Genomic DNA, 56,313 nt, shown 5'->3' on the forward strand with positions numbered 1-56,313 from the left:
GCCGTCAAACTTGCCTTGGTTCATCCATTTCTGGTGCTCGGGCATGCCCCAGTAGTCGAAGAGCGTGGTGCGGCCGTCGCCGGTGTTAAAGCCGGGTACGCCGTGGGCGGGCTCGGCCACGTCCTGGCCCATGTAGAGCATCACGGGTCCCGAACCTAGGGTGGCCGACACAGTCATGGCCGGGATAGCGCGGCGCGGGTCGGTAGCAAATTCCTTGGAGGCAATACGCTGCTCATCATGGTTTTCCAGGAAGCGCAGCATCTGCGAGCCGTAGCCGCGGCTCTCGGTTTTCCAGACGTGGGTGATGTCCTCGGTATTGCCTTCCTGGCGCATCAGGCGGCGCAGGCCGTCGTAGAGGCCCACTTTGTCGTAGAGAAAATCGAAGTGGCCCTTGGTGAAGTAAGTGCCGTATTCCTTGGGGTTATAAGCCTCACCGATGAAAACGATGCCGGGACGTACCTGCTTTATCTGCGGAATAACCCAGGCCCAAAACTCGACGGGTACCATCTCGGCCATGTCGCAGCGGAAGCCATCGACGTTCTTCTTGGCCCAGAACACTAGGATGTCCTTCATCTTGAGCCAGGTATCGGGTACTGGCTCAAAGTAGGTTTTGCGGCCATTCTGATAATCGACGCCGTAGTTGAGCTTAATGGTTTCAAACCAGTCATCGACGGTGGGCGCGGCCGTAAACACATCGTTGCCGGTGGCTTTGGCCGGAAACTCGTCGTATTTGTGGTCTTCGCGCGGGCCTTGTAGGGGACCTAGGGGCTGGTAGCCAGCCGGCACTTCGAAGCGCTTGCCGGGCACGTAGTAGAAGTTGTTGTTGGGCGCAAAGGCCTTGGTATTGTCGTCCTTCGCGCCTAGGTCTGCTACACCGGCAGGTTTGGAAGTAGACTTGTAAGAGCGGGCTACATGGTTCGGGATGAAGTCGATAATAACCTTGAGGCCGTGGGCATGGGTGCGCTTCACGAGGGCCTCAAACTCGGCGAGGCGGGTCTGAGGTGTGGTGGCCAGGTCGGGGTCCACGTTGTAGTAGTCACGGATAGCGTAGGGCGAGCCGGCGCGACCTTTCACCACGTCGGCATCGTCGGCGGGCAGGCCGGGGTAGGGCGTCATGGTGGCGTGTTCGAGCACGCCGGTGTACCACACGTGCGACACGCCTAGGCCCTTTATTTTGGTCAGGGCCAGGTCGTTGATGTCGTTGAACTTGCCGCAGCCGTTTTCCTGAATAGTGCCGTAAGTTTTGTTGAGGGCTACCTTGTTGCCGAATAACCGCGGTAACATCTGGTAGATAATGAGCTTATTATCTACTGGGGTTTCGTTGGTGGTATTCGGGTCGTTAGGAGTCTGGGCCACGAGCGGAAGGGCTGAAGCGGCCAGCAGCAAGCTGGCCGCTAAGGTGAAAAATCTCATAAGTAGGGTCTACTTACGCAATTCTACCACCCAAGCTGTGTGCGCGGGCACCTTCAGGGTCTTCAAGTCAGAAATAGCGGCCCCGCTCACTACCTCGGTTCCAGTCGAAAAGCCCTGTGTGCGCTCCGCATAGCGCGTGCCATCCACCGTTTTCTCCTCTTTGGTGTTGTTGGCAATGACCATCACGCACTCCCCGTCATTGTAGCGGAAATAGGTGTACACGCCATCCTGCGGCAGAAACTGCATGAGCTTGCCGCTCGACAGCACCGGGTGCGATTTGCGGTAGTTCGCCAGCTTGCTCACGTAGTCGAAGGCCTCACCAGCCTGGCCTGGCCGCGACACGAAGTAGTTCTTCTTGTCGCCGGCCCAGCCACCGGGGAAGTCCTCACGCACCTTGCCATCGGGGTCCGAGAAGTTCTTCATCAGCACCTCGGTGCCGTAGTAAAGCTGCGGTGTGCCGCGCAAAGTGAGCAGCCAGGCAATACCCATCTTAAATTTGGCGAAGTCTTCGCCAATGACGGAATAAAAGCGGCTCATGTCGTGGTTGTCGAGGAAGGGCACGTTGCGCGTGGCGTCCACGTACATCCAATCGCCCTGCAAGGAGCGATAGAGCTTGGTGAGGTCGCCGCTATTCAGCGCGTCGCTGATGCCGAAGCATATTTGGAAGTCGAGCACACCCGGCAGGTTCGACTTGAAGCCGTTAACGGGCGGAAAAATATTCTGCGCAAAAAACGCCTGCTCGGCCTCCGTGCCCTCCCAGGCCTCGCCAAACAGCGCTAGCTTGGGGTACTCCTCCTGAATAGCCTTGCCCCAGTCCATCAAGAATTTAGGGTCTGAGTAGGGGTAGGTGTCGATGCGGTAGCCATCGAGTCCCGTCGTCTCGACCCACCACAGGAAATTCTGAATCAAATACTGAGATACCAGCGGGTTGCCTTGGTTGACATCGGGCATGGAGGTGTCAAACCAGCCATCGTTGAATAGCTTATAGTCACGCTTCGAGCCGTAGGGGTCGTTGAGTGGGTAAGCGTTGTAGTTCGAGCGTGTGAAAGAAGGGAAAGCGTGAAACCAGTCGGCCGCCGGCTTATCCAGGAACAAGTGGTGGTAGCTGCCCCAGTGGTTGAGCACGATATCCTGAATCACCTTAAGCCCCTGGTTGTGCGCATTTTTCACAAACTGCACGTATTCTTGGTTGGTGCCGTAGCGTGGGTCTACCTTGTAGCAGTCCGTGACTGCGTAGCCGTGGTAGCTCGCCTTGGGCATGTCGTTCTCAATAATGGGCGTGGGCCAGATGGCCGTGGCGCCCAACTGCTTGATGTACGCAAAGTGGTTTTCGATGCCCTTGAGGTCGCCGCCGTGGCGGGCGTACATCGAGTCGCGGCTCATGCGCGGGGCGCGAGTACCCTTCACCACGTCGTTTTTGGGGTTGCCGTTCGAGAAACGGTCGGGCATCAGGAAGTAAATAAAATCGGCCTGGGTGAGGCCCTGCACCCGCGCCGGGTCTTGGTTGCGCGAGCGTAGCTCGTAATTGTAGGTAAAGCTTTTGTTACCCTTAAACTGAAGCTTGAGCTGGCCGGGCTGCGCCTGCGGGCTGATGGTGAGATTCACCACCAGGTAGTTGGGGCTTTCGAGCTTTTGAAATCCATCGAGCGTGACGCCGGGATAAGTAGCCAGGCTCACTTGGCTGCTGGCAATGCCGGGCGCGTTTACCAGCAGCTGCACCTTAGGATTTTTCATGCCCACAAACCAGTTGGTGGGGTCGATGCGGGTGATGGGTGCAGCCTTAGCAGCGAGGCGAGTGGGGGCCGCGGCCGGGCCAGGGGCCGGGGCGCCGGCCCACGCCATGGTGGGCAGCAAGCAGGCGGTCAGAGCAGCCGTGCGCAGCGAGGAAGAGAGCTGGGACATAGGGTAGGGAAGTGGGGAAGCGAAAAGATAATCGGCCAGGTAGCTAGCCGCTCGGCAAAGTACGGCAGGCAGCTTCGGAATCGTTTTCGGAAAACAACTTTTGCCCGTACTTGCGTCGCCAAACCCAATCTATACGTAGGCGCAAAAGCTTGCGCAAAGCTTTCCTTTGCATCCATCAACACCCCTAACCGGCAGGCTGCTACCTGCTTCATTCTTTCCCTATGGCATTTCAGTTTAAGGCCCCCGCGCCAGCCGCCAAGTACAAAACGCCCGTGGCGTACTTCTCGATGGAGTTTGCCCTCGACCAAGCCCTCAAGTCGTATTCGGGCGGCTTGGGCTTTTTGGCCGGCTCGCACATGCGCTCGGCCTACGAGCTCAAGCAAAACCTCATCGGCATCGGCATTTTGTGGACCTACGGCTACTACGACCAGGTGCGCGATGCCGACCAAACCATGAAGCCGGCCTTTATCGAGAAGAACTACTCTTTTCTGCAAGACACGAGCATCGTGTTCCCCATCATCATCCACGATGCCGAGGTGCACGTGAAGGCGCTGTACTTGGCGCCCGAGACGTTTGGCACGGCGCCCATGTTCTTCCTCACCACTGATATTGAGGAGAATGACTTTATCTCGCGTACCATTTCGCACCACCTCTACGACCCGGACACGGCTGCTCGCGTGGCCCAAAGCATGCTGCTGGGCATTGGTGGCGGCAAGCTGCTCGACGTCCTAGGTCGCCAAACCGACATCTACCACCTCAACGAGGGCCACGGCCTGCCGCTGGCGTTTTACCTCTACGAGAAGCACGGCCGCAACCTAGGCGAGGTGCAGAAGCGTCTGGTTTTCACGACCCACACGCCCGAGCTGGCCGGCAACGAAGAGCACCCCATGGCGCTGCTCCAGAAAATGTCGTTCTTCTGTGGCGTGCCCGAACAGGAGATTCGACAGGTAGCCCGTGTGGAAGGCGATTCGCTCAACTATACCCTCACCGCCCTGCGCTTTGCCCGCAAGGCCAACGGCGTGAGCAAGGTACACGGCCGCGTGGCCAACGAAATGTGGGGCCACTATGAAGGAATCTGCCCCATCATTTCCATCACCAACGCCCAAAATGGCACCTACTGGCGCGACCCGCAGCTGGCCGCCGCCCTCAAGGGCAAGGACGATGCCGCCCTGCTGGCCCGCAAAAAGGAGCTGAAAAAGGAGCTGTTCAAGACCGTGGCCGACCAAACCGGCACGCTGCTCGACCCCGAGGTGCTGACCATCGTGTGGGCCCGCCGCTTCGCCGCCTACAAGCGCGCCGACCTCATCCTGCGTGATTTTGAGAAATTTGAGAAGCTCGTGACCAACGACGAGCGCCCCGTGCAAGTTATCTGGGCCGGCAAGCCCTACCCGAAAGACCACGGCGCCATTGATATTTTTAACAATATCATTAAGACCACTAAGGACTTGAAACGCTGCGCCGTGCTGGTCGGCTACGAGCTAGGGCTGAGCGCCGAGCTCAAAAAGGGGTCCGACCTGTGGCTGAACACCCCGCGCTACCCCCGCGAGGCCAGCGGCACCAGCGGCATGACCGCCGCCATGAACGCCTGCGTGAGCGTGAGCATCGCCGACGGCTGGATTCCGGAGTTCGCCAAAGACGGCGAAAACTGCTTCATCATCGAGCACGCCGACGAGACGCTCCCCGAAAATGAGAAGGATACCATCGAGGCTAACACGCTGTACAACGTACTCGAGAAGGCCGTAGCGCTCTACTACGATAAGCCTGAGCAATTCACCAAAATCCGCAAGGCGGCGATGAAAGACGTGGAGCCCACATTCGAGAGCGGCCGCATGGCCAAAGAGTACTACGAGCAGCTATACAAATAGACCGCAGATTCAAACGGATTAAACGGATTTCGCAGATACGCCCGGCTGCGCTGGGCTGACTCGTTCTCTTTCGTTTTTTTGCGTTGCCCAAAAAGCCGCCTTTGGGCGGCTTTTTTTCGTATAACTGGGTAGCTGCAACATTGCCAGGCAATGGCAAAATCCTGGCGTCAGCTTAGTCAGCCGCGCCAGCGGCGTATCTGCGAAATCCGTTTAATCCGTTTGAATCTGCGGTCAATCAGTGGTATGTGTGGTCGATATACAGTAATCAGTCCTGCGCCGGCTTTGGCTAAGCGCTTCAATGCGAAAGAAGCCGCCGCGCCCGCGCCTAACTACAATGCCGCGCCTTCGCAGGCGCTGCCCATCATTACCAACGCCGCCCCCGGTCAGATTCAGCTCGTGAGCTGGGGCTTGGTGCCGGGCTGGAGCCGCGACCCGGCTGGCGGACCTAAGCCCATCAACGCCCGCGCCGAAACCCTAGGCGAGAAGCCCAGTTTCCGGCAGCTGCTGGCGCGGCGGCGCTGCCTGGTGCTAGCCGATTCATTTTACGAATGGCAGGCCACCGAGCGGGGTAAGATTCCGCACCGCATTTTGCTGAAAAGTGAGGAACCGTTCGCCTTTGCCGGACTCTGGGACGAGTGGGTCGATAAAGCCTCGGGCGAGGTGCACCCCACCTTTACCATCGTCACTACTGAGCCCAACGAGCTGATGGCTAAGCTACACAATCGCATGCCCGTCATCTTGCCCGGTCCCGAAGCCGAGCATGCCTGGCTGGCCGACGACTTGAGCGCGGCCCAGCACCAGCAATTGCTAGTACCCTACGACACGAACTTGATGCGCGAATACGCCATCACGACGCGGGTAAACTCGCCGGCCCATAACGACCCGGAGGTGCTAGCAGCGGCCTAGAGCAGGTCAGATTAAAACAGTACTCCTAGGGTAGCCAGAATGCTTAGTAGCACTTCGGCTGTCCTAGGGATACTGTTTGGCTTTACAGTCCTTCGATTTACAAAGTAGGTTTTACCTCAATGGAAAAGCTGGTGCTGCCTAGGTGCCCATCAGGAGTCATTCCTTGTGCTACCACCAAGTAGCGGCCGGCTTGGTCGGAGGTGAAAAAATCCAGCGTTTGTGGGTTGTTGGCCGTTAGGTTCACGGCGGGGTTCCAGTAGAGCAGGTTGCGCAGGTCGGGCAGGCGGCTACGCCGTAGGGCCTCAGTATCGTAGCGCGGGGCATAAAATTCGCGAGGTGCCTGTAGCAATTCGTATTCTTCGAGTAGTGCGCGCGAATTGAGAGGGTAGCCCGCTAGGTCGCCTTTATATGTTCTAAAGCTTACGACGCCTTCAAACATCTGCTGCCCGCTGAGGTAGCGGCTATCTACCACATCAAGGGTTTTTATTTTGAGCGGGTCGAAGGCCAGCAGTTGGTTGAGGTCAAAAACCGGTAGGCCATCGAGTAGCGTGAGCGGGTTTTCTTGCAGTATCAGGTGGCGCAGCCGGTCCGTTACCAAGAAGTGAAAGCCATCCTTGCGCTTGCGCACTAGCACGCCAGGCACGTACTCGCGCATCACGTCTTCGAGCGTAGAAAAGCGCGTGTAGTCGTCGAGGCGATAGTGCTCGGTAGCGCGGCCGTAGAAGGCTACCGTATCGAGCGGAACGGCTGTGTAGCGTGGCGACGTTGGAAAAGCTTGCTGCACTTGCGCCTGCAGCAGGCGCTCATTGAGCGAGCCAGCCCAGGGGCGCGTGAGCGGCGGCAGGCCGGGTGCAGCCGGGCCACCTCCGACTGTGAAAGGACTTAGCAGCTCTACGCGAACGGTGCTGTCGAGGGCCGGATTGGTTTGGAGCACCAGCTTGCGCAGGCCATACGCTTGGGGTAGCTCATACTGCACCAGTCCATCGGCATGGCTGGTAGCGCTGCTAAACCAGAATGAGTGGCCTGGCAGCGATAGGTAAGCGGGAATGCCCGACGCGGGAGCGCCCGTGCTCTGGCGCACTCGCCCTTGCAGCAGGTAGCCGTTAACCTCGGGCGGGTAGGCTACCGCGGGGGCCTTGCCAGCGAGTACGTCATCCCAGCGAAAGCGCCGCCAGCCTTGCGTCAGCATCAGGTTATCGGCCGCTTGGTCGGCTACCGCACTCGAGTCGCGCAAATAGTAGCCAGCATCTTCGATAAAGCCCCGTAGGTCGGCGGCCAGCAGCAAGTAGCTGCTAATGTCGGCAGGCGTGCTAGTGGCCAGTGAGTCGAGTCGATACACGGCCAGCGAAAGCGCGGCTGGTTGGGGGGCGCTCACTTTTAGCTGCACCTGGCTGCGCAAGCCCGCTACCTGGGTCGAGGCGCTACCCTGCACCGCCAGCAGTTGAGAAGGTGTAGGCCGCCGGAAATGCAGCCGCTCGGCCACCGGCTGCCGGCCGCTGAATAGCGTAAGGTGCGTGATGCCCGGTCGCAGCTGCCGCTTGTTAATGGTAAAGGTGGCCCGGCCATTGAGCAGATTTGCTTCGGCGGCTACCACCACTTGCTGGCCCGTATGGGCCAGCAGCCGCAGTGGCTCGGCAGGTCGGGTTTGCTTGGCTTGCACTGCCACCGAGAGCTCGGTAGGGCTCTTGTCGGTTACGCGTAGCGCAAAGCCTTGCTCGGCCACGGTGGGCAGCTTACTGGTGATGACTGCCCCGCCTGGCAGTCGTACGGTAGCCGTGTAGGCACCGCCCGCGGCAGTAGGGGTAAGCAAAAAGCTGCCTAGGCCATTGCGTAGCGTTTGGAAGGTGGCAACTGTGGCCCCGCTGGCTGTGGCTACAGTGCCGCTAGCAGCCACGCTGCGGCCCTGCCGGTCGGTGATTTTAAAGCCCACCCGACCTTGCAAGTCTTGCACTAACTGCCCACCCTCGGGGAAGAACTGTACCTCATAGGCCGGCCCGGACACGGGTGCAGTTGCGGGCCACGCTTGCTGGGTGTTCACGACCGTGATGGGGCACTGAAAGTAAAAATCGGGCCCGGCATTTTTCATCCAGTTGGTGTAGGCGCGCACCACGTAGCGCCCCGTAGCCAGCTCGGCCGGCAGCTCTAGCGAGCCCTGGCCCATAGCCTGCACCAGCCCGATTTTAGCTTGCAGTACGGGGCGCTGCGCAGCATCCAGCACTTCTACATACGCCACCTTGCTCAAAGACAGCGGCCGGTGGTAAGTGCCATCCACTGCATAAGCCTTAAACCACAGCGTTTCGCCGGCCACGTAGGTGGGGCGGTCGAGGTGCAGGTACAGCTGCTCGGTCAGCGCCTGGCGGCTATACTGCTCAAAGCGCTGGCTTAGGTCAGTGATGGGGTCGGCTGGTTGGGCGTGGCCGAGCGCGGCGGTCCCTAGGTGCAGCATCAGGAGCAAGCCACTGGCCCTGAGTAGTTGCGAGGTAGAAGAAGGCACTTAGTTCGCAGGAAAGAGAGTGGGAGAAACAGCCAGCCAGAAGTGGCCGCTACCAAAAGCTGGGCTTCGTGATGCTGCCGCGCAAACGGCAGTCTACGCACTCAGCCAGTGCACCAGAATAACCCGCTAAATCGCCAGTTTTCACACTATAGTAATAATCAATGGGTATGTAATAATTAGGCGTCTCGAATAGCTTAGTTTTAGGCACCGCAAGCGGAGGCATATATTCGGTGACGTCCTCATTTTGGAACTTACAGTCGGTGTAGGGGGAGTCGAAGGCCCAGTCGGCGGGCAGCGACAGCTCGGCGCGGTTGATGAAAAAGCGCCGCTGCTGCACGGTGTGGGCTCCCACGTAGCCCAGCACGGGCTCGGTGGTGGCGCCGCTGGTGCGGCGCACGTTGCCGGTGAGCTGCACGGGCAAGGGGTCGTTGACAGTGCCGATGGCCTCGGTGTTCTTGCGCAGCTGCTCGTAGTAGGCAAACTCCTCGGCCGTTTGGGCATACTGAGTCACGAGCACGCTGTAGCGAATCTTGAGGCGCTCGGCCCGGTCGGAGAACGAGAGGATGGAGTAGTCGAGCAGCGCATCCTGGCTGAGCTGAGCCGAGGTAGCCTGCTTGATGCCCGTGGGCTGCTCCGTGCGCCAGCATGTGTATATCGGCGTCGTGCGCGCACCTATCACCTTTTTATCAGGAAAGTATTCTAACGAGGACTTATAAGCGGAGTTGAACTCCCAGGTTTCGGCAAACTTCCAGCGGTAGTAGCGTGTCTGCTGCGTCGCATCGCGGGTATTGAGCAGTACGCGCACTTCATTATCTACCCGCCGCCAGCTGAGCTTGTCAATAGGCGGGGTGACCTTGAGGGGCACGGGTGCCGACTCGTAGGTGGCGGCGTTGGCGCCGGTGGTGCTGACGCGCAGCTGGTACTGGCCGGGGCCGAGCACCAGGCTGTCGGACTGGTAGAAGCCGGGGCTGCGCTCGCGCAAGGAGTAGCGGGCTCCGGCCGCACCCTGGATGTAGACCGTGGCCCGGGCCTCGGGCGTGGGGGCGGCAGTGGTGGCGATGTTCTGGGTGCGCGAGAGCTTGACGCGCGTGGCCCCGTTGCCGTTGATAAAGCCATCTACGACCAGGTAGCTCGTGGGCGCGCTGATGACTTCGGGAACGTAGGCATCAATGCAGCTACCTAGGGCTACGACCAGCAAGCCAGTTGCCGCACGAGCAAGCGAAGCAGGAACAGCCAGCGTGCGCATCAGAAGCGGAAATTATAAGTGAGTGTAGGAATGGGCTGCCCGAAAATGGAAAGCTTGTAGCCCTTAATCTGCCCGCCCGTCGACTGGAAGTAAACCGAGTACGGATTGCGCCGGCCCGTTAGGTTGTAGATAGAAACCGTCCAGGAGCTGTGGGCCAGCTTCTTGATGCGGTGGTTACCCTCGAAGTTGACGGCAAAATCGACGCGGTAGTAGTCGGGCACTCGGTAGGCATTGCGGTCCGAGTAATACACCCGGTAGGCATTATCAATGTAGTACTTGGCCAGCGGCAGCGTAATGGGGCGGCCCGTGCTGTAGTTGAAATTGAGCGAGGTGTTGAAGCGCCGCGAAAAGCGGTAGTTGCCCACTAACGTCACGTCGTGCGGCTTGTCGTAGTTGCTTGGGTACCAGTTGCCACCGTTTACCACATCGGTAGCGGTGTTCACCTGCACCAGCGAGCGGGCGTAGGTATAGCTGAGCCATCCATTTATCTTGCCCACATTCTTGCGCAGCAGTACTTCCACCCCGTAGGCGCGCCCGTTGGCGTTCAGCACATCGGTTTCGAGGTGGGGGTTTAGCAGTAGCACGGCCCCGCCTTTATAATCCAGAAAATCTTGAATGCGCTTGTAGTAGCCTTCTACCGAAAACTCGACCGTGTTGCGCTTGAAGTTGTGGTAGTACCCTAGGGCCACCTGGTCGCCCACCTGCGGCCGGATGTACTTGTCGCTCAGCTTCCAGCTGTCGGTGGGCGACACCACGGTGGTATTGGTAAGCTGATGCACGTACTGGCGGGTGCGGTTATAGCTGACCTTTACCGACGAGGTGGCCGTTAGCTCATACTTGGCCGAGAGGCGCCATTCGGGGCCGCCGTAGTTGGCCAGTACTTGGCCGCCACTGTAGTCGGTAGTGCCGGTTACGGTGCTCTCGCTGCGCGAAAGGCCTTCGATGTAGTCGCGCACTTGGCGGGGACCTAGGGCCTGGAAAAACGAGTAGCGCAGTCCCAGCACCACCGCAAAGCGTGGGCTGACGTCGAAGCGGTCGGCCACGTACACGGCGCTTTCCAGGGCCCGCTCGTGCTGAATGACGGTGGGTAGCAGCAGCGACTGTTCGCCCAGTGGCTGCTGGTTGCCGGGGGCCGTGTTGTAGAGCAGCGTGCTGGCCCCAAAGTCGAGCGTGTGCTTGGCGTGCCACAAGTAGCTGGCATCGGCCTGCACCGCGGCCTGGTTGATGCTGTAGTCGAAAGTAGACGCCGTAGACTCGTTGCGCGTCGTTTTTAGGTTGAAGCCGTAGCGGCTGTAGGTACCCGTGAGCGTGCCCGCTAGCTGCGGGCTAAAAGTGTGCTTCCACTTAAGCGCGGCGGCCGTATTGCGATACTCATAAATGGTATCGCTGGCCAGCCGAAACCGGTCGTGGCTGAAGTAGCCGGTGGCCGAAAGCGAGTTCTTGTCGTCTAGGTCGTAAGTCAGGTAAGCGCTTAGGTCGTAGAACGAAGCCGCGCTGTTTTTGAGGGTAGGGCTAGGCACCTGGTGCAGCAGCCAGTCAGAATACGAAGTGCGGCCACTCACTAGGAAGGAGCCCTTAGCGGGAGCATCTTCCTGGGTGCGTGGGCCCAGCGGGCCCTCCAGCTCCAAGCGGCTGGTCAGCAGCCCTATACCGCCCGAGCCGCCAAACTTCTTGCGGTTGCCCTCGCGCCCCTCAATCTCCAGCACTGAAGCCAGGCGCCCGCCGTAGCGCACCGGAATGGCACTTTTGTACAGCTCGGCCGACTGCACCGCGTCGGGGTTGAAGGCTGAAAAGAACCCGAACAAGTGGGCCGGGTTGTAGATGGTGGCGCCATTAAATAGCACCAGGTTTTGGTCGGTGCCGCCGCCGCGCACGCTAAAGCCCGTGCTGCCCTCGCCAATGGTCTTTACGCCAGGCAGCGCCGTCACCACCCGCAAGATGTCCGCCTCGCCAAACACCGTGGGCACTTGCTTGATGACCTTGATATCCAGCTTCTGCACGCCCATTTGCATGCCGCGCACGTTGCCCTCCTTCTGGCCCTGCACCACTACCTCGCGTAGCGAGGTCACGTCAGACAACACTTCTAGGTCGAGGCGGCCGCTGGCGTGCACCCAAATTTGCCGCCGCGTGGGGCGGATACCTAGGCCGCGGATATTAAGGTTGTAGCGGCCCACTGGTAGCGTAAGCGAGTATGCCCCTTTCGCGTCGGTAGCCGTGCCAATGTTCGGAGAATCTATAAAGACTGCCACACCCGGCACGGGTTCCTTGCTGGTGCGCACCACACCCGTTATCGTGGCCCGGTTGCCAGCGGGCGCCGCCTGCCGCGGCCCTATCTCATACACTCTGAACTCGGACGTGCCCACTTCGGAGGGCCGGCTAGTGCGAGCCGGCGCCTGCCCCTCTCCGGCAACAACCGGCGGCGGGCTGCCGCTGACCGGCGCCGCCGGGAAAAACTCATCGGGCAGGCGCGTTTGCAGCGGATACTCGTGGGTAATGAATACTCGGTTGGTAGCTTCGTCGACGGCGAAGCGCAGCGTAGAATGCTCAAAAATCTGCCGCAGCACCGCCACCAGCGGCAGGTCATTGGCCTGCACTCGCACCGTGACACTGTCCAGCGCCGCCGGGTCGAAAAAAAACCGATAAGGCGTCTGGGCCTCTACACGCTGTGCAAACTGCTCGAAGCGCAGGTTGCGAAAGTCACCGCTGATGGGCGGCGAGCTTTGCTGAGCGAAGGTAGGGTAGCTACCAGCCAATAGTCCGGCCAGCAAAATGCCAAAGTAAAGTCGGGTCATAGCAAGCAAACAGGAAGAGCAGAAAACCACAGGCGCCAGCCCTCGGCTGCCCGCGCAGGGACGGCCGAGGGCTGGCGCCTAGGGCAGGGTGTAGTAGTAGCGGAGAGCTTTCAGGGCCGACGCCTCGCGCTGTGCGGCCGAAAAGCGTAATTTTTGCTGGCGGGCATAGCGCTGCACCTCAGTTCGATGGGCGGGTAGCAGGGCCAGCAGGTCTTTCAGGCGGCCTACTTCTACCGCGGTGCTACCCGAGCGGGCAATAAGCTTATCAATCTGCCTGAACTTGAAGACCAAGCTCTGGTTGTCGGTAGTTTGCTGCAGGTATTTGACGTGGCGGGCCAGCAGGTTCACCGGCCCTGGTTGCAACAGTTCATAAAAGCCAGTGCGTAGCAGAGCGCTCGCCGAGGAGTCGCCCAGCACGTGGATGAAGCGCCGGTCTTGAATAGAAAAGTCAGTAAGCGCTTCTGGCACCAACATGATGTTGGCCACCTGATTGGGGTAAGTCAGCACCACCCGGTCGAGCACTATGTCGTAGCGCAGCGGCACTTGCTGAAAGTAAGCGTTGCGATACGTAACGGTACCAAGCTGCGGCTCATTGCTCACAAAAAACTGGTGCCCAATGGCGCCCGGCTTGGTGGGGTCTACGTACTCGGGGCCGCTGAATAATACCGACTCTGCCTGCGTGGCCTTGGTATAGTGCTGCGTAGCGGCCTCCACCGCCGCGGCCAGAGCTACTGAGTCGGCGGCAGTTGGGGCCTGCGCCCATGTATGATAGGGCAGGGCCAAAGCCAGGCAGCAGGCGCCCATACGCAGTAGTCGGTGCATCATGCAAAAGCTAAAAAAGGCGGAACTGCCACGTTTTAGCTTTGCCCAGCTAGGGCGGCCTCCTAAAACTGACTGCGCAATATATTCACAGAAAGCTCACGGCTAGCCTATGCCTTACACACGCGCCCTAGGTATTATTATAACTATAGGTAAGCAAAAAGCTTCTTTTGTAACTGCCCATGTCCCAACTGCGCTGATAGCTAGTGAGTACCTAGGCTATAGGCTTAGCTTTATTACATGGGCTGCGCCTGCGCAAGTTTCTGGTAGTAAGCGCAAAAGTCGGTGAGCGGACACACGCTGCACTTGGGCGTGCGGGCCACGCAGATGTAGCGGCCGTGCAAAATCAGCCAGTGGTGCGCTTTGGGTATCAGCTCCTGGGGGGTGTACTTCACGAGACCTTTCTCCACGGCTAGCGGCGTGGTGGCCGTCTTGGGTACCAGCCCTAGGCGGTGCGATACCCGAAACACGTGCGTATCCACGGCCATGGCGGGCTGGTTGTAGATAACCGATACCACCACGTTGGCCGTTTTGCGGCCCACGCCTGGCAGGCGCTGCAGCTCCTCAATAGTGCTAGGTACCTCACCTCCAAACTCCTCCGTAAGCAGCTTCCCTAGGCCGGCCAGGTGCTTGGCCTTATTGTTGGGGTATGAGACGCTACGGATAAACGGAAAAATATCATCGGCTGAGGCAGCGCCTAGCTCGGCGGCGGTCGGAAACTGCTCTAGCAGCGCGGGCATCACCTGGTTCACGCGCTTGTCGGTGCACTGCGCGCTCAGCACCACGGCCACAATCAGCTCGTAGGGGTTGCGGTAGGCCAGCTCGGTGCGCGGCTCGGGGTAGTGCGTAGTGAAATAGTCGAGAAACCGACGAAACCGTTCGGGGCGAGTCATACCTAATGCAGAAAGTGCGCAAACTACGCGCACGCCAACATGCGATGCCTATTCTGCGGGGCAGGTAGGCACGCGTAGTTGCGAGGCTGTAATCAGCGCACTTCCCGTAAGTTAATTAGCGTAAAAATGTTCGCGAATATTGGAGGATGTTAGCGGTGGTAGATGCTTTAGGTTCGCGGGCTAGGCCGTTAAGCGCTTGCTGCGCAAGAAGTAAATCGGCACACGCTACTGCCAGCTCGGGGTCATGCAGTAGCGCGTCTTCGACTTCATGTTGTTCGTCAGCTGGCAATTCGTTGTACACGTAGCGAAGCAGCGTCGGGTGGGGTACTGTTTGTATCATACAAAAGGGAATGTGCGGCCATTTTCTTCCGCAAATTGATTAGCGCATAGCGCATCCGGCCTAGGGCCGTATTGATGCTGACGCCGGTTGCGTCGGCAATTTCCTGAAAGCTCATATCGCCGTAGTGGCGCATGAGGAGTACTTCCTTTTGCGCAGCCGGCAGCTCCTGAATGAGCTGACGCAGTTGTGCATGGCTTTCCTCGCGGCCGAGTATATCGTCGGCCGGCTCTTCTGAAAGGTGTAACGAATTAGCGAGCCCGATGTTGTCATCGAGGCTCGTTTGAGGCGCTCTTTTTGCGCGCCGAAAGGCATCGATAGCTAGGTTATGGGCAATGCGGCAGAGCCACGAGGCAAATTTGCCTTCGTCTTGGTAACGTCCGCTTTTGAGGGTGTGGATGGCCTTAATGAAGGTATCCTGGGTGAGGTCGTCGGCGACATCCTGGTCGCGCACGACGAGGTGGATAGTCGTGAAGACCCGCGCCTGGTGGCGCTGGAGCAGCTGGGCAAAGGCCGACTCGTGGCCAGCCAGGTAAAGGGCGATGAGCGCGGAATCGCTCGGCTGCATGGGTTCCATAAAGGACTACGGGTTAGGAGAACGTAGAGCTTAGGTCGATAGTATGCAGCTAAGGGTAAAAAAGAGGAGTGAGCAGTAGATGAAGCCCGCGATAATCGAGCCAAATGTAGCAGACTAGCCGCGAGTAATGCAAGGGCGGTAGTGAGCGCGCAAAAAATATTATCTCTGAAATCTAGGATAGCTGCGACGCTAGTCCAAGCTCCGAGCACTACCCCGATGCAGCCAGCAGGTAAGCCGTGTGGGCAGTGCCGGGTAGCTTAAGCACGAAGTAGTTAGTCGCGCCAGCTATTACCTAGGTGCCTGGGCGGAGCTAGTGCAAGTTAAGCACGCGGCTGCTAATTACAAAGCCGCTTCTGACCTAAATGACCGCTTGCCAAGGCCACGCGTATAAACGGCCGGCCCAAGGCCCCGGCAGGTCGGGGCCCTAGGAGCCGCCTTTGCTGTGCTTACGTACCTCGCGCTTCACTACTGGGCCGGCGCCGGCCACGAATTCGACACCTTACAAAGCCAGTTGCCAGCTGATACAGCATTCCTGGCGCCCGACTTGCCGGGCTTTGGGGCGCAGGAGGCACCCGCGGGCTTCGACTACTCGGTGGGGGCATACACTGACTGGGTAGCTAACCTAGTGGCGACGCATAAGCTAGAAGAGTACGTGCTGATTGGGCACAGCATGGGCGGCAAAATCGCGCTGGCGCTGGCTGCCCGCCAGCCGGCGGGGCTGCGTGGGCTGGTGCTGCTGTCGCCCTCGCCCCCCACGCCCGAGCCCATCAGCAACGAGGACCGGAAGGCGAGCCTGGCTGCCTATGGCCAGCGCCTCGAAGCCGAAAAAACGGCGACTAAAATCATGATTCGCCCGGTGGCGGCCGCCGTGCGGCAGCAGGTTATCGCCGATAACCTCCGCTCTAGCCAGGCGGCCTGGGACGCTTGGCTAGAGCGTGGCTCGAAGGAAGATATCTCAGCCCTCATGCCCGCTATTCAGGTGCCGTGCTGCTTGCTGGTGGGCGATGCCGACCATGCCATTCCGCTGGCTGCGCAACAGCAGCAGACACTGCCGCTGCTGCCCGCCGGCTCGCCGCTAGTAGTGGTGCCGGAAGCTGGCCACTTGCTGCCCCTCGAAGCACCCGATGTGGTGCGCGATGCTGTCTTACAACTCACTGCCGCATGACCTACCAAAACCCAGTGCTCGACGCCGATTTTCCGGACCCCAGCGTGCTGCGGGCGCCCGACGGCTACTACTACGCTTACGCTACCCAAACCAAGCGCGCGGGCCAGATACTGAACTTTCAAGTAGCCCGCTCGCGCGACCTTGCCACTTGGGAACACCTAGGCGAGGCCCTACCTACCAAGCCCGACTGGGCCGCCACCAGCCAGCGCTTTTGGGCACCCGACGTGAGCCGCCACCCCGATGGCCGCTACCTGATGTACTACTCGGCGCAGCCCAACGACCCCGCCGCTGGCCTTTGGCTGGGCGTGGCCGTGGCCGACCGCCCCGAAGGCCCCTTTATAGATAGTGGACAGCCACTACTGGCGGGTGGGCCGGGCTTCGAGAATATCGACCCCATGCGCTTTGTGGACCCCGCCGACGGACGGCAGCTGCTATTTTGGGGTTCGGGCTTTGGGCCGCTGCGGGTGCGCGAGCTGGCCGCCGATGGCCTAGGTTTCGCTCCCGGCTCAGAAGCCCAAGTGGTAGTAGCGCCTAGGCCGGCGGCCGGCCCCACGGCCTATGGCCACCTCATCGAAGGCAGCTGGGTGCACTATCGCGCCGGCTGGTACTACCTGTTTTACTCGGGCGATAACTGCTGCGGCCCCGATGCGCACTACGCGGTGCTAGTGGCCCGCGCCCGCCAGGCCACCGGTCCTTATCAAACCTTGGCCCAGGCTACCGGCACCGACGGTACCATACTTACCGAAAATGACCGCTGGCAAGCACCTGGCCATAATTCACTCATTACCGACGACCACGGCCAGGACTGGCTGCTCTACCACGCCATCGACCGCCAGCAGCCTACCTTCGACGCCATCAACGACGAGCAAGGTTATTCGCGGCGCGTGATGCTGCTGAGTAAAGTAGACTATACCGAGGATGGCTGGCCGGTGATAAGTGATTAAAACAACTGTCCTTGCGAGGAGGCACGACGAAGCAAGCGCACCTGCTCAGCCGCGCCGTTCAGATGCAATCCCTTCGTCCTGTCTCCTCGCAAGGACAGTTGTAGCTACTACTCCAGCGAGCGGCTGCGGAACAAAATGTACCCTAGGTGCCCATACACGGCAAAGCGATGGTGCGGGTCGTCGTAGTAGGTGGCGTGCACGGCCAGCGGGCCCACGGGCGTAGTGAAGATGAGGCCCGTTGAGCCCGTGAGGTAGGGGCGGCTAAAGCCTTCGTGCAGCTCGGCCAGCTGTTTCACGTCCTCAAATTGATTGAAATTGACGTGCGCGTAAATCTCGGAGCGCCACTCAAAGTTGCCGAATACCGGCTGGTTGTAGCGTAGGCCCACCGCCACGTAACGCGGCGCCCGGTAATGGTCTAGAAACAGCGTGCGCGAATCGACCAGCGGCGTGAAAACCGGCGCGCTGGTCAGCGACGAGCGGTAGTTGAGAAAGCGCCCCTGGCTGCTGGCTACCAGCTCGCCAAAGTAGCCCCAGGCCTGCTTTTCGCCCTTCAGCGGTACGTAGCGCTCGTAGGCCGCCCGCAACTGCAGCCAGTCGTGGTGGCGGCTGGCCTCGGTTTGCAGCAGCGAGGTAGTGCCCGGCGTGTAGGCCTCAGTACCCGTGACGCCGCGCAGGCTTACCACGTAGCGGCGGCCTGCTATGGCATACTGCTTGCGATTGAGCGAGTTGCGGGCAAAGCGGATGGCTGCCGTGCCACCCTTGAAGGAGGTGCGCGCCAGCACATCGGTCGAGTTGACTTCTGCCGTATTCGAGTAGTTATCGACATTATAGAAGGCCCCTAGGTCGAGTACCACCCGGGCGCGGTAGCGCGGCGAAATCCCAATCTGGCCGCCCACCTTGGTGTCTTGCTGCCGAACCTGGGTGCTCAGTACATCGCGCCCCAGTAGGCCGCCCGTGTTTTGGTAGTCCCACTGGTTATACGTGATTTGGGGCTGCACAAAGAAGGGCACGCGCCCCGGCACATTAATGCGGAAATTGCCCTGCGCACCGTTGTAAAAGCGCCCGAGGCTCACGTTGGCGCCCACCGAGTAGAGCAGGCTGCGCAAGTATTTGAATTCGATACCGAAGTACAGGTTATCAATGGGCCGCGTGCTGAGGGCAAAGCCCACCTCGGCCGCCACGTTATTATTCTGCTGGGCATCTACCGAAAACACGTAGCCCTGTTGCGCCGCGTCGTAGCGAATGCGTGGGTAAATGTTGCGGAAGTAGTCGTCGGCGGCTAGGCGGTAGTAGCCCTCCTCTAGGTCGTCTAGACTATAGGTTTTGCCAGTTCGCCGAAAAAACCGCTCGGCGTAGCCGTTTTGGTCGGCCCGCAGGCCCTGCACCCGCACCTGCACAAAGCGTGGCGTAGGCGCCGCCTGCTGAAAGGCCAGGCGGCGGCGCTGCAAGTCCAGGGTATCGACGCGGCGCCCGATGCGCTGGCGAATGAGTGCCAGCTTGCGCTGGGTAGCCGTGTCGCCCTGCCCAATGAGCGTGCGCGCCCGGTCGAAGTCGGTAGCCCCGATACCCTCCAAGTTAGGTTGAATAAAGATGCCGTTGCGGCCTACGCTGGTAGTGTCGGCCACATTGGCACCTAGAAACACCAGGGCGTTGGTCAGAAGCTCGTCGTCTTTCTTAAACGGGTATTTAGTAAACGCCACATCGCCCACGTTCACCCCGATAATGATGTCGGGCTGAAACTCGCGGCGCATTACATCGGTGGGAAAGTTATTGTAGATGCCACCGTCGAAGAGGTAGCGCCCGTCGGGGTTGCGGATGGGGCGGAAGGCAAGCGGCACGGCCATGGAGTTGCGCACGGCATCGGCTAGGTTACCGGCCTTCTGCACTACTTGGGTGCGCGTAAAAATCTCGGCTGCCAGGCAGCGGTAGGGCACAAAGAGCTTGTCAAAATCGTAGCCGCTGGTAGCGCCGGCCGGTGCTAGCAGCCGCGCCAGGGCCAGATTGAGGTTGATGTCGTTCACCAGGTTGGGCACCACGCGGGCGTGCAAAGCCGAGTCGATGGCCACGCCCAGCCGCAGCGCTGAGGGGTCAGGCTCAGCAGTGAGGTAATTGAAGGTTTTATCCTGAAGCTGCTTGCCCGATACCCAGTACTGGAACTGCGGCGAAAGCACAATTTGCTCAATCTCGCGTGGCGAGTAACCCGCCGAGTACATGGCCCCCACCACGGCCCCCATGCTTGTGCCAATGATGTAATCTATCGGAATGCCATTCGCCTCAAGCTGCTTGAGCACCCCAATGTGAGCCAGTCCTTTGGCGCCGCCACCGCTCAGCACTAAGCCCACCTTTTGGGCGCGCAGTGAGGCTGGGCACCCTAGTAACAAGAGCAGTACACAAAAGGTAAAATGTAGTACTTTTATCATATAGTAATTTATTAGTATATTAGTGGCTCTCGCGCCTTACGCCGCAACCGGAAGGGTAGTTGCTCACAAGGCCAGCTGTAGGAGCTGCTATATCGAGTTTTTGTTTAACAAATTGATAATTAGAGTTAAACATATAGCCAAAAGTATCAGCTAGAAGCAACTCCTCAGCTTAAGCTGCGTTCTTTATACGTTCTACTCTAATGGCCTCCCTGATGAAGACTCCAACCCCTGCCGACGACGCCAGTAGCACTCCGGCCCGCAAACGTACCAAAACTCGGCCCGCAGCCCGCCGGCGCACCCTCGAAAACACGTACTCTGACCCCGCCCTTCGCGAACGGCTAAAAGATGAAATTCGCGCCGCCGCTAAAGGCGGAGAACCCGGTACTTGGAGCGCCCGCAAGTCGCAGCTCCTCACACTAGCGTACCAAAAAGCTGGTGGCGGCTATATCAATCGCCACCCCAACTCTAAGCAAAAAGACTTGAAGGAGTGGACCAAGCAAGACTGGAAAACGGCCGACGGCAAACCCGCCCGGCGCGCCAGCGGTACCACTCGCTACCTACCCAAAAAAGCCTGGGACGAACTAAGTGATGCAGAGAAAAAGGCAACCAACGATAAAAAGAAAGCGGGCTCCAAAGCTGGCGAGCATGTGGTAGCCAACACGGCCGCCGCCAAAAAGGCCCGCAAGAAAGCCGAATAGCCCGCGCCTAGGTCGAATCTTGCTACCTAAGTATCAGTAGACCTCAATGGCCGCCCCTACGCCTTTGGTAAATCCCCACCCTGCCCCCTGCGTGTGGGCGGGGTGAGGTTATATACCTATGCTTAACTCAGTAGCAGTTCGGCGACTTGTCGGCCCGTGCCCAGGGCAGCGTTGAGCGAGGGGTAAGCTACCCAATCGCCGCAACGCAGCAGAGCCTCGCCGAGGCGCAGCGGCTGCTGTGGTGGCTGGCCAGGTCCGTACACAGGCAAGGCGTACGGAATGTGGTAGGTGCGCACGTGCTGCCACAGTGCTGCCGTGGGCCCAAACCACGCGGCCAGCTCGGTGCGGAGCCGGGCGGTCAGGTCCTCATCGCTGAGGTTGTGCTCGCCGTGGGTACTCACCGAAACCAGCCCTTGGCCGCTGGGTGCTACGGCCGGACTGACTTCGGCCGGAAAGGCTACGTTGTGCACCAGCGTGTTAGACGCTGCATTGAGGTGCAGCAGCCGGCGCCCGTGGCTAGGTGCCGCGCCCGCCGTGGTAAAATAGGTGCAGGTAGTAGCCCGCGCGGCTAGGGCCGGGGCCGCAGTGCTGCCGAGCAGCTGCGCGGCGGCCGGCCCGTCGGTAGCCAGCACGGTGGTAGCCGCCCGCAGGGTTTCGCCCGAGGCGAGGCGCACCGCGCGGCCACCCTCTAGCACGGCCGCCACGGGCGTGTGCAGACGCACGGTGCCCACCGGTAGTCGGGCGGCCAGCTGCTCGGGCAATTGCTGTATACCTAGGGCCGGCACGGCTGCATTGCCGCGCGAAAACTGCTGAAACACGAAGGCAAAAAAATTGCTGGCCGTGCCGAGGTCGCGGTCGAGGTACACGCCCCCGAAAAAGGGCCGAAAGAAATTGTTGATAATCTGCTCGCTCCAGCCGTAGTGCCGCAAAAAGCTCAGCGTCGTTTCGGCGGGGCGGGCCAGTAGCTGCTCGGGCGACTGGCCTTGCATCTGGGCAACAAACTTGGCAATGAGCAGCTTGTCCGTAAAAGTGCCGATGGGCGAGCTGAGGGCTGCAAACGCAGCCAGCGGCACGCGCATGGGGTTTTCGAGCACCGTTTCCCTGCCGTTGGCCAGCCTGATTACCGCGCCCGATTCATAGGTTTTGAGCTGTAGCGCGCCGTAGTCGAATATGCGGCGCGCCTCGGGGTAGTCGGTCAGCAAAATCTGAAAGCCGCGGTCGAGCCGGAAGCCATCCGGCGTCACGTCGGTGCGCACACGCCCGCCCACGGCATCGGCTGCCTCGAGCACCACCACCGGGCGCCCCGCGCGGTGTAACCAATTGGCACAGGCCAGGCCCGCCATCCCGGCGCCAATGATGATAATAGGGTCTTCTTCAGTCATTAGCTTAAAGCAAATTCTCCAACAAACACACACCAACCGGCGGCCGGCTACTAGCGCCGGTGGCCTGCTTACGCAAAACGCACCACCTAGGGCGAAAAAACAGGGCAGTACAAGGATACTAAGCCAGCGCCCATGTTGCTTGGCCGCCGTGCTATAGATGGTGCCGTACCGCCCGCGTAGCACATGCCCGCAGCCCGCCCCCACGAGTTCTAGAAGAGCTTGGGCATCTTATGCTCCTTCCATTTCTTGCGCGTTTTTAGGGTATAAAACTCGGCCACTCCATCGCGCTCCTGCGTCACTTGCCAGGCCCCCAGAACTTGGCCAGCCTGCCGGCCCACTGCCCGCAAGCCGGGGTGCTGGGCTTGCAGCAGCTTGGCTTCGGCGGCGGTGAGGTCGCGGCCCGGCTGGCCGTGGCAGCGCAGGCACAGGTTGTGGCGCAGCACAATCGGGCGCTGGTAATAGAAGGTGTCGGCGGCAGGCCGCCCAATGAGGCGCAGCGTGTCGGGCTGCAAGCCCGCCGCCGTCACGGCGGCAGCAGTAGCACCGGCGGCACTAGGCTGCCACTCCACGCGGCGCGGGTGCGCGTGCCACTTGCGCGCCATCGAGTCGACGGCCGGGTAGGCCTGGGGGCGGCAGAAGTTAGCGGCCTTCGCCACGCCGCCTGCCGCCAGCTCGCGGGCCAAGGTGCGGCGCAGCAGCGTGTCGGCATAGGCCGTGAGCGAGTCGCCGGCCCAGCGTGTGGCGTGCAGCAAGTCGTTGGGCGTAATGCGCTTAACTTCCCAATTAGCCGTTTCTTCGGCTATTTGCTTGGTGCCAGGCAGATGCTTTATTTGGTCGGGCCGGCAGGCAGCCAGCGCCAGCAACAGCCCTAGGGCGTAAGTCAGATTGATTTTCGACAAAACCATACTGCTGCCAACTGCTGAGGCCGCCCGAAGGTTGCGGCTCACCGGAGCAGCCACTCGCGCAGCGCATCGTAGCTAGGCGCCAGCGGCACACTTTGCTTGGGCTTCTCCAAGAGGTAGTGCAGCGCAGCGGGCAGCTCCACCTTGCGCCCGATGAGCGGCTCGACCACCTCCGGAAACTTGACGGGGTGGGCCGTAGCCAGCAAGAAGCCTGCGGCAGCGGGGTACTTCCCTAGGTAGTCTTCCAAGGCAAAAAACGCCACGGCCCCGTGCGGGTCGAGCAGGTAGCCGTGCTCGGCTTGCACCCGCTGGATGGTGATGCTGGTGTCGGCATCGCTCACCGTGTAGCCGCTCAGCAACTGGCTAATAGTAGTGTGCTCGTGCTTGAACAGCTCCAAGATGCGCACGAAGTTGCTGGGGTGGCCTACGTCCATGGCATTAGAAATAGTAGCCACGGCCGTTTTGGGCGTGAAGATGGCCGTGCGCAAGTACTCGGCACCCGCGTCATTGGCATTGCACGCTGCGATGAAATGGCCCACCGGCAGCCCCGACGCGTGGGCCAGCAGCCCGGCGCACAGGTTGCCGAAGTTGCCGCTTGGCACTGCCACCACGGGCGGTTCGGCGGGCGCCCACTGCTGCATGGCAAACAGATAGTACAGCTGCTGCGGCAGCCAGCGCGCCACATTGATGGAGTTGGCCGAGGTGAGCGTGCGGCGGCTGGTCAAGCCTTCGTCCAGGAAGGCTTGCTTTACTAGGCGCTGGCAGTCGTCGAAGTTGCCTGCTACCTCCAGCGCCGTAATATTCTGACCTAGGGTTGTGAGCTGCAATTCCTGTAGAGGGCTCACCTTGCCCGAGGGGTACAGGATAACCACCTCCACGCCTGGCACACCCAAAAAGCCGTGTGCTACGGCCCCGCCCGTATCGCCTGAGGTGGCCACTAGCACCGTCACCGGGGCGGTTTCGCCCTGCGAAAAGTACCCTAGGCAGCGGCTCATGAAGCGAGCACCTACATCCTTAAATGCCAGCGTCGGCCCGTGAAACAGCTCCAGCGAACTAATGTGCTCGGTCACGGGCACCAGCGGAAACTCAAAATTGACGGTCTCAGCGCAGATGCGGCGCAAGTCGGCCTCCGGGATGGTGTTGCCCACGTAAGGCCGCATCACCTCGTAGGCAATGTCGGCCTGCGACAGGCGCGGCAAGTCGCGCAGAAACTCTGGCGAGAACTGCGGAATGCTTTCGGGGAAATACAGGCCGCCATCCGGCGCCTGCCCGGCAATGGTAGCCGTGCGAAAATCAACGGGCGGCGACTGGCGGTTGAGGCTGTAATACTGCATACTTTATCGGAAAATAACAGTCGTTGACTGCAATACAGAGGCACTTTGGAGGCGGCGCTAGTGGATTAATGACTTGTCGATACTCTGCTGTGTGCCCGTCTAGTCCTTTGGTTTGAAAGTAAAGCGTGTTTCGACGAAACAATGGCGTGTTTAGGTCATTAAGGGTGTACCTTGCTATTAGCCGCCATTTAGTATTATAAAAGAGAACTTGGTGATGTCCATGTGCTACTATTGCCGCTTGCACTGTGTAGCAGTGGTTCACAAGATGGTATACTGGCTGGTCTCGAGCATTCTTCACGCAACCTAGGTGCTTCCTGACATAGTGCTTTCTGCCAAATGGGTCTTGAGCTACTGCCGCCGCAGTTGGCCGAACACCTATACTTAAGAGCAACACCAGTAGCATTTTCATAGGCAGTTGCCTTTTAAGCTACTACCCGAGCGCCTTCGCTCGCAATCGGCCCCACGTGCAGGTGGTACTCGATGCCCATCTTCTGATACACGCGACCCATGGCCTCGGCCGCGGCGTGCGCTGTGGCTTCGTCTTGGTTCAGCATAAAGATGGAGGGACCCGAACCTGAAATACCACCACCTAGGGCTCCCGCGGCCAGGGCACGCTGCTTGGCATCGGTCAAGCCAGGGATGAGGGCCGCCCGCGCCGGCTCCACGATATAGTCTTCCAGCGCCCGGCTAATCAATTCGCTGTCATTAGTTAAAAAGCCAGCGACCAGGCCGCCCACATTGGCCCACTGGCGCACGGCCAATGAAAGTGGCACCTGGGTCGGCAGCACGGCGCGAGCTTCCCGTGTCTTGACTTCAAACTGCGGGTGTACCACCGCCACCCACAGCGGTGGGGCGGGCAGGGCCACCACATCTAGCGTTGGCAATACGGCCCGCACCAGCGTGAAGCCGCCGCAAATGGCCGGTGCAATGTTGTCGGCGTGGCGCACGCCTGAGGCTACGGCCTCGCCGTACATCGCTAGGTCTACCAACTGCTTGTTGTCGAAGCGGTTGCCCAGCAGCGCATTTGCGGCTACTACGGCGCCGGCCGCACTGGCCGCGCTGCTGCCTATGCCGCTGCCCGGCCGAATGCCCTTCGTAATCTCTACCTCAAACCCGATAGGCTCGGGCACTTCGCGCAGCAGGGCCAGCAGGGCAGCGCCAGCCACGTTGCGGTAGGGGTCGGTAGGCAGGTCGTAGTCGTCGAGGTGCCGGATGACAAGGCCCGGCTGGTCGCGCCGCGTGAGGCGCACCGTATCATACGGGGCCGTCAGGCAGATACCGAGCACGTCGAAGCCACAGCCAACGTTGGCAATGGTAGCTGGCGCGTGCACGGTGACGGAGGAAGGAAGGGGCATGAGCGTAAGAAGCACGTTTGTCCTTGCGAGCGCAGCGAAGCAATCGCGTCTAAACGAGCCGTTCGAATACTGGCTAGGTGCGATTGCTTCGCTGCGCTCGCAAGGACAGGCGGAGTTGATTTACAGCCTGGCGGCCCGGATGATGTCGGCAAACACACCCGAGGCCGTGACCTCGGCGCCCGCGCCGGCGCCCTTCACCACCAGCGGCTGCTCGGGGTAGCGGTCGGTGTAGAAGAGTACCACGTTGTCTTTGCCGCGCAGCTCGTAGAGGTCGTGGCCGGGCGCAATCTGCTGCAAGCCCACCGAAGCTTGGCCATTGGCATACTGCGCCACAAACTTGAGGCGCTTGCCCTGGCTAGCGGCTGCGTCGTAGAGCGCCCGGAAGTGTGGCTCGTGTACCGCCAACTCTTTGTAGAACGCCGCTACGTCGCCTTCGAGACACGAAGCGGGTAGGAAGCTTTCGTTGGCTACGTCGCTCATTTCCAGTTGCTGACCAGCTTCGCGAGCCAGAATGAGGATTTTGCGGGCCACGTCCGAGCCGTTGAGGTCGAGGCGCGGGTCGGGCTCGGTATAGCCTTCGGCCTGCGCCTGGGCCACCACCTCGGCAAAGGGCCGCGAGCCATCGTAATTATTAAACACGAAGTTGAGCGTGCCCGACAGCACCGCCTGCATGCGGCGCACCACGTCGCCGCTGCGCGTGAGGTCGGCCAGCGTGCCGATAACCGGCAGTCCGGCGCCCACGTTGGTTTCGAACAAGTACTTGGTGTTGAAGTCGCGGGCCAGCTGCTTAAGCTGGCGGTACGAGGCGTAGGCGGCCGAAGCCGCGACTTTATTACAGGCTACCACGGCCACGCTCTTGGCCAGCAGCGGCGCGTACTGGTCGGCAGCGGCCGGGTTGGCCGTGATGTCCACGAATACGCTGTTACGCAGGTTTTTATCGATGATAAGCTGCGTCAGCTCGGGCAGCGACAGAGCGGGCGCCTTGTCCAGCGCCTCGGGCCAAGTGGTGAGGTCGAGGCTGCCCTCGTCGCTCACCAGGCAGTGGCGACTGTTGGCAATGGCTACCACGCGCAGGTCGAGGGCCAGCTTGTCGCGGAGGTATTCCTGCTGCTGGGCCAACTGGCTTAGTAGCTTGCCGCCCACGTTGCCCGGACCTAGGATGAAGAGGTTGACCTGCTTATAGGTAGCCTCGAAGAATTCCTCATGCAGCACGTTAATGGCCTTGCGCACGTCGGCCGCCCGAATTACGGTCGAGATGTTGCGCTCGCTCGCGCCCTGCGCAATGGCCCGGATATTCACGCCGTTGTGCCCTAGGGCACTAAACAGGCGCCCGCTGATGCCCGGGTGGTTGCGCATCATGTCGCCCACCAGCGCCACAATGGCCAAGCCCGTTTCAGGCCGCAGCGGCTCTAGGCGGCCGGCCGCGATTTCGGCGGCAAATTCTTCATTGACCACGGCCTGGGCGGCGGGCACGTCACCCTCATTCACGCCCACGCAGATAGAGTGCTCCGACGAGCTTTGGGTGATAAGTACCACGTTGATGCGGGCCCGCGCCAGCGCGGCAAACAGCCGCGCCGAAAAGCCCGGCACGCCCACCATACCGCTGCCCTCTAGGTTCAGCAGCGCTAGGTTGCCGATGCTCGACAAGCCGCGCACCACCCCGATGCTCGGCGGCGGAGCCACTTCTACCAGTGTACCATAGTCGGCGGGGGCGAAGGTGTTTTTAATCCACATCGGAATGCCGCGCTGGCGCACTGGCTGCACTGTGGGCGCATACAGCACCTTGGCCCCGAAGTGCGACAGCTCCATTGCCTCTTCGTAGCTGATGCGGGCAATGGGCCGTGCCGAGCGCACCAGGCGTGGGTCGGCGGTGAGCATGCCACTCACATCGGTCCAGATTTCGAGCTTTTCGGCACCTAGGGCCGCGGCCAAGATGGCGGCCGTGTAGTCGGAGCCACCCCGCCCTAGGGTAGTGGTGTGGCCCTCGGCATCGGCCGCAATAAAGCCGGGCGCTACCCAGAGGGTTTCGGCGGTTTTAGCTTTAAAATCAGTTACTAGCTGTTCGGTGGCGGCCTCTTCAAGTTGCGCCATGCCGAAGCGCGAGTTGGTGCGGATGAGCTGGCGGCTATCGGCCCAAGCGGCGGCTACGCCGCGGGCTTGCAAGGCCGCTACTACCAGGCGCGACGACAGCAATTCGCCATAGCTCATCAGGCGGTCGAGGGTACGCGGCGAGAGTTCACCTAGGGCAAAAATGCCGTCGGCCAGCAGCACTAGCTCAGTAAACTGGGCCGTAAGCCAGGGCTGAATTTCGGCCTGCGCCTCGAAAGAGGGGAGGAGTTGCTCGGCGGCGGTGAAGTGGCGGGCTTCGAGTTGGCGCAGGGCCTGGCGAAAGCTTTCGTCGCCGCTAGCAGCCGCGCGGCCCGCGTTAATGAGCGCGTCGGTAGTGCCGCCTAGGGCCGATACGACCAGCACCACTGGTCCTTGGGCCAGCGCGCGGGTCACGATGGCAATTACCTTCTCGATATTTTCGGCCGAGGCAACCGACGTGCCGCCGAACTTCAGAACTTGCATAAAATCGACCGCCCGATTGGCCGTAGCCCGCCAGGCACTAGAGGCTCAGCGCGAGGCTAAACCAGCGTAAACAATTGGCGCGGAACGCCGACCGCAAAGGACGGTGTTACCACGCCGTATCTTTGCAAACTACTGACTATTTTTTCCGACCACAAAATGCTGGATAAACTCGAAGCCATCCGCGAGCGCTACGACAACGTGAACCACGAGCTCATGCAGCCCGACGTGATGAGCGACATGAAGCGCTTCAAGTCGCTGAACAAAGAATATAAAGACCTAGGAAAAATTATGGTAGAGTACCGTGCTTATCAGCAGGTGCTCAGTAATATAGAAGGCGCCCGCCAAGTTATCTCGACCGAAAAAGACGAGGATTTTCGCGAGATGGCCAAGGCCGAGCTCGACGAGCTACAGCCCGAAGCCGAGCGCCTCGAGGCGGTGATAAAAGATTTATTAATTCCGAAAGACCCGAACGATTCCAAGGACGTTATTATGGAAATTCGGGCCGGCGCGGGCGGCGACGAGGCCTCGCTATTCGCTGGCGACTTGCAGCGTATGTACTTGCGTTTCGCCGAAAAGCAGGGCTGGAAAATGGAGCTGGTGGATGCTATGGAAGGCACCGCGGGTGGCTACAAAGAAATCATTCTGGCCGTGAAGGGCGAGGACGTGTACGGCAAGCTCAAGTTTGAATCGGGCGTGCACCGCGTGCAACGCGTGCCAGCCACCGAAACCCAGGGCCGCATTCACACCTCGGTAGCTTCTATTGTGGTAATGCCCGAAGCTGAGGAGTTCGACATCGAGCTGGATATGAATGATATCCGTAAGGACTTGTTTATGTCGTCCGGTCCCGGTGGGCAGTCGGTAAACACGACTTACTCGGCCGTGCGCCTCACGCACATCCCGACGGGCATCGTGGCCCAGTGCCAGGACCAGAAGTCGCAGCTCAAGAACTTCGACAAAGCCCTGCAAGTACTGCGCTCGCGCATTTTTGAAATCGAGCTGGCCAAGAAAAATGAGGCCGAAGGTGCCCTGCGCAAAGGTATGATTGGCAGCGGCGACCGCTCGGATAAAATCCGCACTTACAACTACCCACAGGGCCGCGTAACCGACCACCGCATCGGCTACACCGTGTACAACCTGCCGAGCGTAATGGACGGCAACATCGACGACTTTGTGGAGCAACTGCGCCTCGCCGAGAGCGCCGAGCGCCTGAAAGTGGGCGCCGAATAAATCGCAGATTGTAGCGGATTTAACGGATTACGCAGTCAGCCCGCCTGCGGCGGGCTGACTGCGTAGGTTGGCTTTTTAATGTTTGTCATGCTGAGCTTGCGAAGCATCTTGTCACGGTTGGGAGTTCTATTCCAGTGTGACGAAATGTTTCGCTGGCCCGGCATGACATTTTTATGTGAGCACTATCGTTAGCAGTGAGACGTTTGGCTGCTGGCTCTTATTCTAGGCGTTTCTGATGTTTAAAAAGCTACTATTCCCCGTCCTACTACTACTCAGTGCTGGTCTTAGCCTGACGCTGCCTGGCTGCAAGCCTCGCGAGGAGGAATTGCAGACGAGTGGCGCGTTAGCGTTTTCGGCCGATACGGTGAAGTTTGACACGGTTTTTACGACCCTGCGCACCGTCACAAAGCGGCTGTGGGTATACAACCGCAACCCTAGGGGGGTGAATGTGGATTTGATTGGTCTAGAAAAACCCGTCTCTTCAGCTTATACCTTGCTCATTAATGGCGATTTAAAGCAGACAGCCAGTAATCTTTTTATCAGAGGCCAGGATAGCTTGCTCATTTTGGTGCGGGCCAAACTGCCCGACAACGGCCAGAATGGCTCGCCTAAGGATTATGTGCTAGAAGAAAAGCTGAATTTTCGTACCAACGGGCAGGACCAACAAGTGTTGCTGCGCTCGTTTGGGCAGAACATCTACCTGCACGATGGCTCGCAGCTCACCGGCAACCTAACGTGGACCAACGACCGCCCGCACGTACTCTACAATGATGTGATAGTGCCAGCCGGTAGTACGCTGCGCCTCAAGCCTGGCACCCGTGTATATGCCCACGCCGGGGCGGCGCTTGTTGTGCGGGGCACGCTGCTTGTGAACAGCCCCACCGACTATGCGCCTGGCACCGCGGCCACCGATACAGTAAAGGCCACCAACACTAACATCGTGCGCTTCGCTGGCGACCGCAGCGGTGAGACCCTGTACGCCACCGCACCGGGGCAGTGGACGGGTATTGTGCTCGATGCTGGCAGCCACGGTAATATCATTCGCTACGCCCAAATTCAGAATGCCTCAGTTGGCGTGCTGCTTTATAACCCTGCTAATGCGAGCCCGCGGCCCGATGTGCTGCTGCAAAACTCGGTTATTCGCTATATCTCGGGCGCCGATGTCAGCTTTGCGGGTAGCAAGAGCAGTCTCGAATACGGCGCTGGTGTGCTAAGCGTAGGTGGCAAGGTGACAATGGAAAATACGCTGCTCAGCGATTGCTACGAATACGCGCTGCTGGGCACTGGGGGCGGCGAGTACTCCATAAATTACTGCACCATTGCGAATTACCCAGCCATTACGAGGGTGCGTAACACGGCCTCCCTGACTTTTTCTAACTCGTCCGCCGACGGCAAAGCCAAAATTCCAGGGCTGACGCTAAGCCTGAAAAACTCCGTGGTGTGGGGCTCTAACCGCGATGAACTGTCCTTTGAGAATTACGACGACTATAGCGCGGGTGTCAGCATTCAAAATACAATGCTTGCCACACAGCTCTACGCCGCTGCCGCCAACGCGCCTAGTAAGCCGGGCTTGGCTCGGCCCGACCTCAATAATCTCATTCCACCGTACAGTTACACTTATCCTAAATTCAAGCAAATCAGTGCTGGTCTTAATAGCGATTATCGCTTGGATGCTACTTCGCCCGGCGTCAACCGTGGCACCCAGCAGGCGCAGCCCCTGCTCCTGCGCGACCTGCTGAACCTGCCGCGCCCAAGTGCCGCGCCTACCCTAGGTGCCTACCAAACCAATAAATAATGGTTAATGGTTAGTTGTTAAAGGCTAATTGTTATTAATAATTAACCCTTAGCAACTAACCATTAACCATTAAAAAAGAATGCGCTACATCCAAAAACGCTTGCGCCTGCCCGCCGTGGCCGAGGGCTTCCACCTCATCACCGACCTGCTGCTGGCCGAGCTGCCTGAACTCGAAAGCCTGCGCACGGGCACGGCCAACTTCTTTATCCAGCATACCTCGGCTAGCCTGTTCATCACCGAAAATGCCGACCCTACCGTGCGGCGTGATTTTCAGGAATATTTCAAGCGCTTGGCGCCCGACAATGCGCCGTACTTCCAACATACCCTAGAGGGCCCCGATGACATGACCGCCCACCTGAAAGCCGCTATGCTCGGCAATTCGGTGACGGTGCCCATTGCCAATGGGCAGTTGCTGCTGGGTACCTGGCAGGGCCTGTGCTTGGGCGAACACCGCCGCCACGGTGGCCGCCGCTGGGTAGTGGCCACTCTCATGGGCGAGTAGCGCCCTAGGTCGGCTATTGCACTTGCGCTTGGGTCTGGTAGCGCAGAGTGTCGAATAATATCAATTTTTGGGTGCCGCGTACTTCGTAGGTGTGTAGCTGACCCTGTTGCAGCGTTAGGTGTAATTGCTTCTGGCCCGAAAACAAGACGTTGTCTTGCCGCAAGGTAGCTTCTAGCTCTTGCGGCTGGCCGCTCGTGCTTAGTACCGAAAGGCGCGTGACCGACGCATTGGGGTGGCCGGGCTGGGCGGTGTATGTGCGGCGCGTAGCTCCGCTGGCCTCGGTAGTCGAGTCGAGGCGGTAGGCCCCGCGCAGGGCCGCTTTGTTGATGTCGGCTTGGTAAAAAATCTGAAGCTCGTCAGCCCACTTCACCTGCGGCACTTGCACGGTCTCGGGGGCGCCACCGCGCAGGGCCACGTGCTTGGTTACGCCAGGGTGGCGGGCTGTGAGCTGTTGCACCTGGGCATCGAGCAGGCCCCGCACATCGAAGTAGGGGCCCACCGGCCGGGGCGCCCCAGGCGCGGCCGGGTCGGGAGCAGTGGGGCCATCGCCGCAGCCACCTAGGGCAAGTGAGGCGCCAACAAACAAAAAAAGACCAGTTCTACAACTCATAGCTAACAGAATGTCCCGCACTGCGCTTCGACACTGCGGGACACTCAGGAAAATCAAAAACACATTGTTTTGTTCAAGACCTAGCCGGCGGCGGGGCGCAGCAGGCTTTGGCCGGTCATCTCAGCGGGCTGGGGCACCCCCATTAGCTGCAGCACTGTGGGGGCAATGTCACCGAGCTTACCATTGGCCAAGCCGCCGATGTAGCCATCGGCAGCCAAGATGCAGGGTACCAAGTTAGTCGTGTGCGCCGTGTTGGGCGAGCCATCTTCATTGCGCATGTATTCAGCATTGCCGTGGTCGGCGATGATGATGCAGGCGTAGCCAGCGGCCAGGCCTGCCTCTACCACGTCGCGGGCGCAGGCATCGGCCGTTTCTACAGCCTTTATCACGGCCTCAAACACGCCAGTATGGCCTACCATGTCAGGGTTAGCGAAGTTGACAACCACAAAGTCAGCCGTATTGTGCTGCAATTCTGGCACTAGGGCGTCGCGCAACTCGTAGGCGCTCATTTCGGGCGCCAGGTCGTAGGTCGCTACTTTGGGCGAAGCCCGCAGAATGCGCTTTTCGCCCTCGAACTCCAGCTCGCGGCCCCCCGAGAAGAAGAACGTCACGTGCGGGTACTTCTCGGTTTCGGCCATGCGAATCTGCGTCTTGCCGTGCGCCGCCAGTACCTGCCCTAGAGTGTTGTCGAGGTTGTCTTTCTCAAAAATCGCCGTCACGCCCTGGAACGTCGCATCATACGTCGTCATGGTGAGGTAGCGCAGGTTGAGGCGGTGCATCTGGTAGGCGTTGAAATCCTGCTGCGTGAGCGCCTCCGTAATTTCGCGGCCCCGGTCGGTGCGGAAGTTGAAGCACAGCACCACGTCGCCATCCTTGATGGTGGCCAGCGGCTGGCCGTCGGCCCCGGTCTTCACGATGGGCTTCAGGAATTCATCCGTCACGCCTTCTTTGTACTGCTCCTGAATGCTCTGAATCAGGTTTTGCGAGGGCGTGCCCACACCATTCACTAGTAGGTCGTAGGCTACTTTCACGCGTTCCCAGCGCTGGTCGCGGTCCATGGCGTAGTAGCGGCCCACGATGGAGGCAATCTTGGCACCCGTGCGCTCAGCGTGTTGCTCTAGCTCATTCACGTAGTGCACGCCGCCCTTGGGGTCGGTGTCGCGGCCATCGGTGAAGGCATGCACGAAGGTCTTGTGCACGCCGGCCTCGTGGGCAATGGTGCAGAGTGCCTTCACGTGGTCGATGTGCGAGTGCACCCCGCCATCCGACAGCAGGCCAATGAGGTGAAAAGGCTTATTATTTTCGCGGGCGTAGTCCAGGGCATTTTTCAGGGCCGGAATCTGGCCCAGCTTGCGCTCCTGAATGGTCTTGCCAATGCGCACTAGCTCCTGGTACACCACCCGGCCAGCGCCAATGTTCATGTGGCCTACCTCCGAGTTTCCCATCTGACCATCAGGCAACCCCACGGCCTCACCTGAGGCCTGGAGGGTGCTATGCGGAAAGCGCTGCAGGAGCCCGTGGTAGTATGGAGTCTGCGCCTGGTCAACGGCCGAAGCGCTGGTATTTGGGGCGATGCCCCACCCGTCTAAGATAACTAGTAAGACCTGCTTGTTCATGCCGCAAAAGTACGCGGCGCACCCCGAAGCCCCTACGCTGCGTAGGAGGCCCCAGCTCCATCTGGAAATGATACAAAATGCCGTTTGCTGGCATAGTTTTGGCTTTATGCCAAGACACAGGCATTTGACCCCTTGGCAGAGCTTGTTACTATGAGATTAATTTTTACCAAAATATTGATGTGCGGCTGGCTGATGCTAGCCGGTACGGCAACTATCCAGGCCCAGGGCGGCGACCAGCTGAGCGCCGTGCGTTCAGCCATCGCCAGCGGCTCTTCGCACGACCTAGCGCAGTACCTAGCTCCCTCGGTAGAGGTGGGCTTCGATGGCGACAGCCAGAACATGAACGCCACCCAGACCGAGTTAGTACTCAAAAACTTTTTTAGCAAGAACGCGGCTGGCAAGTTTGATATTGTGCACCAAGGCGCCGGACCCGACGGCACGCCCTATGCTGTGGGCCGCTACACCGGGCGCAACGGTACCTACCGCGTGTTTATCGGCCTCAAGGCTAATAAAAGCACGCCAGCTATCGATAAGATAGACTTTACCAAGGAGTAGCATGGCTTTCCTAGGTAGCTAAAACTCCGCTTTGCGTCTTTGCGCAGCTGCCAAAATAGCGGCCCGCAAACGTGAAGCGGAGTTTCGCATTGCAGGGTAGCCTAGGCGTACCTTTGTGCTGTGCAAACTGCCTTTCCCGCTCCGTACCTCACGCCCGAGGCGCTGACTACCTTCATCCGAACGGCACTGGCCGAAGATGTCGGCGACGGCGACCATTCGTCGCTGGCTGCCATTCCGGCCACTGCCCACAACCGGGCACACCTGCTGGTGAAGGCCGAAGGTGTACTAGCCGGCGTGGCGCTGGCCCAACTAATTTTCAAGGAAGTAGACCCTGCGCTGCACGTAAGCGTACTGCTCGAAGATGGCGCTCGCGTGCGCCACGGCGACAAAGCATTTACGGTAGAGGGCCCGGCCCGCAGCATCCTCACCGCCGAGCGGCTGGTGCTCAACTGCATGCAGCGCATGAGCGGCATCGCTACCCACACGGCCCACCTCACTAGCCTGCTGGCTGGCACTAAGGCTCGCCTGCTCGACACCCGCAAAACGACGCCCAACTTTCGTGTCTGCGAGAAGTGGGCGGTGCTTATCGGCGGCGGTGTCAACCACCGTTATGGACTCTTTGACATGATTATGCTCAAGGATAACCACGTCGATTATGCTGGTGGCATCGCCCAGGCTGTGCAGGCCACGCATGCCTACTTGCAGGACACGGGCCGCCAACTGCCCATCGTGGTCGAGACCCGTACCCTAGGCGAGGTGCAGCAAGTTCTCGACGCCGGTGGCGTCGACCGCATCATGCTCGACAACATGAGCCCCGAACAACTGCGCGAAGCCGTAGCCCTGGTAGCCGGCCGCCTGCCGCTCGAAGCCAGCGGCGGCATCACCGAGCAAACCATTGGGGAGGTGGCCGCCACCGGCGTCGATTTTATCTCGGTGGGGGCACTTACGCACTCGGCCGGCAGCCTCGATTTAAGTTTAAAAGCCTATTAGCTTAATGGTTACCTGTTGATGGCTAATTGTCAATGAATATTTTGACGATTAAGCACTTTAGCAGTCATTAACAATTAACCATTAATACTTAACCATTAAAAATGAACCAACCCAACCAACGTGGCGGCAGCGGCTACCGCCAGCAGCAGGTGCAGCAGCCCGCGCCCGGCACCATCAAAACCAAAAAATATCAATTTGATACCAATACCTACACCCGCATCGCCATGGCCGAGGTGTGGCGCAAGGAGTGGTGGTACGCCACTATTCCATTTGCAGTAGGGCTGCTGCCGGCTATTATCTGGCACTCGTGGTGGTGGCTAGCGCTGAGCGTGGTGCTCACCGTTTTGTACGTGCTGCTGCGCTCGGCTCAGATTACGGGTATCACCCAGATGGAGCAGAGCAAGCCCCTGTTCGAGCGCATGAACTACGAGATGGACCAGCGCCAGCTCATCATGCGCCAAACCGAGCAGCGCGCTATGGCTCTGCCCTGGGACCAAATTGCGCGGGTACGCCGCGAACCCGATGCTTATTTGCTGTACCTCAAGACGCCAGCCGAAGCGCTTGCTGAGCTGAGCCCTTGGCGGCAATGGCTGGCGCGCACGTTCGATGTGCCGATGTTTTTACATTTGCCTCTGCGCTTGTTCAACAACGACAACGACCGCAAGCTGTTTGATGCCCTGCTGCGCCGCAAAAATCTGTTGGTCGATGGCGCGCCGGCTGCGTAAGTGTATTTCTTGACCTAGACCTCGCATAGATTTTCAAGTTTATTTCCTGCTTTATGAAAAAGCCGCTTCTCCTGCTGGCCCCCGCTGCCTTGCTTTTCCTCGCTTCTTGCAGCAGCGAGCCGTCTGACTGGCGCCCCGAGCAAAAGGTATCGCTCGACGTAGTACCCCCTGGCACTCGCGTAAGCGAACGATTTGATAAGGACGGCGACGCAAGTGGCGATGCAAGCCTCGAGGCTCCGCGTGACCCAAAACATGACCCCATTGGCCAGCCCGCCAGCAAAGTGCTGCAAGGCAACCTGACCCGCCGCGCTGCCCCCACCGCCGGGGCCGTGATGAGCGCTGACACCAAGCCCGAAAACGCTAAGAAGAGCGTGAATAGCGGCACGTCGTCGCAAACCGAAAGCAACGAGAAGCACGGCGAATAGCCTGATTTTGGCACCTAGGGCAACCTACGGGCTCAAGCCGTAGTTTATGCCTCACGTTCCGGTACTGCAAGTGCAACAGTGTTGTGGAATGAGTCACAACATTGTTGCACTTTCGTGTGTTTAGTCACTTATGTGGGTTGCTATTTTACTCTTGACCGCGACGGTACTGGGGGCGGGCGCACTGGTAGGAGTAGTGCCCGCTGCACGCACCACCCAGTGGCTCAAGCCAATGCTGGCCTTTAGCGGGGCTTATTTATTTGCGCTTACCATCACGCACCTGTTGCCCGAGGCCCTTGCGCTGCTGCCGGCGCATCCGCACCAGGTAGGCTACTGGGTACTGGCTGGGTTCTTTGGGCAATTGCTGTTGGAGGTTTTCTCCGAGGGCATCGAGCATGGCCACGTGCATGCACCAGGTGCACAAGAGCGCGGCCACGTGCCCCTGCTGCTGCTAGGGGCGCTAGTGGTGCACTCGCTGCTCGAAGGCAGCATCTTGGTTAAAAGTGGGGCTAGCGGCGAGGTCGGCCGTAATTTCTATGCTGTAGTGCTAGGTGTGGCGCTGCATCACATCCCGGCGGCCGTGGCATTGGCCACACTGCTGCGCTTGCGGCTGGGCTCGGTCGGGCGGGTGTGGCCGTGGCTGCTACTGTTTGCGTTGGCCTCGCCCGTGGGGCTGCTTTTCAGCAACTATTTCGTGCTGCGGCAGCTGCTGAGCAGCGAGGCCTATGCGGCGCTGCTAGGCTTTGTGGCCGGCACTTTCCTGCACGTTTCGACTACTATTCTCTTCGAAACCAGCCCCGAGCACCGGCTCAATTGGCCCAAGTTAGGAGCTACCCTAGGGGGGCTGCTACTAGCTCTGGGCGTCAGCAGTACCTAGGGAACAGAGAGGGCAGGATAAGATGAGCAAACAGTTCCTACATTCACTTACTGTTTCGCTCTGTCCTCCACCTCCTTTTCCCGTAGCTTATGAAGTACATTGTCTTAGCTGGCCTCAGTGCATTGCTAATGGGCCTAAGTGCTTGTCACAAAGAAAGCCCAGAGCCCAGCCAGCCGGAGTATGCAGATTGGTATGCGTTGCGCGCGCCGGAAGCCCGCGACATAGAGGCCGTTTATGGGGACTTAGACGAAACCCTCATCATCTCCACGCACTTCAGCATATACCAGACAAAAGACCAGGGTAAGACGTGGCTAAAGTCTAGTTACAACGCCCACTACGGAGTAGAAGGCTTTGTGATGCGTAATGATACTCTACTAGCCCTAACGGCCACCCTAGGTGGAGTAGGTACCCCCGACGCGTCGTACGCCACAAGTGCTTCGTACTACAGCATCGATAAAGGTGCTACCTGGTCGCCCTACCGCAACTGGACCAGAAGGGTAGACTTCGACCCCAAAGTGCAACTCAATGGTGCTATTTCGCTGGCCGGAACTGCATATAGCATCGATGTGCGTAAAACGCCTGTGAGACCAAACTCTACGACCAATTACATCGAAACGATAGGCGTGAGGAGTGCAACGGGTACGCAGCTAACCCTGCCCAAAGACCACACTATCACCAGTATCTGCTTCGATGCTAAGTCGCGGCTATACGTAACTGCCTCCGCTGCGCTATGCGGTCAGCGAGAAAGTTTTGCTTTTTGTGGTGAGCAAAACGGCGTTCTGTATGTGTCGAAAAAGCCGCAGTTGTAGTTTGCTGCAAGGAGGTGGGTTGCTACTCATCGAGCAGTGGCCCGCCACCTAGTAAAAATCTTTCTAGCTGCCGTGACCGGGCCGTTTCGCGGGCTAGGGCGGCCTGTAGGCTCAGCACGCGCCGGCGCATGAGCATCACTACGTCTATTGCCTCGGGGGCTAACCCTAGGCCGTGGTGCAGGCGCGCCAAGCGGGGTAGCAGCTCGTCGGGCTCTTCTACCTCTACAGAGTCGGGCGCGGGCGCCGGGCGCAACAGCCCAAGCTCCAGAAACTGATGCAGCTCGGCCCGGCCCAGGCCGTAGCGCGTATCAATCTCTTGAAAAGTGAGCACTAATACGTGGGTTTCCATATCAGGTAATGGTTAGTTATTAATGGTTAATGGACTACGGATGACAATTAGCCATTAATAATTAAATTAAACTTCCTCGCCGCGTAGCTGAGCCAACTGTTTAATTAGGTCTTTTTCCTGGTCAGTAAGGTTTTGTGGCAGCTGCACATTCAAGCGCAGGTAGAGGTCACCAAACTTGCCTTCCTGGCGGTATACCGGAAAGCCCTTGCCACGCAGCCGCAGTCGGGTGCCATTGGTGCTTTCTGGCTTGATATTGATTTTGACCGCACCACTCAGGGTCTCTACCGTCTGCGAGCCACCTAGGAGGGCGCGGTACAGGCTCACGGGTACATCCTGGGTAAGGTCGTCGCCGGTGCGCACGTAGCGCGCATCGGGCGAGATGCGGAACGTAATGAGCAGCGAGCCATTGGGGCCACCATTGCGGCCGGGGCCGCCTTGGTCGCGCAGCCGGATGGTTTGACCATCAGCTACGCCGGGGTGGATGGTGATGCGCAGGTTTTTACCATTTACCGTAATAGTGCGCGGCCCGCCGTGGTAGGCTTCCTCTAGCGTTAGCTCTAGCTCGGCCTGGTAGTCTTGGCCCGCGCCGGGGCGGGTGTTGCGGCCACCGCTGGCCCCGCCGCCCATGCCCCCAAAGAGCGAGCTAAAGAAGTCAGAAAAGTCTTCGCCTTCTTCAAACGAAGCCCCGCCGCCAAAGCCTCCGAAGGGGTTGCCGCCTTGGCCACCCTGGGTATACTGGCTCCAGTCGAAGCCTCCGGGGCCACGCCCGGCGCCGCCCGCGCCTGCCTGCTCGTAGCGCTGGTAATCGGCCCCAAACTGGTCGTACTTCTGGCGCTTCTCGGGGTCCGAGAGTACCTCGTTGGCTTCGTTTACTTCCTTGAATTTTTGCTCGGCCGTGGCGTCGTTCGGGTTTACGTCGGGGTGGTGCTGCCGAGCCAGCTTGCGATAAGCCTTTTTTATTTGCTCGGCAGTAGCCGATTTGTCAACGCCGAGTATTTTGTAATAATCCTTGTAGTCCATGAGGGTCAATTATGAATTGTAAATCAGAAATTATGAAATAAAAGAGTTAGCGGCGGGCGGCGAACCTCTAGTCCATAATTTCCACTTCATAATTATTTCAGTGGGTCGTGGCCCCAGTTCATAAGTGAGTAGCGCCAGCGCGAATGCTCCACATCGCCGTGCGGCCGCTGCGCCGAGTGGCGGCTCACGTAAGAATGCACCTTGCGCATGTGGGCCTCGTCGTCGGGCGTGATATCGGCCTTTTTCTTGTGTAGGATGCGCACAATGTGCTCGCCCGACTGGTGGCCGATGCTTTCGCCTGAGCCGCTGTCCTGGCCCACCGACTTCGACTCGTCGGTTTTCAACCATTTTTCCAGCTCGCTAGCCGTCATATTAACGTCGTGCTTAAAGTCGGCGTGGATGTCTGAGGACTCGTGGGCGGTGCTCATAAAAAGACAATAAAATGTGGTGAAAAACGTAGTGGTAATTGAACGCGTAAACACGACTAAACGTTGGCTGCAGCAACTTCCAAATTGGGTGCTAGATTTGTACTGCAGGAAGATTGCTCGATATTATATTAGTCAGCTTGGCACGATTTTTTACTTGTTTCTACTTACCCTAATTTGTTTTTTATCAGATGAAAAATATAGCCCGTATTCTACTGGTTGCTAGTGTAATGCTAACTGTGCAAGGTGCGCACGCTCAGTCGCGGCCCGCGCCGCGCCGCCCCGTGGCCCCCAAGGCTCGCCCGAAGGCTGGTGCCGGTATGATGAAAGACGGCGTAATGATGAAGGACGGCAAGCTGGTTGCTACCGAAATGGGCATGACCAACCCCGTCACCGCCGATAAGACGCTGCGCAACGGCACCATCATCACCACCAGCGGTGTGGTAACCGGCAAAGATGGCTCCACAACCCAGTTGCGTGAGGGGGACTATGTGTCGTTGAGCGGCCGCGTAGAAACCCGCGCCGAAATGGCTGCCCAAGACAGTATTCAGAAGCTGCAAGCCTATGACCTGAAGCACCCCGGCAAGCGCAAGGATATGGAAAAAGCCCGCGAAAAAGCTGAGAAGGCCAAAGAGAAGGCCGATAAGGAGAAAGAAAAAGCCAAGGCCAAAGCCGCTAAAAGGTAACTAGCCGCCTAGGTGCTCCTAACCGTGAGCCCGGCCCTTGCGCCGCCCTAGGGTGGCGCAAGGGCCGGGCTCTGCTGTTAACGGGCAGTGTAGTCGGCCAGAACTGCGAGGCCAGCGGCATCATCGTCGGCCTCTACTACTTCGTCCATTACAAACTGGATTTCGTCATCGGTCCAGCCCTCGGCTTCGGCGGCTTTCACGAAGCTGGCCAACGCTACGAAGCGCCCACCCGCCGGGGCCGACCAGGTAATTTTTTTGCGGATATTTAATTGCTTGGCCATAAGACAAGGAGGCAAGAAGGAGAAATGGGAACTGTAGTGCTTTAGCGTCCCGCGGCGGCGCGCACCACTTTGAGTTGCACGGGGGCCACGCCGGCATCGACAAGGCCGATTTTGCGGGCGGCGCGCTTTGAAAGGTCCACGATGCGGCCTTTCACGTGCGGGCCGCGGTCATTGACGGTGACCTTTACCGAGCGGCCGGTGCGCGTGTTGGTAACCCGAATGCGAGTGCCAAAAGGCAAGGTATTGTGCGCCGCCGTGAGCTTGCTAGGGCGGTAGGGAGTGCCGCTGGCCGTGGGCCGGCCCCTAAATTTATCGGCGTAGTAAGAGCCTTGTCCGGTTTGGGTAAAGGCTGACTTGCTCGTGCCGCAGGCCGTTAGCCCCAGGATTAAGAGGCTGCTTAGTATGGTATTAGCTTTAGAGAGTGCGGAGGGAAAGTGCATAATTTTGGTGTTCACCGAGGGTTCATTGGCCATGCCAGAATAAAAGCGAACCTTGCTGTCGAAGTTTTACCTCTTTTCACTTTCATTCGTTACCGCTATGAACACGTTCAGCAAACTCGTAGCGGGCCTCGCACTGTCAGGCCATATGCTTAACCGCCCAGGCTCAAACTACTCCGATGCTGCAAGACCGCCCTATGGCCGACGGCAAGATGATGGATGGTAAAATGAAAGAAGGTAAGATGCACGGCAAAATGCACAAGGACAAAGTGAGCGAGGAGAAGATGAAGGGCGATAAGATGGCACCCAAAATGTAAGTCTTAGGTTTCCTAGACCACTTTGGTTGCCCGGCTTGGTAGCTTGTGTGAACTGCGGGGCCGGGCAGCTTTTTTGGGTTGGGGGGCGGACTTGGGTGGTGAGGCGGGGCTAGCAGCGCGCGGCCGCACGCGTAAGTCTTGCAAAGCCTCGTAGCTGCCCTGAAAAACATTGAAATCGACGGTGCCCCGGATTCCGGGCACGTAAGCCTCATCGGAGTGCTGCCAGATTATCCAGCGGGTGGCGGATAGGGTAGGGCGGGCCACCTCGTAGTGGGCCAGCCACAGCGGAAATTCATCGAAGTGCCCAGCCAAGTAGCGCTTATAAAACCCATAGTTGCTGTATAGAATGGGGCGCACGCCATAGTGCGCCTCTACTAGCTCGAGCCACTGGCGCACCTCGCGGCGCAGCTCGGCTACGTCGTGAAAGCGTGTGGCTTCGACATCGAGCACGGGCGGTAGGTCGCCGCTAGCTAGGGGCACTAGCTTAATGAATAGCGCGGCCTGCACGGCCCCGTCGCGGTTGGGCTGGAAGTAGTGGTAGGCGCCGCTCAAGATGCCAGCTGCTCGCGCCTGACGCCAGTTGCGGGCAAAGCGGGCGTCGCGCATGGTAGCGCCCTCGCTGGCCTTGATGAAGGCAAAGCGCACACGGTGGCGGGCCACTTCAGGCCAGTCGATACGGCCCTGGTAAGCAGATACATCGATGCCGTGCACCGAGTACCCCGCTAATAGTGGCGTTTTCTCGCGGCCCGTGAGGTAGCGGCTGGTGAGCGTGGCCCAGGTGTGCCGCATGTAGCGGTTGAACTGGCGCTGGTGGCGGTAGTACAGCGTGCCCGCGCCCAGTAGCCCCAGTAGCAGCCCAGCTAGTACCCAGCGCCGCCACGGCCGCCGCGGGCGCGGGGGCGAAGCAGGTAAGCGCTTAGGCACGGCAACAGGCGACATAGGCAGGGGGAGGCGGCCAAAAATAACGCACGCCGCGGCGGTAGCGTATGCCCGGGCGGCACTTGGCAACGCGCCTAGGTCGTTATTTTGTTCTTTCTTCCGCGTTATCCTTTTCTTCTTATGCCTTCCGAAGCCCGCGACGAATCTGGCCACCTTATCCGCGAGCTGCACGGCGTAACGCTGGCCAGCCTGCTCGACTACCTGGTGGCACACTACGGCTTTGCGGGCCTCGATGAGCGCCTGAAGCTCAACTGCTTTGCCGTGAACCCAAGCGTGAAGTCCAGCCTCACTTTCTTGCGCCGGACGCCCTGGGCGCGGGCCAAGGTAGAGGACCTATACGTGCGCCTGCGCACCGCCGAAATTTTGGGCCGGCCCCGGCCCTAGGCGGCTTTTCCAGCGCCTATCTTCGCCACCTAAACTTAGGCGGGCCGATGGCTGAAATTCGTGAAAAGTCGGGGCCGCTGGCCCTGCTGCTGGGCTTCGGGCTGTTTATAGCTTTCGAGGTTGTCACCTATTACGTGCTGCGCTACCTCACGGCGGGCCTCGGTGAGCACGACCAGTTCCAAACCGAGCGCAACACCATCGTTAGCAACTGGGTCAAGACGATGGCATTCTTCGTTATGCATCTAGCCTTGGTAATCGGGGCGGTTTTGGTGCTCAGCAACCGCCTGCCGCGCCGCTACCGCGGGCAACTGATGGGCTGGTTTTACCTAAGCCTGCTCATGAGTTTTGTATTGCTGATACCGCTGTTTTCGTAGGTCGCCCAGGAGCTGGCATCTGCTTGTTATCAACTGCCTACGGGTTACTAATTCTACTTCTTACTTTATATCCTGAAGCTGATGCGTTCCGTTCTCCTCGCGGGTTTCTTGCTAGCCTTTGCCGTGGCCGCGCAAGCCCAAAACGCTGTAGTGGCCAGCGCTTTCGGACTGCGGCCGAGTGCTGGCAATGGTCAGCATACCGTCGAACTAGGCGCTAGCAAAAGCCAAGTCATCAAGGTGCTCGGTCAGCCCACCAAAACCAGCCGCTTCTACTCTGAAATAGATGAGAAGTCGTGGCCCGTACTGCACTACGGTAGCAATAAGCTTTACTTCAACGACAACCAGCTGGCGCTGGTCGAGCTAAACGATGCGCGCCTAACGGTAGGCAAGCCAGGCGCTTCCAGCTTCCGGGTGGGCTCGGTACTACCTAGGGCCACCGCCAAGCCGACGCTAGCCTTTGGTAATTTCAAGGTAGAGCGTAAGCCGGGTAAGTCGCGCAACCTAAGCTACAGCGCCATCAGCCACGGCTATATGAAGACTGAAAAAGGCGAAGGACTCGATGTGCTATACGAGATACAATACGACCAGCAAGGGCGCGTCACCCACATCGCCCTCGATTCGACCTACGACTAACCTAGGGGCCCGAAAATAACAAAGCCACCGTTCATCACGGTGGCTCTCAAGAGGGTGAAACCAGGCGGCCGGTCGGTCCCGGCCATATCGCAGGTAGCTAGGTAGCCGGTCGGTCCCGGCCGTATCAATAAGCCCGGCGCTTAGCTCGGGCGGCTATTAATGTCGCGCTACTAGGCAGCGTCTCTGAAAGGAATAGCCACACGCAACTCGCCGTTTTCGTGGCTAGCGTTGATGCTGGTCAGGTCCAGGTTGTTGGGCAGGTCAAGCTTCTGCACAAACAGCGGAGCGGCCAGTTGGTCTTCGGGCTGGTGACGGAACTCGCCGTAGACAGTCAGGTTGTTGTTGTTGAGCACCACGTGAAACTGCTCGGCGGCTACGCTGGGCATAGCCACGTGCAGCACCACGCCCTTGGGGCGCTGGTTGACATGCAGCTTGGGTTGGGCTACGCCCCCTCCAATAGTGTTGAGCAGGTCGAGCTGAGGAGCGATGTTGCGGATAAATTCGCGGCTGATAAATTTCATAGGATAGTAGCCATTATAGCTGGCTTCGGCGGGTATAAATCAAACCCCGTACCAACTTCCAAATGGCATCCAGTCAACTATTTAAGTGACAAATTGGCTTGTTTAAGAAGTTAGGCATGCCGACTAAATGACACCTTGGCCGAATAGCCGCCGATGTGGCAGATTTTGGGCAGTTGCAAGCTGAAAAGCGGGAATGATTGGTTGCTTATTGGCCGACTGGCAACTCTTTATTCCTCAAAATCGGCTGGTCAGGCCAAAGTGAATCTTAGATGAGCTGAGCCCGAGCTGCTGCCCGGCAAACGACGACCGGCCTACCGAATACACAAACTGAAACAGCCCCGCCGCCGTGCGAAAACTGATGCCAGCCCCCAAGCCAGTGGGCTGGTCCACAAACGAACCTAGGGTAACGTCGCTCTGATACGCCTTGAGCACAGCCTGGTCAGCAAAGACAAATACGTAGCCCTCGGCCCCGGTAAACTGCCGAAATTCGAGCGTGCCCACCCCGTAGGCGTTGGTGTAAAACTGGTTTTCGCTGAAGCCCCGCAGCGAGTTCAAGCCCCCGAGGCGAAACAGGTCGTTCAGGAAAAACTGTTGGTTGAACAAGCCCTCGCCACGTAGCCGGGCCAGCACCACACTCTGGCGCCCTAGGGCCCAGTAGCGCTCGGCGCGCGCGCTAAACGTGTACTGCGTGGTGCGCCGCGCCACACCGTTATACAGCGCCTCGCTGATGTTGGCATTCTGGCGAATAGTCTTGGTGCCAGCGCCGCCCTGCACCGCCACGAAGCTGCCGCGGTGCGGAAAATAAAGGTCGTCGAGGCTAATGCGGGCGTAGGCCAGCCCATACGAGCTGGCTTCCGAGTCGATATAGTCGGGCAGGGTGGTGGTGAGCCGGGTATAGGCTACGCTATCGAGCAACAGCCGTGAGCTGCGTTGCTCGGCAAAAAACGTGAGCCGCCCCGCCCGCGCCGTGGGGTACGTGACCTGGATGCGGGGCCGGATGGTAAGAAAAGCCCCTGTTTGCCGGTAGAGGTTGAAGGTGGCGCCGACCTCCAGCGGCGACCCAAAGAAGTTAGGGTGCAGATAATTGCCATCCAGCGACTGCGTCAGGGCATCTACTTTGCGCCATTGCAGGCCGATTTGCTTGCCGCCCCCGCGCAGGTTGCGCAGGTTGATGTTGACATCGCCCGTAAACTGCACGCCGCCGGTGGTGCCCGTGTTGGGCAGCAGGCCCACAATGGCGTCGAACTGGTTGGCCGAGCGCTCATCGAGCAGCAGATACACCCGCGCCCGGCCTCGGGCAAAGCGTACCTCAGGCTCGGCCCGCAGGCGCACGTAGGGCAGCTGGCGCAGCAGCACGGCTGCCGCATCTACCCGCTGCTGGCTGTAGAGAGCGCCCGGAAATATTTGCAAGTACTTGGTTAAAAAGCGCTTTTTGGTTTTGCTGGAGCCGATAATCTGAATGGAGTCAAACACTACGGCCGGGCCGCGCCTCAGCACTACCCGGCCCGCAATGTCTTGGCCATCGAGCCGCACCGAATCGAGGCCCACTGTGGCAAAGGGGTAGCCCTGGTTTTCGGCTTCCGTGAGGATGCGCTCTTGCAGGGCCGCCCAGTCGGCAGGGTGCCAGGGTGCGTGCCGAAAAAACTTTTCGCGGTAGCCCGCCCGGGTCAGCAGGCCGTCGCCTAGGTTGCCATTGCGAAGGTAGGCCCAGTGAAACTGCTCGCCTACGTAGAGCTGCGCCCGCACCGTGTCGCGGCCCCAGCTCATCTTGTCGGCTGAGGCTAGTAGGTAGGCATCGGCCTGCAAGGCCAGCACTAGGTCGCGCACCGTGCGCAGGGCCGTGAGCGAGTCAGCCACCGTAGCTGGTAAGTGGTAGCGGCGCACCCGCGCCCGCCCGCTGGGGTCAGTTTCTACGAGTAGCACCCGGCTTCGCCCCGCGCGCCGCGCTGTCGTTACCTGGGCGCTGGTCTTGGTGGGGGCGGGGGGTAGGGGCGGCGATGCCAGCCCCGGTGCTGTGGGCACGGCCACGCCCGACCCGGCATTGGGCACCTGGGCGCTCGCCGGCCGGGCCAGCCAACCTAGGCTCAGCCAGCAGCCCCACAAGACGAGTAGACGGACGTACATTCGGGGTGGCAAACGCTAAATGGGATTTTTAATTTCAAGCCCGCTGTTTTCACCTATTCAAAAAAGCTATCGAAAATACGACCCGACCCGCAAAAAATTAGCGTTTTGGGTTCGATTATCTTGATTGTAAAGTAGTTATTTATGGCTGGGTTATACCTCCACATTCCGTTCTGCAAGCAAGCCTGCCACTACTGCGATTTTCACTTCAGCACATCGATGGGCCTGAAGGGGCAGTTTGTGGAGGCACTGGTGAAGGAGATGGCCCTGCGCCGGACCTACCTGCCCAACCCCAGCGCCCCGCTCGAAACCATTTACTTTGGCGGCGGCACACCTTCCCTGCTGACAGCGGAGGAGCTCACCCAAATCTTTGATGCCATTCAGGCCAATTTTGAGGTATCGCCTCAGGCCGAGATTACCCTCGAAGCCAACCCCGACGACCTCACCGACGATAAGCTGGCCGTGCTGGCCGCCTCGCCCGTCAACCGCCTTAGCATCGGGCTGCAAAGCTTTCACGAGCCCCACCTGCGCTTGATGAACCGCGCCCACTCGGCCCTAGAGTCGGGGCAAGCCGTGCGCCGGGCCCAGGCTGCGGGCTTCGAGAATATCTCGGTCGATTTAATCTACGGGGTGCCCGCCGCGGGGCACGACATTTGGGAAGAGGACCTAGGGCAGCTTTTTGACCTGCACGTGCCGCACGTATCGGCCTACGCGCTCACCATCGAGCCTGACACTGCCTTTGGGCGCCGCCTGAAAAAAGGCACCTTTGTGGCACCGCCCGAAGAGTTTGTGGCGCAGCAGTTCGAGATTTTGCTGACCCAGCTGCGCGCTCACGGCTACGAGCAGTACGAAATCAGCAACTTTTGCCAGCCCGGCCGCGAGAGCCGCCACAACTCCAACTACTGGCGCGGCGTGCCCTACCTAGGGCTCGGCCCGAGCGCCCATTCCTTCGACGGGCGCAGCCGCCAATACGCCGTGGCCAATAATCCGCAGTACGTGGCCGCCGTTCTTGAGCGCGGCGAAGTGCCCGCCACCACCGAGTGCCTCAGCCCGCTCGACCAGGCCAACGAGTACTTGCTTACTACCCTGCGCACCAGCCGCGGCTGCGACTTGCGCCACTTGCGCGACGCCCTAGGTCTCAATTTGTTGGCTGACCGCGCCGAGTACCTAGACAGCCTGCTGGCGCAGGGCATGGCCACCCTCACCAACGATACCCTGCGCCTCACCGACGCCGGCAAGCTTCTGGCCGACCATATCACGCTAGAACTGTTTGCCGAGGCGCCAACCGCGGCTGGCGCGTAGCTTGCGCCGGAGCGCTGGAAGCACAGTGCCGTTCATTCCCCACTTTTTACCAATTTGCGGTAAACTTATTTCTCCCGCGGCCCGTGAAGCTACTGAGTGATGCCCTGGTCAACAACGACGACTTTTTTGTGGAGCAAGTCCACCTCACGGCCATTGTCTTCGACAATACCGACGATGTCACCGTGTGGGCCACCACGTTTCGGGATGAGGAGCCGCATTTTTTCCACCTAGGCCTGCCCTTCCACGACCTCGACACCCTACTGCGCATGGCCGGCGACCGCGCCGAGGCCCTGGCCGAAGAAGTAGCCGATGCGCTTGCCACCACCGAGCAGTGGCCCTGCCTGCTAGAATATACCTCAGAGGAGGAGCCGCCCGTGGCGCTGCCCGGCGTCGCTCTCAAACTCGCCGTCACCTATCCCGCCGATGAGGACCTAGAGGAGGATGACCCGCAGCCGCACAATATATTCTACCTAGAGGGCATATATGCGCGGCTAAACGATTGATACTAAATAGGCCAATCAAAACGCAGTGCCTGCCAAAGCTTGTTGTACGTGGAGTAAGCTACTGCCGCTGTTGAGATTATCTTCCCACGCCAGATGTTTCATCAAACGCAGCAAGAGGAGATTGCGGCTCAGCCGCCCACTTGGTATCTCATTCCGGGGCTAGGGGCCGATGAGCGCGTATTTCGGGGGCTGAGGCTGCCCGGCCCGGCCGTGGTGCTCGCGTGGCTGCAGCCCCAGTCGCCAACCGAGCCCCTGCGGCAATACGCTGCCCGGCTGGCCGAGGCGGTGCCCCTCGACCGGCCCTGCTGGTTGGTCGGCGTATCATTTGGCGGCCTGCTGGCGCTCGAGGTGGGCCGCTTGCGACCCTTGGCGCGGGTAGTCTTGATTTCAAGCCTGGCAAATGCCAGCCAACTGCCTCCGCTACTGAAGTTGGGTCGCGCCACTCGGCTCTATCGGCTGGTACCATTCAAACTGCTGCCGCGGCTACCTAGGTTAGCGCAGTGGTTTTTTGGGGCGCGCAATGGCCGCGAGTACCGACTGCTAGCCCGTATTCTGCGCGATACTGACCCAACTTTTGCCCGGTGGGCTACCCGCCAACTGCTGCACTGGGATAGCTCCGGCGTGCCCTTTGCCGTGCGCTTGCACGGCACCCACGACCGGCTGCTGCCCGCGGGCCGTACATCCGTTGACTACGCACTGCCCGGCGCTGGCCATTTTATGATAGTAAACCATGCGGCGGCGCTCAGCCGCCTGCTGTGCGAAGTAGCCACTGCTTGATTGTCAGCGTCTCATTGATAATAGTCTTTCGGTAGTAGTCAGTATATTAGTAGCAATTTTCACCTATACTACTACTGCCTTTGGTTCATCTTTACTTCCTCAAACGTGGCTTTCTAGGTGCAGCGCTATCGCTAGCTGCGCTGGCTGCGCATGCGCAAGCCACTTACCTAGCCCCCGACTCGGTGCGCGGGCCGGTGCCACCCGCCGTGCTGCTCAAGGTAGGGTTGCGCGCCACCCACATCAGCTATTCGGCCAATAGCCAAGCTTGGAGCCTCGTCGTACCATTGTCGCTGGGTGCCGAATATCGATTGGCCCCGCGCTTTGGCTTCTACGGCCAGGTAGAAGCTGACTTGCAAACCGGCCGCACAACTATCGCGCGGCGACGAGGCCCCTCTCAGGCAGCAGTGGCTGTGCCCAGTGCCGCCCTAGGGGTCGGTCTGCGCTACTATTACAACCAGCCCCGGCACGGCGAGCCGCTGCGTAATACGAACCTTTACGGCAGCTACCTGGCAGTGGAAGGGAATATTGAGCGCAATACTGTGGTGGGCCGGTACGTGAGCCTGTCGCGCCGCCAAGCTACCACTGGCCTCACGCCCGGGCTATATGCGTATTGGGGCACGCAGCATCGGCTGCGCGGGGCGCTGCTCTATGATGCCAGCGCCGGCCTGGGTTTTCAAGCGCCTACTTATTACAATTTCGAAAGTATCGCGCCCGCCCACTACAATATTGCCGTGCAGGTAAATCTGCGATTATATTGGAGCCACGGCTTTTACGCGCACTAACGCAAAAAGGGCTGCCCCGTGAGGAGCAGCCCTTTTATAAGCTATCAAGCTAGTGCGAGACCTAGGCCTCAGCTACTTCAGCCGCAACCGGAACTACCGATACGAACGAACGGTCGTCGCGGCCTTTCTTAAATTGTACGGTGCCATCAACCAACGCAAACAGCGTGTGGTCTTTGCCCATGCCCACGTTGGTACCAGCGTGGTGCTTGGTGCCGCGCTGACGCACGATGATGTTGCCAGCGATGAGGGGCTGACCACCGAAGATTTTTACGCCGAGGCGCTTGCTATGCGATTCACGGCCGTTGTTTGACGAGCCTACGCCTTTTTTGTGTGCCATTTTAGTTAGTGCTTAGTTGTTGGTGCTTAGTGCTTAGGTAGCTGTCAGAACGTTAGCGCACTAGGCACTAAGCACTAACAGCTAGGCACAAAACTAGCCGATGCTGTTAATCAGAACTTTGGTAAACTGCTGGCGGTGGCCATTCAGCTTCTTGTAGCCCTTGCGGCGCTTCTTCTTGAACACCAGCACCTTGTCACCTTGTACGTGAGCTACGATGGTGCCTTTTACGGCTACGTTCAGGGTAGGAGCACCTACGCTGATGGTGCCGTTGTCATCGGTCAGCAGGGCGTTGCCCAGCTCTACCGCGTCGCCGACGTTACCAGCCAGGCGATTGGCATAAACAAATTTATTAGCCTCAACCTTAGTCTGTTGGCCGGCGATATTAACAATGGCGTACATCTTATTTCCGCTGGAGGTTTCTCAAAAGGGAACGCAAAAGTACGGCAACATTCCGGCAATTCCAAACCTAAGTAGCTAATCATTAATAGCTCGCCATAAAATGTGTTTATTTCAAGCACATTTTTGACCGATGGAGGTAAGTAATTGAGCGCAAGAGCATGACTAGTCGCTAGTCATTTCTGTGGACAACTACTGTTATCCACACTCAAAATGTGGATAAGTGGTTCTAAATGCGGAGTTTTGACAGCTTTGCTTCATGTATTACTCAGCCTACCGCCTGCCCACCGAAAAAGCCGGCTTAAGAAAACGTAATCCAGCATCCGCGGGTTACTTGGCTATCTTTGAGACACAGGTTAACCTCGGGCTCACTAGCTGCCCACCGTTCAGCCTGGTCTTGTTCGTCGCACTTCGTTATCCCCCGCAACCCAGTTAGCTTATGGAGCCTTTACTTGCCGAAAACCCCAACCGGTTTGTCCTTTTCCCCATTCAAAACCCCCAGGTGTGGGAGTTTTATAAGAAAGCCGAAGCTTCGTTCTGGACTGCCGAGGAAATTGACCTAGGGCAAGACCAGAAAGATTGGAATAGCCTGAACGACAACGAGCGCCACTTCATCAAGCACGTGCTGGCTTTCTTCGCCGCCAGCGACGGCATCGTGAATGAGAACTTGGCCATCAACTTCATGCAGGAAGTGCAGATGCCCGAGGCGCGTTGCTTTTACGGCTTCCAGATTATGATGGAGAACATTCACAGCGAGACTTATTCGCTGCTGATTGATACCTACATCAAAGACCCCAAGGAGAAGGACTACCTCTTCAACGCCCTCGAAACCGTGCCGGCCGTGCAGCGCAAAGGCCAGTGGGCGCTGACCTGGATTAACTCGGAGAACTTTGCTGAGCGCCTCATCGCATTCGCGGCCGTGGAGGGTATCTTCTTCTCAGGTTCGTTCTGCTCTATCTTCTGGCTCAAGAAGCGCGGCCTGATGCCCGGCCTGACCTTCTCCAACGAATTGATTTCGCGCGACGAAGGACTGCACTGCGACTTCGCGTGCTTGCTCTACAGCTACCTTGAAAACAAGCTGCCCGAGGCCCGCGTGCAGGAAATCATCCGCGACGCGGTGACTATTGAGCAGGAGTTTGTGACTGAGGCGCTGCCCGTGAGCCTCATCGGCATGAACGCCCGCACTATGAGCCAGTACATCGAGTTTGTGGCCGACCGCCTGCTCGTGTCGCTGGGCTGCGGCAAAATATACAACTCGACCAACCCCTTCGACTTCATGGAAATGATTTCGGTGCAGGGCAAGACTAACTTCTTCGAGAAGCGCGTGGCCGAGTATCAGAAAGCCGGTGTAATGACCGAGCGCGCCGATAACGTGTTCTCGATGGACGAGGATTTCTAAGAGGTATTGTTGATTGAAAAAGCCCTGACCTACTGTGTAGGTCAGGGCTTTTTTGTGGAACTTAGGTGTGCAGCGTTGTCAGAGCGTATTATCCCACCCCCAGCCCCTCCCCTCCGGGAGAGGAGAGCCTGACGAATGAATGGCGTCCGCTCGCTTGCAGTTGGCCCCCTCTCCCGGACTCCCGGAGGGGAGGGGCTGGGGGTGGGGTAGCACGTCTGTAAATTGCTAGAAGCACTTCTACATACCCAACTCCGTTAACCCCGGGTGGTCGGCGGGGCGGGGGCCTAGAGGCCAGTGAAACTTGCGCTCGGCTTCCGCGATGGCTACGTCGTTGATACTGGCTTCGCGGCGCTGCATGAGACCTAGGGCGTCAAATTCCCACTGCTCGTTGCCGTAGGCGCGAAACCATTGGCCGGCCGCGTCGTGGTACTCGTACTGGAAGCGCACGGCAATGTGGTTTTCGTGAAAGGCCCAGAGCTCCTTGATGAGGCGGTACTCGTGCTCTTTCTCCCACTTGCGGGTTAAAAACTCCTCGATGGCGGCGCGACCGCTAAAAAACTCGCTGCGGTTGCGCCACTGGCTGGCCTCCGTGTAGGCGAGGGCCACGCGGGCGGGGTCGCGCGAGTTCCAGGCGTTTTCGGCCAAGCGGGCTTTTTGAGTGGCCGTTTCGAAAGTGAAGGGAGGCAGGGGTGGGCGAGCGTCGGGCATAGAAAGAAGGTTCTAGGTGACTTTTGGCGGGGTGATAGGCCGTTAACGCCCTGCGTACTGGTAGCCGCCTACCTCCTTCAGCAGCGTTTGCATGCGGCTAACGTTGGGCTTGTCTAGGGGCTTCGAGAAGTAGCCTTTTACCTGCTGGTAGTGCGTAGCCTTGGCCATGTCGTCGGGGTGAATGGAGGAGGTGAGTATGAACACGCACACCTGCTTCGACAGCGTGAGCTCACCTAGGGCATCTAGAAATTCCCAGCCGTCCATGAGTGGCATGTTCAGGTCAAGCAGAATGAGGTCGGGCACCTCAGCCCCGCCACTCTGCACCGTGATGGCCAACTGGTCGAACGCCAGTTGGCCGTTGCCGAAAGTTTTGACGGTGCGGCACCGCAGGTCCTTTTTAGCAATTAGCTCGGTAATGGCAGCCGTAATGCGGTCGTCTTCCACTACATAAGCTAGTTTAGGCGTTTTCATTGAAGTGAATAGTGAAAGTGGTTCCTACGTCAACTTGGCTTTCTACGGTGATGGTGCCCATCATGGCTTCGACCTGGTTTTTGGTGATGAACAGGCCGACGCCGCGCGCATCTTCGTTGTCGTGAAAGGTCTTGTACATGCCGAAGAGCTTGGCGCGGTTTTTTACCAGGTCGATGCCCCGGCCGTTGTCTGCCACCATCAGCACCACCATGCCCGGCTCGGCGTGGGCGTGCAGCCTGATGAAGGCCGGCCGGTTGAGCGAGCGGTACTTGATGGCGTTGCTGATGAGGTTGAGCAAGATGCTGTCGAGGTAGGCGGGCACCACGGTCACTTCTAGGGTGGGAGGCACATCGACTTCGACCCCGATGTGATGCTGCCGGATGAGCACGCTAAGTACCTCTAGGGTGCTGTCAATCTCGGTGCGCAGGGCGCGCACGGTCTTGGGCTTGTTGACATTGCTGTTGATAGTCACAATGTCGTTGAGGTTCACAATGGTATCAGCCAGCTGCTCGGTGCTGGTGGTCAGCATTTGCAAGAACATGCTCTTCTGCGCCTTATTCTTGGCCTCGGTGAGCAGCTGCACCAAAGAAGTCAGGTTGGCCGAGTGCGAGCGGATGTTGTGCGAGATGATGTAAGCGAAGTTTTGCAGCCGCAGGTTTTGCTGGCTGGTCACGTCGAGCAGGTGCTGCTGCTTTTGCAGGTTTTCGACCAGCAGGGTCACGTCGTAGCCCACGCACAGGATTTCGAGGAGCCGGCCCTGTTCGTCTAGGATGCCCTTCAATTCCCAGTGGTTAGACTTCACGGTGTTATCCATGGCCAGCTTGCGCAGAACAACCTGGTGGCGCACTTCGGGCTGGGCAAAGCACTGCATCACGGCTTCGATGCACTTGGCCCGGTCTTTTTCCACGATGCTGAGCAGCGACGAGGTACCTAGGATGTCTTCGGCGTAGCCGAAGCGCTCGTAGAAGTACTCATTAGCAAACGTGTAGTTGCCTTCCGTATCGGTCTTGACGATGTAGACCGACTGGTTGCTCAAAATCTGGCTGTAGTGCTCGGCTAACTCGTCGGCCTGCACCTGGGCCTGCTTTTCGTGGCTCACGTCGAAGAGAGCACTCAGCAGCCAGGTGGCCGTGTTCGTGTCGTTGCGCAGCACGATGCCCCGGCAGTGCAGCCATACGGTGGACCCATTGCGGTGCGTGGCGCGCAGCAGCTGCTCGAAGGGGCGGTCGGGCTCGTGCAGGCAGGCTTCCGCGCTTTGTTGGGCCTCGGCTAGGTCATCGGGGTGCAGGGGGGCGCGCCACGCCTCGGGAGCGGTGGGCAGCTCTTCGGGGCCATAGCCCAGGGTTTGCCAGTACTTAGCATTTACCCAGGCTTCGGCTGGGTCTAGTAGGTTCCAGTACCAGAGGCCATCCAGCAGCTTGTTCTGCAGAAAATCGTCTACGGCTGGGCTATGCTGCTCGAAAGGCTTAAAAGTAGTGGGGAAGGAAATGGGCATAACTACTGTAGTAGTACTATTATAAGTTTGGATAGCAAGTATGGAAGTTGTTGATTAATAAAGAGATATCTTATACAAAGATATTAGGTTTCACGTTAAAATTTAATCTCGTTGGCAACGCTGGCACTGGGTTGTCGCGTTGCGGCGGGGTACCCTAGGGGAGGCCGCTGCCAGTGGCGGATAGCCAGCAGTAGCTAGTAGAAGCGTGAGGTCAGGCAGTATGAAACGCCTTAGCCAAATGAACGTTGTGCCGCTTCTGCTTATCAGCTAGGCTGGGGGTTGGTTTGGCCCCCAGCCGGGTAGCTGTATATAACTAAAAAAAACTTATCGCGCGCCCGAACGACCCGGCGGTTTTATAAAAAACGGCCGGGCGGCCTCATTTTCAGGCTATGCGGATAGATTCTAAATATTTCCTTTGGCACTCCCAAACAAGGGAACTAATTTCCGACTTTAAAGCACCGCAGCCCAGCACGCTAGGCTAGCCAGATTAGTACCCCCGCTCCTTAAAGCACCCGTTATAACATGCTCGTAATCAAACGCGATGGCCGCCGTGAGTCGGTCAAGTTCGATAAAGTCACCGCCCGCATTGAAAAACTTTGCTACGGGCTTAATCAAAACTACGTGTCGCCCATCGAGGTGGCCAAGAAGGTCATCGACGGCATCTACGATGGCGTGACGACCGTCGAACTCGACAACCTGGCGGCGGAGACGGCCGCTTCGCTGACCACCCGGCACCCGGACTACGCCATCTTGGCGGCCCGCATCGCGGTGAGCAACCTGCACAAGGTGACCTCGAAGTCGTTTTCGAGCACCATGAAGCGCCTCTACACCTACGAGGACCCCAAGAATGGCGACAACGCGTCGCTGATTGCCAAGGATGTGTGGGAGGTGATTCACAAGCACGCGCACACCCTGGACTCGGCCATTATCTACGACCGCGACTACAACTACGACTTCTTCGGCTTCAAGACCCTAGAGCGCTCGTACTTGCTGCGCCTCGATGGCAAGGTGGTGGAGCGGCCCCAGCACATGCTGATGCGCGTGTCGGTGGGCATCCACAAGGACGACATCGACTCGGCCATCAAGACCTACAACATGATGTCGGAGCGCTGGATGACCCACGCCACGCCGACCTTGTTCAACGCCGGTACGCCCAAGCCGCAAATGTCGTCGTGCTTCCTGCTGACGGTGAAGGACGACTCGATTGAGGGCATTTATGAGACGCTGAAGGACTGCGCGCTGATTTCGCAGAGCGCGGGCGGCATCGGGCTGGCCGTGCACAACGTGCGCGCCACGGGCTCCTACATCAAGGGAACCAACGGCAACTCGAATGGCCTGGTGCCGATGCTGAAGGTATTCAACGACACGGCCCGCTACGTAGACCAGGGCGGCGGCAAGCGCAAGGGCGCCTTCGCCATTTACCTAGAGCCTTGGCACGCCGACGTGTTCGAGTTCCTGGACCTGAAAAAGAACCACGGCAAAGAGGAAATGCGTGCCCGCGACTTGTTTTACG

54 protein-coding genes (2 of these 54 cut by a window edge) are annotated in these 56,313 nt (G+C 59.1%); 25 read left to right on the forward strand and 29 right to left on the reverse strand.

Annotated features, from left to right (window positions below; all coding sequences use genetic code 11):
- On the reverse strand, positions 1–1,413 hold the 5' portion of the coding sequence (locus tag JAO77_RS07530; RefSeq protein WP_198989725.1) for an alpha-amylase family glycosyl hydrolase. 381 nt of this gene lie to the left of the window's left edge; only the first 1,413 of its 1,794 coding nucleotides appear in the window; the start codon lies at positions 1,411–1,413; its stop codon lies beyond the left edge, outside the window.
- 9 nt (positions 1,414–1,422) lie between these two features.
- The gene (locus JAO77_RS07535; RefSeq protein ID WP_198989726.1) at positions 1,423–3,315 is read right to left on the reverse strand and encodes an alpha-amylase family glycosyl hydrolase; all 1,893 of its coding nucleotides are present in this window, start codon (positions 3,313–3,315) and stop codon (positions 1,423–1,425) included.
- A gap of 221 nt (positions 3,316–3,536) precedes the next feature.
- Here JAO77_RS07535 and glgP point away from each other — a divergent pair, with 221 nt between their 5' ends.
- On the forward strand, positions 3,537–5,180 hold the full coding sequence (gene glgP, locus JAO77_RS07540; protein ID WP_198989727.1) for an alpha-glucan family phosphorylase: 1,644 nt from the start codon (positions 3,537–3,539) through the stop codon (positions 5,178–5,180).
- 243 nt (positions 5,181–5,423) lie between these two features.
- Complete coding sequence (locus tag JAO77_RS07545) at positions 5,424–6,086, forward strand: SOS response-associated peptidase (protein WP_198989728.1); 663 nt, start codon at positions 5,424–5,426, stop codon at positions 6,084–6,086.
- A gap of 97 nt (positions 6,087–6,183) precedes the next feature.
- On the opposite strand, the gene JAO77_RS07550 is transcribed toward JAO77_RS07545, so the two are convergent.
- The 6 genes from JAO77_RS07550 to JAO77_RS07575 all read right to left on the reverse strand — a co-directional run bounded on the left by JAO77_RS07550 (position 6,184) and on the right by JAO77_RS07575 (position 15,244).
- A complete protein-coding gene (locus JAO77_RS07550) occupies positions 6,184–8,580 on the reverse strand; it encodes a hypothetical protein (protein WP_198989729.1) in 2,397 nt (798 codons plus the stop codon).
- Between the two features lie 49 nt (positions 8,581–8,629).
- On the reverse strand, positions 8,630–9,826 hold the full coding sequence (locus tag JAO77_RS07555; protein WP_198989730.1) for a DUF4249 domain-containing protein: 1,197 nt from the start codon (positions 9,824–9,826) through the stop codon (positions 8,630–8,632).
- Complete coding sequence (locus JAO77_RS07560) at positions 9,826–12,618, reverse strand: TonB-dependent receptor (protein WP_198989731.1); 2,793 nt, start codon at positions 12,616–12,618, stop codon at positions 9,826–9,828. The genes JAO77_RS07555 and JAO77_RS07560 overlap by 1 nt, the downstream gene beginning before the upstream one ends.
- Before the next feature lie 78 nt (positions 12,619–12,696).
- Entirely contained in the window at positions 12,697–13,443 is a 747-nt protein-coding gene (locus JAO77_RS07565; RefSeq protein WP_198989732.1) for a hypothetical protein, read from the reverse strand.
- 230 nt (positions 13,444–13,673) lie between these two features.
- On the reverse strand, positions 13,674–14,330 hold the full coding sequence (nth, locus tag JAO77_RS07570) for an endonuclease III (protein ID WP_198989733.1): 657 nt from the start codon (positions 14,328–14,330) through the stop codon (positions 13,674–13,676).
- A gap of 278 nt (positions 14,331–14,608) precedes the next feature.
- Positions 14,609–15,244 (reverse strand): RNA polymerase sigma factor, encoded by a 636-nt coding sequence (locus tag JAO77_RS07575; protein WP_198989734.1) that lies wholly within the window; start codon positions 15,242–15,244, stop codon positions 14,609–14,611.
- A gap of 442 nt (positions 15,245–15,686) precedes the next feature.
- Here JAO77_RS07575 and JAO77_RS07580 point away from each other — a divergent pair, with 442 nt between their 5' ends.
- Positions 15,687–16,409, forward strand: a complete 723-nt coding sequence (locus JAO77_RS07580) for an alpha/beta fold hydrolase (RefSeq protein ID WP_198989735.1) — start codon at positions 15,687–15,689, stop codon at positions 16,407–16,409.
- Positions 16,406–17,353 carry a glycoside hydrolase family 43 protein gene (locus tag JAO77_RS07585; RefSeq protein ID WP_198989736.1) on the forward strand — a complete coding sequence of 316 codons (948 nt, stop codon included), beginning with the start codon at positions 16,406–16,408 and terminating at the stop codon, positions 17,351–17,353. Before JAO77_RS07580 ends, JAO77_RS07585 begins: the two co-directional genes overlap by 4 nt.
- A 107-nt stretch (positions 17,354–17,460) precedes the next feature.
- Here JAO77_RS07585 and JAO77_RS07590 read toward each other — a convergent pair whose 3' ends face one another.
- Positions 17,461–19,773 (reverse strand): patatin-like phospholipase family protein, encoded by a 2,313-nt coding sequence (locus JAO77_RS07590; protein WP_198989737.1) that lies wholly within the window; start codon positions 19,771–19,773, stop codon positions 17,461–17,463.
- 212 nt (positions 19,774–19,985) lie between these two features.
- On the opposite strand from JAO77_RS07590, the gene JAO77_RS07595 reads away from it, so the two are divergent.
- The gene (locus JAO77_RS07595; RefSeq protein WP_235998292.1) at positions 19,986–20,471 is read left to right on the forward strand and encodes a hypothetical protein; all 486 of its coding nucleotides are present in this window, start codon (positions 19,986–19,988) and stop codon (positions 20,469–20,471) included.
- 122 nt (positions 20,472–20,593) lie between these two features.
- Here JAO77_RS07595 and JAO77_RS07600 read toward each other — a convergent pair whose 3' ends face one another.
- The 5 genes from JAO77_RS07600 to thrA form a co-directional block, all read right to left on the reverse strand.
- Positions 20,594–21,853: a protoporphyrinogen/coproporphyrinogen oxidase gene (locus JAO77_RS07600; protein ID WP_198989739.1), complete on the reverse strand. Its 1,260-nt coding sequence runs from the start codon at positions 21,851–21,853 to the stop codon at positions 20,594–20,596.
- Positions 21,854–22,062: 209 nt separating this feature from the next.
- Positions 22,063–22,752, reverse strand: coding sequence for a c-type heme family protein (locus tag JAO77_RS07605; RefSeq protein WP_213019351.1), 690 nt, complete (start codon positions 22,750–22,752; stop codon positions 22,063–22,065).
- A 44-nt stretch (positions 22,753–22,796) separates the two neighbouring features.
- A complete protein-coding gene (gene thrC, locus JAO77_RS07610; RefSeq protein WP_198989741.1) occupies positions 22,797–24,089 on the reverse strand; it encodes a threonine synthase in 1,293 nt (430 codons plus the stop codon).
- Between the two features lie 422 nt (positions 24,090–24,511).
- Positions 24,512–25,444, reverse strand: a complete 933-nt coding sequence (locus JAO77_RS07615) for a homoserine kinase (RefSeq protein ID WP_198989742.1) — start codon at positions 25,442–25,444, stop codon at positions 24,512–24,514.
- Between the two features lie 120 nt (positions 25,445–25,564).
- A complete protein-coding gene (gene thrA, locus JAO77_RS07620) occupies positions 25,565–28,015 on the reverse strand; it encodes a bifunctional aspartate kinase/homoserine dehydrogenase I (RefSeq protein WP_198989743.1) in 2,451 nt (816 codons plus the stop codon).
- A 156-nt stretch (positions 28,016–28,171) separates the two neighbouring features.
- On the opposite strand from thrA, the gene prfA reads away from it, so the two are divergent.
- From prfA to JAO77_RS07635, 3 genes are all read left to right on the forward strand, one after another.
- Complete coding sequence (gene prfA, locus JAO77_RS07625; protein ID WP_198989744.1) at positions 28,172–29,242, forward strand: peptide chain release factor 1; 1,071 nt, start codon at positions 28,172–28,174, stop codon at positions 29,240–29,242.
- Positions 29,243–29,477: 235 nt separating this feature from the next.
- The gene (locus tag JAO77_RS07630) at positions 29,478–31,037 is read left to right on the forward strand and encodes a hypothetical protein (protein WP_198989745.1); all 1,560 of its coding nucleotides are present in this window, start codon (positions 29,478–29,480) and stop codon (positions 31,035–31,037) included.
- Positions 31,038–31,116: 79 nt separating this feature from the next.
- The gene (locus JAO77_RS07635) at positions 31,117–31,539 is read left to right on the forward strand and encodes a secondary thiamine-phosphate synthase enzyme YjbQ (protein WP_198989746.1); all 423 of its coding nucleotides are present in this window, start codon (positions 31,117–31,119) and stop codon (positions 31,537–31,539) included.
- A 13-nt stretch (positions 31,540–31,552) separates the two neighbouring features.
- On the opposite strand, the gene JAO77_RS07640 is transcribed toward JAO77_RS07635, so the two are convergent.
- A complete protein-coding gene (locus tag JAO77_RS07640; RefSeq protein ID WP_198989747.1) occupies positions 31,553–32,149 on the reverse strand; it encodes a hypothetical protein in 597 nt (198 codons plus the stop codon).
- An 80-nt stretch (positions 32,150–32,229) separates the two neighbouring features.
- Positions 32,230–33,765 (reverse strand): 2,3-bisphosphoglycerate-independent phosphoglycerate mutase, encoded by a 1,536-nt coding sequence (gpmI, locus tag JAO77_RS07645; RefSeq protein ID WP_198989748.1) that lies wholly within the window; start codon positions 33,763–33,765, stop codon positions 32,230–32,232.
- 150 nt (positions 33,766–33,915) lie between these two features.
- Between gpmI and JAO77_RS07650 the strand changes: the two genes are divergently transcribed.
- The 6 genes from JAO77_RS07650 (at position 33,916) to JAO77_RS07675 (ending at position 38,143) form a co-directional block, all read left to right on the forward strand.
- Positions 33,916–34,320 carry a DUF4783 domain-containing protein gene (locus tag JAO77_RS07650; protein ID WP_198989749.1) on the forward strand — a complete coding sequence of 135 codons (405 nt, stop codon included), beginning with the start codon at positions 33,916–33,918 and terminating at the stop codon, positions 34,318–34,320.
- Positions 34,321–34,440: 120 nt separating this feature from the next.
- Positions 34,441–35,310 carry a carboxylating nicotinate-nucleotide diphosphorylase gene (gene nadC, locus JAO77_RS07655; RefSeq protein ID WP_198989750.1) on the forward strand — a complete coding sequence of 290 codons (870 nt, stop codon included), beginning with the start codon at positions 34,441–34,443 and terminating at the stop codon, positions 35,308–35,310.
- A 101-nt stretch (positions 35,311–35,411) separates the two neighbouring features.
- The gene (locus JAO77_RS07660) at positions 35,412–36,035 is read left to right on the forward strand and encodes a hypothetical protein (protein ID WP_198989751.1); all 624 of its coding nucleotides are present in this window, start codon (positions 35,412–35,414) and stop codon (positions 36,033–36,035) included.
- Between the two features lie 53 nt (positions 36,036–36,088).
- Positions 36,089–36,460, forward strand: a complete 372-nt coding sequence (locus JAO77_RS07665) for a hypothetical protein (RefSeq protein ID WP_198989752.1) — start codon at positions 36,089–36,091, stop codon at positions 36,458–36,460.
- Between the two features lie 151 nt (positions 36,461–36,611).
- Entirely contained in the window at positions 36,612–37,334 is a 723-nt protein-coding gene (locus JAO77_RS07670) for a ZIP family metal transporter (protein ID WP_235998297.1), read from the forward strand.
- Between the two features lie 89 nt (positions 37,335–37,423).
- The gene (locus JAO77_RS07675) at positions 37,424–38,143 is read left to right on the forward strand and encodes a beta propeller repeat protein (protein WP_198989754.1); all 720 of its coding nucleotides are present in this window, start codon (positions 37,424–37,426) and stop codon (positions 38,141–38,143) included.
- Positions 38,144–38,165: 22 nt separating this feature from the next.
- Here JAO77_RS07675 and JAO77_RS07680 read toward each other — a convergent pair whose 3' ends face one another.
- The 3 genes from JAO77_RS07680 to JAO77_RS07690 form a co-directional block, all read right to left on the reverse strand.
- Positions 38,166–38,492 (reverse strand): chaperone modulator CbpM, encoded by a 327-nt coding sequence (locus tag JAO77_RS07680; protein ID WP_198989755.1) that lies wholly within the window; start codon positions 38,490–38,492, stop codon positions 38,166–38,168.
- Between the two features lie 66 nt (positions 38,493–38,558).
- Positions 38,559–39,512, reverse strand: a complete 954-nt coding sequence (locus tag JAO77_RS07685; RefSeq protein WP_198989756.1) for a DnaJ C-terminal domain-containing protein — start codon at positions 39,510–39,512, stop codon at positions 38,559–38,561.
- A gap of 92 nt (positions 39,513–39,604) precedes the next feature.
- Entirely contained in the window at positions 39,605–39,940 is a 336-nt protein-coding gene (locus tag JAO77_RS07690) for a DUF3140 domain-containing protein (protein ID WP_198989757.1), read from the reverse strand.
- Positions 39,941–40,128: 188 nt separating this feature from the next.
- Between JAO77_RS07690 and JAO77_RS07695 the strand changes: the two genes are divergently transcribed.
- A complete protein-coding gene (locus JAO77_RS07695) occupies positions 40,129–40,623 on the forward strand; it encodes a DUF6799 domain-containing protein (RefSeq protein ID WP_198989758.1) in 495 nt (164 codons plus the stop codon).
- A gap of 77 nt (positions 40,624–40,700) precedes the next feature.
- Here JAO77_RS07695 and JAO77_RS07700 read toward each other — a convergent pair whose 3' ends face one another.
- Together JAO77_RS07700 and JAO77_RS07705 are read right to left on the reverse strand one after the other, a co-directional pair.
- Positions 40,701–40,904 (reverse strand): hypothetical protein, encoded by a 204-nt coding sequence (locus JAO77_RS07700; RefSeq protein ID WP_198989759.1) that lies wholly within the window; start codon positions 40,902–40,904, stop codon positions 40,701–40,703.
- Between the two features lie 41 nt (positions 40,905–40,945).
- Positions 40,946–41,377, reverse strand: a complete 432-nt coding sequence (locus JAO77_RS07705; RefSeq protein ID WP_235998298.1) for a septal ring lytic transglycosylase RlpA family protein — start codon at positions 41,375–41,377, stop codon at positions 40,946–40,948.
- Between the two features lie 143 nt (positions 41,378–41,520).
- On the opposite strand from JAO77_RS07705, the gene JAO77_RS07710 reads away from it, so the two are divergent.
- Complete coding sequence (locus tag JAO77_RS07710) at positions 41,521–41,658, forward strand: hypothetical protein (RefSeq protein ID WP_198989760.1); 138 nt, start codon at positions 41,521–41,523, stop codon at positions 41,656–41,658.
- A 12-nt stretch (positions 41,659–41,670) separates the two neighbouring features.
- On the opposite strand, the gene JAO77_RS07715 is transcribed toward JAO77_RS07710, so the two are convergent.
- Complete coding sequence (locus JAO77_RS07715) at positions 41,671–42,597, reverse strand: glycoside hydrolase family 25 protein (RefSeq protein WP_198989761.1); 927 nt, start codon at positions 42,595–42,597, stop codon at positions 41,671–41,673.
- Between the two features lie 120 nt (positions 42,598–42,717).
- Here JAO77_RS07715 and JAO77_RS07720 point away from each other — a divergent pair, with 120 nt between their 5' ends.
- The 3 genes from JAO77_RS07720 (at position 42,718) to JAO77_RS07730 (ending at position 43,988) form a co-directional block, all read left to right on the forward strand.
- Complete coding sequence (locus JAO77_RS07720; RefSeq protein ID WP_198989762.1) at positions 42,718–42,981, forward strand: VF530 family protein; 264 nt, start codon at positions 42,718–42,720, stop codon at positions 42,979–42,981.
- A gap of 47 nt (positions 42,982–43,028) precedes the next feature.
- A complete protein-coding gene (locus JAO77_RS07725) occupies positions 43,029–43,355 on the forward strand; it encodes a hypothetical protein (protein ID WP_198989763.1) in 327 nt (108 codons plus the stop codon).
- Positions 43,356–43,436: 81 nt separating this feature from the next.
- A complete protein-coding gene (locus JAO77_RS07730; RefSeq protein ID WP_198989764.1) occupies positions 43,437–43,988 on the forward strand; it encodes a hypothetical protein in 552 nt (183 codons plus the stop codon).
- 170 nt (positions 43,989–44,158) lie between these two features.
- On the opposite strand, the gene JAO77_RS07735 is transcribed toward JAO77_RS07730, so the two are convergent.
- Both JAO77_RS07735 and JAO77_RS07740 read right to left on the reverse strand, forming a co-directional pair.
- Positions 44,159–44,509 carry an Hsp20/alpha crystallin family protein gene (locus tag JAO77_RS07735; protein WP_198989765.1) on the reverse strand — a complete coding sequence of 117 codons (351 nt, stop codon included), beginning with the start codon at positions 44,507–44,509 and terminating at the stop codon, positions 44,159–44,161.
- 234 nt (positions 44,510–44,743) lie between these two features.
- A complete protein-coding gene (locus JAO77_RS07740) occupies positions 44,744–46,633 on the reverse strand; it encodes a BamA/TamA family outer membrane protein (RefSeq protein WP_198989766.1) in 1,890 nt (629 codons plus the stop codon).
- A gap of 141 nt (positions 46,634–46,774) precedes the next feature.
- On the opposite strand from JAO77_RS07740, the gene hemW reads away from it, so the two are divergent.
- The 4 genes from hemW (at position 46,775) to JAO77_RS07760 (ending at position 49,994) form a co-directional block, all read left to right on the forward strand.
- Complete coding sequence (gene hemW, locus JAO77_RS07745) at positions 46,775–47,932, forward strand: radical SAM family heme chaperone HemW (RefSeq protein ID WP_198989767.1); 1,158 nt, start codon at positions 46,775–46,777, stop codon at positions 47,930–47,932.
- Positions 47,933–48,015: 83 nt separating this feature from the next.
- Positions 48,016–48,435, forward strand: coding sequence for a hypothetical protein (locus JAO77_RS07750; RefSeq protein ID WP_198989768.1), 420 nt, complete (start codon positions 48,016–48,018; stop codon positions 48,433–48,435).
- A 93-nt stretch (positions 48,436–48,528) separates the two neighbouring features.
- On the forward strand, positions 48,529–49,212 hold the full coding sequence (locus JAO77_RS07755) for an alpha/beta fold hydrolase (protein ID WP_198989769.1): 684 nt from the start codon (positions 48,529–48,531) through the stop codon (positions 49,210–49,212).
- 80 nt (positions 49,213–49,292) lie between these two features.
- On the forward strand, positions 49,293–49,994 hold the full coding sequence (locus JAO77_RS07760) for a hypothetical protein (RefSeq protein WP_198989770.1): 702 nt from the start codon (positions 49,293–49,295) through the stop codon (positions 49,992–49,994).
- A gap of 61 nt (positions 49,995–50,055) precedes the next feature.
- On the opposite strand, the gene rpmA is transcribed toward JAO77_RS07760, so the two are convergent.
- Both rpmA and rplU read right to left on the reverse strand, forming a co-directional pair.
- Positions 50,056–50,331 carry a 50S ribosomal protein L27 gene (gene rpmA, locus JAO77_RS07765; RefSeq protein WP_198989771.1) on the reverse strand — a complete coding sequence of 92 codons (276 nt, stop codon included), beginning with the start codon at positions 50,329–50,331 and terminating at the stop codon, positions 50,056–50,058.
- A 93-nt stretch (positions 50,332–50,424) separates the two neighbouring features.
- Positions 50,425–50,730, reverse strand: a complete 306-nt coding sequence (rplU, locus tag JAO77_RS07770; protein ID WP_198989772.1) for a 50S ribosomal protein L21 — start codon at positions 50,728–50,730, stop codon at positions 50,425–50,427.
- A 436-nt stretch (positions 50,731–51,166) separates the two neighbouring features.
- Here rplU and JAO77_RS07775 point away from each other — a divergent pair, with 436 nt between their 5' ends.
- Positions 51,167–52,126 (forward strand): ribonucleoside-diphosphate reductase small subunit, encoded by a 960-nt coding sequence (locus tag JAO77_RS07775; protein ID WP_198989773.1) that lies wholly within the window; start codon positions 51,167–51,169, stop codon positions 52,124–52,126.
- A 237-nt stretch (positions 52,127–52,363) separates the two neighbouring features.
- Here the strand turns inward: JAO77_RS07775 and JAO77_RS07780 are convergent, their stop codons facing one another.
- Genes JAO77_RS07780 through JAO77_RS07790 form a run of 3 tightly spaced genes read right to left on the reverse strand, consistent with a single transcriptional unit; the run spans position 52,364 to position 54,800 of the window.
- Positions 52,364–52,834: a nuclear transport factor 2 family protein gene (locus JAO77_RS07780; protein WP_198989774.1), complete on the reverse strand. Its 471-nt coding sequence runs from the start codon at positions 52,832–52,834 to the stop codon at positions 52,364–52,366.
- A 42-nt stretch (positions 52,835–52,876) separates the two neighbouring features.
- Entirely contained in the window at positions 52,877–53,305 is a 429-nt protein-coding gene (locus JAO77_RS07785; protein WP_198989775.1) for a response regulator, read from the reverse strand.
- Positions 53,292–54,800, reverse strand: coding sequence for a sensor histidine kinase (locus JAO77_RS07790; RefSeq protein WP_198989776.1), 1,509 nt, complete (start codon positions 54,798–54,800; stop codon positions 53,292–53,294). Before JAO77_RS07790 ends, JAO77_RS07785 begins: the two co-directional genes overlap by 14 nt.
- A 522-nt stretch (positions 54,801–55,322) precedes the next feature.
- Here JAO77_RS07790 and JAO77_RS07795 point away from each other — a divergent pair.
- Positions 55,323–56,313: the beginning of a ribonucleoside-diphosphate reductase subunit alpha gene (locus tag JAO77_RS07795; protein ID WP_198989777.1), read on the forward strand. It continues 1,385 nt past the right edge of the window; the window shows 991 of its 2,376 coding nt (coding positions 1–991); its start codon is at positions 55,323–55,325; its stop codon lies off the right edge, out of view.

The sequence above is a fragment of the Hymenobacter sp. BT559 genome, from assembly GCF_016427535.1.
GTDB lineage: Bacteria > Bacteroidota > Bacteroidia > Cytophagales > Hymenobacteraceae > Hymenobacter.

Coding starts and splice junctions, on each gene's coding strand:
- JAO77_RS07535 (WP_198989726.1), bottom strand. CDS start 3,315: ATGTCCCAGCTCTCTTCCTCGCTGCGCACGGCTGCTCTGACCGCCTGC.
- glgP (WP_198989727.1), top strand. CDS start 3,537: ATGGCATTTCAGTTTAAGGCCCCCGCGCCAGCCGCCAAGTACAAAACG.
- JAO77_RS07545 (WP_198989728.1), top strand. CDS start 5,424: ATGTGTGGTCGATATACAGTAATCAGTCCTGCGCCGGCTTTGGCTAAG.
- JAO77_RS07555 (WP_198989730.1), bottom strand. CDS start 9,826: ATGCGCACGCTGGCTGTTCCTGCTTCGCTTGCTCGTGCGGCAACTGGC.
- JAO77_RS07560 (WP_198989731.1), bottom strand. CDS start 12,618: ATGACCCGACTTTACTTTGGCATTTTGCTGGCCGGACTATTGGCTGGT.
- JAO77_RS07565 (WP_198989732.1), bottom strand. CDS start 13,443: ATGATGCACCGACTACTGCGTATGGGCGCCTGCTGCCTGGCTTTGGCC.
- nth (WP_198989733.1), bottom strand. CDS start 14,330: ATGACTCGCCCCGAACGGTTTCGTCGGTTTCTCGACTATTTCACTACG.
- JAO77_RS07575 (WP_198989734.1), bottom strand. CDS start 15,244: ATGGAACCCATGCAGCCGAGCGATTCCGCGCTCATCGCCCTTTACCTG.
- JAO77_RS07585 (WP_198989736.1), top strand. CDS start 16,406: ATGACCTACCAAAACCCAGTGCTCGACGCCGATTTTCCGGACCCCAGC.
- JAO77_RS07590 (WP_198989737.1), bottom strand. CDS start 19,773: ATGATAAAAGTACTACATTTTACCTTTTGTGTACTGCTCTTGTTACTA.
- JAO77_RS07595 (WP_235998292.1), top strand. CDS start 19,986: ATGAAGACTCCAACCCCTGCCGACGACGCCAGTAGCACTCCGGCCCGC.
- JAO77_RS07600 (WP_198989739.1), bottom strand. CDS start 21,853: ATGACTGAAGAAGACCCTATTATCATCATTGGCGCCGGGATGGCGGGC.
- thrC (WP_198989741.1), bottom strand. CDS start 24,089: ATGCAGTATTACAGCCTCAACCGCCAGTCGCCGCCCGTTGATTTTCGC.
- JAO77_RS07615 (WP_198989742.1), bottom strand. CDS start 25,444: ATGCCCCTTCCTTCCTCCGTCACCGTGCACGCGCCAGCTACCATTGCC.
- thrA (WP_198989743.1), bottom strand. CDS start 28,015: ATGCAAGTTCTGAAGTTCGGCGGCACGTCGGTTGCCTCGGCCGAAAAT.
- prfA (WP_198989744.1), top strand. CDS start 28,172: ATGCTGGATAAACTCGAAGCCATCCGCGAGCGCTACGACAACGTGAAC.
- JAO77_RS07630 (WP_198989745.1), top strand. CDS start 29,478: ATGTTTAAAAAGCTACTATTCCCCGTCCTACTACTACTCAGTGCTGGT.
- JAO77_RS07635 (WP_198989746.1), top strand. CDS start 31,117: ATGCGCTACATCCAAAAACGCTTGCGCCTGCCCGCCGTGGCCGAGGGC.
- JAO77_RS07640 (WP_198989747.1), bottom strand. CDS start 32,149: ATGAGTTGTAGAACTGGTCTTTTTTTGTTTGTTGGCGCCTCACTTGCC.
- gpmI (WP_198989748.1), bottom strand. CDS start 33,765: ATGAACAAGCAGGTCTTACTAGTTATCTTAGACGGGTGGGGCATCGCC.
- JAO77_RS07650 (WP_198989749.1), top strand. CDS start 33,916: ATGAGATTAATTTTTACCAAAATATTGATGTGCGGCTGGCTGATGCTA.
- JAO77_RS07660 (WP_198989751.1), top strand. CDS start 35,412: ATGAACCAACCCAACCAACGTGGCGGCAGCGGCTACCGCCAGCAGCAG.
- JAO77_RS07665 (WP_198989752.1), top strand. CDS start 36,089: ATGAAAAAGCCGCTTCTCCTGCTGGCCCCCGCTGCCTTGCTTTTCCTC.
- JAO77_RS07675 (WP_198989754.1), top strand. CDS start 37,424: ATGAAGTACATTGTCTTAGCTGGCCTCAGTGCATTGCTAATGGGCCTA.
- JAO77_RS07680 (WP_198989755.1), bottom strand. CDS start 38,492: ATGGAAACCCACGTATTAGTGCTCACTTTTCAAGAGATTGATACGCGC.
- JAO77_RS07685 (WP_198989756.1), bottom strand. CDS start 39,512: ATGGACTACAAGGATTATTACAAAATACTCGGCGTTGACAAATCGGCT.
- JAO77_RS07690 (WP_198989757.1), bottom strand. CDS start 39,940: ATGAGCACCGCCCACGAGTCCTCAGACATCCACGCCGACTTTAAGCAC.
- JAO77_RS07695 (WP_198989758.1), top strand. CDS start 40,129: ATGAAAAATATAGCCCGTATTCTACTGGTTGCTAGTGTAATGCTAACT.
- JAO77_RS07700 (WP_198989759.1), bottom strand. CDS start 40,904: ATGGCCAAGCAATTAAATATCCGCAAAAAAATTACCTGGTCGGCCCCG.
- JAO77_RS07705 (WP_235998298.1), bottom strand. CDS start 41,377: ATGGCCAATGAACCCTCGGTGAACACCAAAATTATGCACTTTCCCTCC.
- JAO77_RS07710 (WP_198989760.1), top strand. CDS start 41,521: ATGCTGCAAGACCGCCCTATGGCCGACGGCAAGATGATGGATGGTAAA.
- JAO77_RS07715 (WP_198989761.1), bottom strand. CDS start 42,597: ATGTCGCCTGTTGCCGTGCCTAAGCGCTTACCTGCTTCGCCCCCGCGC.
- JAO77_RS07720 (WP_198989762.1), top strand. CDS start 42,718: ATGCCTTCCGAAGCCCGCGACGAATCTGGCCACCTTATCCGCGAGCTG.
- JAO77_RS07725 (WP_198989763.1), top strand. CDS start 43,029: ATGGCTGAAATTCGTGAAAAGTCGGGGCCGCTGGCCCTGCTGCTGGGC.
- JAO77_RS07730 (WP_198989764.1), top strand. CDS start 43,437: ATGCGTTCCGTTCTCCTCGCGGGTTTCTTGCTAGCCTTTGCCGTGGCC.
- JAO77_RS07735 (WP_198989765.1), bottom strand. CDS start 44,509: ATGAAATTTATCAGCCGCGAATTTATCCGCAACATCGCTCCTCAGCTC.
- JAO77_RS07740 (WP_198989766.1), bottom strand. CDS start 46,633: ATGTACGTCCGTCTACTCGTCTTGTGGGGCTGCTGGCTGAGCCTAGGT.
- hemW (WP_198989767.1), top strand. CDS start 46,775: ATGGCTGGGTTATACCTCCACATTCCGTTCTGCAAGCAAGCCTGCCAC.
- JAO77_RS07755 (WP_198989769.1), top strand. CDS start 48,529: ATGTTTCATCAAACGCAGCAAGAGGAGATTGCGGCTCAGCCGCCCACT.
- rpmA (WP_198989771.1), bottom strand. CDS start 50,331: ATGGCACACAAAAAAGGCGTAGGCTCGTCAAACAACGGCCGTGAATCG.
- rplU (WP_198989772.1), bottom strand. CDS start 50,730: ATGTACGCCATTGTTAATATCGCCGGCCAACAGACTAAGGTTGAGGCT.
- JAO77_RS07775 (WP_198989773.1), top strand. CDS start 51,167: ATGGAGCCTTTACTTGCCGAAAACCCCAACCGGTTTGTCCTTTTCCCC.
- JAO77_RS07780 (WP_198989774.1), bottom strand. CDS start 52,834: ATGCCCGACGCTCGCCCACCCCTGCCTCCCTTCACTTTCGAAACGGCC.
- JAO77_RS07785 (WP_198989775.1), bottom strand. CDS start 53,305: ATGAAAACGCCTAAACTAGCTTATGTAGTGGAAGACGACCGCATTACG.
- JAO77_RS07790 (WP_198989776.1), bottom strand. CDS start 54,800: ATGCCCATTTCCTTCCCCACTACTTTTAAGCCTTTCGAGCAGCATAGC.